Raw genomic sequence first — 51,468 nt, 5'->3', positions numbered from 1 at the left:
CCGGGCTGCACGCCCGCCTGGTGCGCCCCGGTCCACCCGGTCGGCGCCGCGTCCGAGGCGAACAGCGCCCGCTCGTCGGAGACGCCGTCGGGGATCGCGAACACGCCCTGGTCGGCGTACGGCACCCGGATGTAGCGGGCGTGGCTGCCCGCCCAGCCGCCCATCGCGTGGGAGTAGCCGTAGCAGCCCCCGATGGACTGGCCCCACAGCGCCTCGGTGATCCCCGGGTTGGGGTTGCCGTTGTCGCAGAGGGACCACAGGCCCTGCTGGCAGTACCAGCACTGCCCGCAGCTGGTGAAGGAGACGACCACGACCCGGTCGCCGACCTGGTGCTTGGTCACGGCGCGGCCGACCTCGGCGACCGTACCCATGAACTCGTGCCCGAGCACGTCGCCGGCCCGCATGGCCGGGATGTAGCCGCCGACCAGGTGCAGGTCGGAGCCGCACGTCGCGCTGAGGCCCACCTCCAGGATGAGGTCGTGGTCGTTGAGGATCGTCGGCTCGGGGACGTCCTCCACGCCGATCTCGTTGACGCCCCGCCAGGTCACCGCCTTCATCGCACACCTCCCACCGGCGCGACCCTGGTCCACGCCTCCAGCAGCGCGCCCCACGGCGTCGCCGTCCGCCTGCCGTGCGGCGCCGGGTCCACCGCCAGCACCTCCCCGACCTCGATGAGCTGCTTGCTCCGGCGCAGCGCCGCGCGCAGCTCCGCCTGCGGGGCGCGGCCGGCGAGGCGGGCAGGCGCGGACGCCGACCCGGGCCGGTCGCGCAGTCGGGCCGCGAGCTCGGCCCCCTTGCCGCCGGCGGCCGGCCGGACCCGGACCTCGACCCGGTCGCCCAGGTCGGCGAGCGGGCCCGGCAGCAGGGCGGTGTCGACCTCGGACGGGTCCCGCAGCACGGTCACGGCGAGCCACCCGGACCCGGTGCCCCCGCCCGACCCGGGGCCCTGCGCGGACCGTCCGCGCACGACCCGTACGAGCAGCACCGCGCCGCCGGCGAGCACCACCGCGGACCCCGCCCGCGCGGCGCTCACGACGCGGCCCCCGCGTCGGCGGCCTGCGGACCGCGGGCGAACTCCTGGACGATCCGCTCGCAGAACGCGGGCAGGTCGTCGGGCGACCGGCTCGTGGTGAGGTTGCCGTCCGTCACCACCTCCTCGTCGACGACCTCGGCCCCGGCGTTGCGCAGGTCGGTGCGCACGCTGGGCCACGAGGTGAGGCGACGGCCCCGCACGACGTCCGCCTCGAGCAGGGTCCACGGGCCGTGGCAGATGGAGGCGACCGGCTTGCCGGACTGCACGAAGTCCCGCACGAACCGCACGGCGACCGGATCCATCCGGAGCTTGTCCGGGTTCACCGTCCCGCCGGGCAGGAGCAGGGCGTCGAAGTCCGCGACCGGCGCCTCCGCGACCAGCCGGTCGACCGGGAACGTCCCGGCGTCCTCCAGGTCGTTGTTCCGCGCCTGGATCTCGCCCGGCGCGAGCGACACCACGACGGTGGTCGCGCCCGCGTCGTCGAGCGCCTGGCGCGGCTTCCCGAGCTCCACCCGCTCGACGCCGTCGGCGGCCAGGATGGCGACGGTGCGCCCGTCCAGCGCCCCGGCCACGTCAGGCCCCCTGCCCGGCCGGGTGCAGGACGACCTTCGTCCAGCCGTCGTCCCGGTTGTCGAAGTGCTCGTACGCCTCGGGCGCCCGGTCGAGCGGCAGCTCGTGGCTCACGATGAACGACGGCTCGGCCTTGCCGCCGGCGATGAGGTCGCGCAGCTGCCGGTTGTACTTCTTCACCGGCGCCTGGCCCGAGCCGAGGTGCTGGCCCTTGAACCAGAACAGCCCGAAGTCGAACGCGAGCCTGCCCTGCTTGGCCAGGTCGTCCGCCGCGCCCGGGTCCTCGGGCACGTAGACGCCGACGGCCCCGATCGTCCCGGTGAACCGGACGGAGGCGACCAGCCGGTTCATCGTGAGGTTCGCCTGCTCCTGGCCGTCCGGCTCGTGCGCCTGGTAGCCCACGCACTCGCAGCCGTTGTCGGCCCCCAGGCCCATCGTCTGCTCGAGGACCGCCTCGACCGGGTCGACCTTCGAGTCGTCGATCGCGATCGCGCCGATGGACTCGGCCAGCCGCAGCCGGTCCGGCTGCCGGTCGACGACCATGACCTTGCCCGCGCCGCGGATCGTCGCGGACAGCGCCGCCATCAGGCCCACCGGGCCGGCGCCGTAGATGACCGTCTGGTCGCCGGGCTTCACGCCCGCCATCTCCGTGGCGTGGTAGCCGGTCGGGAAGATGTCGGCGAGCATCACGTAGTCGGTCTGGCGCTCCTCGGCGTCCTCCCCGAGCCGCAGGCAGTTGAAGTCGCCCCACGGCACCCGCAGCAGCTCGGCCTGGCCGCCGCCGTACGGCCCCATGTCGGCGAACCCGTACGCGGCCCCCGCCATGCTCGGCTCCGGCTGCGCGGTGAGGCAGTAGTTCGTCAGCTGCCGCTCGCAGTTCTTGCAGTGGCCGCAGGCGATGTTGAACGGGAGCACGACCCAGTCGTCGACCTGGATCTTGTCGACCCCGTCGCCGACCTCGACCACCTGCCCGAGGTTCTCGTGGCCGAACCAGCGGCCGGTCTCGAAGTCGGTCCGGCCCTCGTACATGTGCAGGTCGGAGCCGCAGATGTTGGCGGACGTGACCCGCACCAGCACGTCGGTCGGGCGTTCGATCCGCGCGTCCGGGACGTCCGAGACGCTGATCTTGCGCGGGCCCTCGTAGACGACAGCCTTCATGACGACTCCTCGGTGGTCGGTCCCGGCCCGGGCAGGGACGGTCACGTCATTGCACCCACGCGCCGCTCCGGCGCGGTATCGGCAGACCTGCCGATCCCGGGCTGCACGGGCCGGGCGCCCCCGCAGGCGACGAGGCCGGGGGTGGAGTAGGAAGGGAGTCGTCGCACCCGCCGGTCGATCGAGCAACGGTCGACCAGGCTGGGGTCAGCGGAGGGGTCCCCATGCGCTCGCTCCGCGCCGATGAGCTGCTCCTCGCCGAGGCCGCGTCCGTCGGACCGGCCGCCACGCCGGCCGAGCGCGCACGGCTCCTCATGGACGTGCTGCGCCGGGTCGTCCCGTACGACGCCGCGTTCCTGGCGATCGCCGACCCGTGGGAGCGCCGCTACGACGCGATCGTCCCGGTGGACCTGGACGACGCCGCCGTGCAGTACCTCCGCGGCCCGCAGGTGGCCCGCGACATCGAGCTGACCGGCACCGACCGCGCACGGCCGCCGCTCGGGCCGTCGGACCTGCCGTACTCCGCCGAGGAGCTGCCGACCTGGGCGGACTGCCTCATCCCGTCCGGGCTGCACGAGGGCCTCGGCGTCGCCCTGTTCGCCGACGGGACGCGGCACGTCGGCCACCTCGCGGTGCTCTCCGCCGGCGCGGACGCGCCGTCCCCGGCCGTGCGACGGCGGCTCGCCCGGTTGGCGCCCCTGCTCGCGCGCGGCGTCGATCCCCTGGCCACGCTGCTCGCCGGGGCGCGCCTCGTCCAGGGGGTGACCGCCGGCACGGCGCTGTGCGCCGACGGCGGGTGCCAGGTGGTCCCGGGGCTGGCCACCGACGCGCTGCTGCTCCCGGGGTCGGCCGCCCTCGCCGCGGCGTGGCGCCGGGTGGGCGACCGGCAGGTGTGCTCGTCGTTCCTCTGGCCGCTCGGCGGCCCGCACGCCCCCGGCGGGCACGTGCGGGTCACCGTCCTGAGCACGCCGGACGACGTCGGGGCCGGGCTCGCGGGCCTGGTGCGGCTCTCCCCCGCCCCTCCGCTGCGCGGGCTCACGCCGCGCGAGCTCGAGGTGCTGGGGTTCCTGGTGGAGGGGTGCACCAACGCCGACATCGGCCGGCGGCTGGTCGTGTCCCCGCGGACCGTGGCCACCCACCTCGAGCACATCCTGGCCAAGCTCGGGACGCCGACCCGGACGCACGCCGCGGTCCGCGCGGAGCGGGACGGCCTGTACGTCCCCGCGGTGCCCTGCTGATCCCCCGCGGACGCCGCCCACTCGGGATGCCGACGGCGTCGTTCCCTGTCACGATCCGGCCATGGCCCCTCGATCCGGGGCGATGGTCGTGGTCGCCCTCGCTGCACTGTCGTCGGGCGCCTGCTCGCCGCCCGGCGACGCGCCGGCGCAGGTGGTCGCCGGCTTCTACGCCGCACTGGCGGCCGGCGACGGGGTCGCCGCGTGCGCGGCGCTGGCGCCGGCGGTCGTCGAGTCCGTCGAGGAGGACTTCGCGAGCGCGTGCCCGGAGGCGCTCACCACCGGTGACCTGGGCGACGACCTGCAGGACCGCGCGCAGGGCACCACGGAGCCCCGGGTGCGGGTCGCCGGCCGGCAGGCCCAGGCCGTGCTCGGCACCGACACCGTGTTCCTGTCGCGGTCCGGCTCCGGCTGGCTCATCACGGCCGCGGGCTGCACCCCGCGGCCGGAGCGTCCGTACGACTGCGAGGTCGAGGCATGAGGGCACAGCGCATCCTGTTCGCCGCGACGCTGGCCGTCGTCCTGCTCGGCCTCGGCTACAGCGTCGTCATCGCCTGGCTGCAGCGATGACGCGCCGGGCGCCCCGCGTGCTGCGCGAGAACGGCCTGAGCCTGTTCTTCGCCGCGATCTTCGTCGCCGCCGTCGCGGGACAGGCCGTCAGCGGGCTCGCGCTCGTCAACCGGGAGCAGGTCTCGGCCGGCCTCGACCCGCTCACGCTCGGGCAGTACCTCACCTCGTCGGCCTTCCTGGTCGACCTGACGGAGAACTGGCAGTCCGAGTTCCTGCAGTTCCTGCTGTTCATCGGCGCGACCGTCTGGTTCCTGCAGCGCGGGTCGCCCGAGTCGAAGAGCCTGGACCAGGCCGGTCGGGAGAGCGACGAGGAGCAGGCCGTCGGCGCGCACGCGGGTCCGACGTCCCCGTCCTGGGCGCGACGGGGCGGGTGGCGGCTCGGGCTCTACTCCCACTCCCTGACGCTCGTCATGGGCGCGATCTTCCTCGGGTCCTGGCTCGCGCAGTCGCTGACAGGCGCCGTGGCGTACTCCGAGGAGCAGATGCGCGACCTGCAGGACCCGGTGACGTGGACCGAGTACCTCACGCTCCCGGACTTCTGGAGCCGGACGCTGCAGAACTGGCAGTCGGAGTTCCTCGCCGTGCTGTGCATGGTGGTCTTCGCGATCTACCTGCGCGAGCGCGGCTCCCCCGAGTCCAAGCCCGTCGGCGCACCGCACAGCGCCACCGGCGTCGAGTCCTGACGGCCGTCGTCCCGGTCAGCGCGGCGCGTCCTCGATCGCGGGCTGCGGCGCGTCGACCACCCCGTCCGCGTTCTCGTCCGCCGAGCGGACCCGCCGGGCGTCCAGCCGGAGCAGCACCGCGGCCGCCGTCGCCGACAGCACGGTGCCCGCGAGCACCGCGATCTTCGCGGCGCCGACCAGGCCGTCGTCCCCCTCGAACGCCAGCTCAGCGATGAGCAGCGAGACCGTGAACCCGATGCCCGCGAGCAGCCCGACGGGCGCCAGGTCCCGGATCCCGACCCCCTCGGGCAGGTGCAGGCCCCGCCCCCGCGTCACCAGGGCGACGGCGCCGAGGATGCCCAGCACCTTGCCGAGCACCAGGCCGAGGACGACCGCCAGGACCACGGGCTCCCCGAGCACGCCGGAGACGCCGTCCCCGTCGACCAGGGTCACGCCGGCGGCGAAGAACGCGAACAGCGGCAGCGCCACCGCGGCCGACCACGGCCGGATCGCGTGCTCGTAGCGGTGCACGCGCGAGCCCTGCTCCCCGTTGCGCGCGCGGGCGGGGACGGTCAGGCCGAGCAGCACGCCCGCGATGGTCGCGTGCACGCCGGACGCGTGCATGAAGCCCCACGCCACCAGCCCGAGCGGCCAGAGCAGCCACGGGTGCACGTACGGCGACCGCACCAGCAGCGCGAACAGCACGACGGCGGCGAAGGCCGCGGCCAGCGCGCCCACGGCGACGCCGTCCGAGTAGAACACCGCGATCACGATGATCGCGAGCAGGTCGTCCACCACCGCGAGCGTCAGCAGGAAGGTGCGGATCGCGACGGGCAGGCCGCGGCCGAAGATGGCCAGCACGGCGAGGGCGAACGCGATGTCCGTGGCGGTCGGCACCGCCCAGCCCTGCGCCGCCGCGCCGTCGCCCGCCGCGGTGACGACCGCCAGGTAGATCGCGGCGGGCACGAGCATCCCGCCGACCGCGGCGATCACCGGGACCGCGGCCCGCCGCGGGTCGCGCAGGCTGCCCGCGACGATCTCGTGCTTGAGCTCGAGGCCGACGGTGAAGAAGAAGACCGCGAGCAGCCCGTCGGCGGCCCAGTGCGCCAGGTCCAGGTCCAGGTGCAGGGCCTCGGGCCCGACGGTCCAGGCGGACAGGTCGTGGTACGCGTCGCGCCACGGCGAGTTCGCCCAGACGAGGGCGAGGGCGGCGGCGGCGATGAGCAGCGCCCCGCCCGTGGTCTCCCGGGAAGCCCAGGCGCGGAGCCCGGGGCGTGCGGCGGTGCGGGTGTGCTGGTCGGGCATGGGTCTCCCCCGGTCACGGCTGACCCCCGCGCGGAGGGTCGCCGAGCGGGGAGCCGACCAGACTTCCCGGCACACCAGCGGACGACGATACGGGGCGGGGGCGGGCTCCGCAGCCCGGTCCCACGAGCCGGGTGCGACTTTCGTCGTACCGGCCGCGGGACCGACGCCCGATCCCCGTCCCGGTCCACCGGCACGAGCCTGAGGACATGAGCTCCTCCACCGGCCGCCACCGCGGACAGCGCGGACGCCGAGGACACCGCGGACACCCCACCGCTGACGTGCCGCCACCCGTGCGCTACGTTCCGCACGGGTGCGACCACCCGCTGCACGACGCCCTGCGAAGAAGCCGCGAGGAAGCACCATGAGCACCGCCCACGTCACCACCCGCTCCACCTGGCAGCAGTTCTGGGACCGCGGAGGGTTCTGGCGCGCCGCGCTCGCCTGCGTCGGCTACCTCGCCCTGTACCTCGGCGCAGGGCTGCTGATCGGCTCGCTGCTCGGTGACCAGGTCGACGCCGACGACCTGTTCTCCTCCGTCCCGAGCGTCCTGGTCGCGCTGACCCTGCCGCTGCTCGTCGGCGCGGTCGTCCTGTCGGCGTTCGTCCGGTCGCTGGGCTGGTTCCGCGAGCTGTTCGCCCGCCAGGCCCTGCCCGGCCGCGGCTGGATGTGGGTCGCCCCGGTCGTGGTCGGCGCCGCGGTGCTGCTGCGGTTCGCCGGGATATGTTCCTGTCGGCCGGCGGCATCGACCAGACCGCGACCGGCGGCGACGTGAACGTGGCCCTCACCCTCGCGGCCCCGGCCAACATCCTGTGCATCCTCATCGCCGTGGCCGCGCTGTTCCTGGTGCGGGGCCGGGCGCGGGACCGCGCCGCGGCGTAGGCCGCCGGGGGCGCCCGGCCGGCGTCGACGCCGAGGTCACCCCGCGCAGGTGATGCCGCCGACGGCGGCCGCCGGGAGCGTGGTGCCAGCCGCCGCGCCCGCGCGGCCCCCTCCGGGACGGGAGCCCGTCATGATCATCTTCCTGATCCGGGTGCTGATCTTCCTCGGCTCGGCGGCGCTCGGCCTGTGGGTCGCCTCGCTGCTCCTCGACGGCTTCCACCTGACGCCCAGCGGGTTCCTCGCCGCGGTCGTGGTGTTCACGGTCGCCCAGGCGGTGCTGTCGCCGTTCATCGCGAAGATGGCCGACCGGTACGCCACGGCGTTCCTCGGCGGGGTCGGCCTGGTCTCGACCTTCGTCGCCCTGCTGATCGCCTCGACGTTCACCGGCGGGCTGACGATCGAGGGCGGCGCGGCGACCTGGATCGCCGCGGTCGTGGTCGTCTGGCTGGTCACCGCGCTGGGGACCTGGCTGCTGCCGTTCCTGTTCCTGCGCAGGCGGCTGGCGGAGCGGCGGGCCGGCGGACCCCGGCCGGCCTGACCCCGCCGCGCCGCGGGTGGCCGCCGGCGGCCCGCGACCGCGGCGCCGTGTCCCCGGCTCCCCGTAGCCTCCAGGCGTGCAGATCCTCGACGACGGCGCCCTCGCCCTGAGCGCCGGCGACCTCGGCGCCGCGGCGGCGTGCCAGTACGCCGTCGCGCGCGCCCTCGACGCCGCGCTCGGCCGCGGCCCGGCGGTGCCCTGCGCCGTCGACGCCACCGCGGCGCGGGCCGGGCGGCTCGGGGCCGCGCACGAGCGCCGCCTGCTCGAGGCGCACCTCGCCCGGCTCGGCCCGTACGACCCCGGGACGGGGCGCGGCGTGCTGGTGCTCCCCCGGCCCGAGGACCGCACCGCCGCCGGGCTCGCCGCCGCGCACGACCGGACGCTGGCCCTGCTGCGCGCGGGCGTGGACGTGCTCGGCCAGGCGGCGTTCTTCGACGGCACGTTCACCGGGTACGCGGACTTCCTGGTGCGCGACCCGGCGGACCCGGGCGGCGCACCGCGCTACACCGTGGTGGACGCCAAGCTCGCCCGCCACGAGCGGCCCGCCGCGCTGCTCCAGGTCGCGGCGTACGCCGACCAGCTGGAGGCCGCGGGCATCGCGCTGACCGACCACGCCGAGCTCGTCCTCGGCGACGGCCGCACCACGCGGCACCGGCTCCGGGACCTGCTCCCCGTCTACCGGGACCGCCGGGCCCGGCTGCAGCGGCTGCTGGACGAGCACCGCGCCGGGGACGCACCCGCCGCCTGGGGCGACCCGCGGTACCGCGCGTGCGGGCGGTGCGACGTGTGCGCCCCCGAGCTGGAGGCGCGCCGGGACGTGCTGCTGGTCGCGGGCGTGCGGACGACCCAGGCGGCGCGGCTGCGGGACGCGGGCGTCCGCACGATCGAGGACCTGGCCGCGCGCGCGGAGCCGGTCGACGGCGTCGGCACGGAGACGCTCGCGACGCTGCGCGCCCAGGCGGCGTTGCAGTCGCGGCAGGACCACCGGGACGGGTCGGTGCTGGTCGACGTGTTCGACACCCGGCCGATCGGCGCGCTGCCGGCCCCCGACCCGGGCGACGTGTTCTTCGACTTCGAGGGCGACCCGCTCTACTCGGCCGGGGAGGTGGGCGCCGACGGGCAGCCCGCCGCCTGGGGCCTGGAGTACCTGTTCGGCCTGGTCGAGGCGCCGGCCGCCCCGGGCGCGGATGCGCCGTTCCGGGCGTTCTGGGCGCACGACCGGGCGCAGGAGCGGCAGGCGCTCGTCGACTTCCTCGCGTACGTGCGCGAGCGCCGCGCCGCGCACCCGGGGATGCACGTGTACCACTACGCCCCGTACGAGAAGACCGCCCTCCTGCGCCTCGCCGCGCGGCACGGCGTGGGCGAGGCGGAGGTCGACGAGCTGCTGCGCGCCGGGGTGCTGGTCGACCTGTACGCGACGGTGCGCGGGTCGCTGCGCACCGGGCAGCGCTCGGCCTCGCTGAAGAAGCTCGAGCCGCTCTACATGGCCGCGCAGCGCACGGGCGAGGTCACCACGGCGGGCGACTCGATCGACCAGTACGCCCGGGCGTGCGCGCTGCGGGACGCCGGGGACGACGCGGGCTGGCGCGCGGCGCTGGCGGCGATCGCGGACTACAACGCGGACGACTGCGAGTCGACGCGGCGGCTGCGGGACTGGCTGCTCGCGCGCGCCGCCGAGGCGGGCGTGCGCCCGCGGCCGCACGTGCCGGCGGCCCCCGGTGCGGGCCCCGGGGCGGCGGGCGACGCGGGCGACGACGCCCCCGAGCACGACGCGCTGGCCGCAGCCCTCGCCGCGTATGCCGACGACCCCGCGCACCGCGCCGGCACGGCGGTCCCGGGCCGGCGCACCCCCGACCAGCAGGCCGTCGCGCTGCTCGGCGCCGCACTCGGCTACCACTGGCGCGAGCAGAAGCCGTTCTGGTGGGCGCACTTCGACCGGCTGTCCGCCGACCCCGCGGACTGGACCGACCCGCGGTCGACGTTCGTCGCGGAGCGCGCCGAGGTCGTGACGGACTGGCACACCCCGCCGCGGGCCCGCACCCGGCAGCGGGTGCTGCGGCTGACCGGGCGCCTGGAGCCCGGCAGCGAGCTGCGCGCCGGCGCGACCTGCTTCGGGCTGTTCGACGGCCCGGCGCCGGCGCACGCGCAGGTCCCCCGCCACGCCACCCGCGGGTACGCCCCCGGCTTCACCGTGCTCGACGTGACCGCGGCCGGCGACGGGCCCGCCGCGCGCGACGAGCTGCTGGTGTCCGAGCGGCTGCAGGCCGCCTGGGCGCCGCACGACCGGCTGCCGATGGGCCTCGGCCCCACCCCGCCCCCGCCGACCGGGACGATCGCCGCGGCCCTGCGCGGCCTGGCGGACCGCGTCGCCGCGGGGCTGCCCGCCGTCCCGCGCCAGGCGGCCCTCGACCTGGCGCGCCGGCTCCCGCCGCGCACCCGGTCGGGCCGGCCCCTGCCCGTCCCCGACGACGGCCCGGACGGCACGGTCACCGCGATCACCGCCGCCCTGCGCGACCTCGACGGCTCCTACCTCGCGGTGCAGGGGCCGCCCGGCACCGGGAAGACCTACACCGGGTCGCACGTGATCGCCGCGCTGGTCGCCGAGGGCTGGCGGGTCGGCGTCGTGGCCCAGTCCCACGCGGTGGTGGAGAACCTGCTCGCGAAGGTCGTCGACGCGGGCGTGGCCCCCGCCGCGGTCGGCAAGAAGCCGCGCCCCGGCGCCACGACGCCCCCCGCCTGGACCCCGCTGACGGACACCGCCGCGTTCGCGCGGTTCGCCGCCGCGCAGGCCGGCGGTCTCGTGCTCGGCGGCACGCTGTGGGACCTCACGCACCCCGACCGGCTGCCCGCGGGCGGGCTCGACCTGCTCGTGGTCGACGAGGCGGGCCAGTTCTCCCTGGCGAACACGTTCGCGGCGTCCGCGGGCGCGCGGAACCTGCTGCTGCTCGGCGACCCGCAGCAGCTGCCGCAGGTGTCGCAGGGCCACCACCCCGAGCCGGTCGACACGTCCGCGCTGGGCTGGCTCACGGACGGGCACGACACCCTGCCCCCGCACCTGGGGTACTTCCTCGACGCCACCTGGCGGATGCACCCGGACCTGTGCGCCCCGGTGTCGGAGCTGGCCTACGACGGGCGGCTGCACGCGGTGCCCGCCGCGGCGGCCCGGCACCTCGACGGCGTGCCCGCGGGCGTGCGGACGGTGCTGGTCGACCACGACGGCAACGCGGTGTCGAGCGTCGAGGAGGCGGAGCGGGTGGTCGCCGAGATCCGCGCGATGGTCGGGCGCACCTGGACCGCGGACGGCGCGGCGCGCCCGCTGGCCCCGGAGGACGTGCTGGTCGTCGCCGCGTACAACGCCCAGGTGTGGACGCTCACCCGGGCCCTCGCGGCGGCGGGGCTCGACGGCGTCCGGGTGGGCACGGTCGACCGGTTCCAGGGGCAGGAGGCGCCGGTCGTGCTCGTCTCGCTCGCCGCGTCGACGCCCGAGGACGTGCCGCGCGGGATGGAGTTCCTGCTGTCCCGGAACCGGCTCAACGTCGCGCTGTCCCGCGGGCAGTGGGCGGCCGTGGTCGTCCGGTCCCCGCGGCTGACCGACTACCTGCCCGCGGCGCCGGCGCAGCTCGCCGAGCTGGGGGCGTTCCTGCGGCTGAGCGGCGGGCCGGCCCCGGCGGAGGCCGCCGCCCGCGCGCCCGCGGCCGCGGGTGTCGGACCCGGCGCCTAGCGTGGGCGCATGGATGTCCTCGCGTGGCTCCTCGACGGCGACCCGGCGATCCGCTGGCAGGTCCTGCGCGACCTGACCGGCGCCCCGGCGGACGAGGTCGCGCGCGAGCGGGCCCGCGTGGCGCGTGAGGGCTGGGGCACCCGGCTGCTCGCCGCGCGGGACGAGGACGGGCTGTGGGCCGGCGGGGCCTGCTTCCCCGCGGGCTACCACGGCGAGGGGCCCGGCCAGCCGTGGACCGCCACGATGCACTCGCTCCAGACGCTCGGGCTGCTCGGGCTCGACCCGGCGGCGCCCGAGGCCCGGGACGCGATCGCGCTCGTGGCGCGGAACGGCCGGTGGGAGCACGACGGCCAGCGGTACTTCGACGGCGAGGTCGAGCCGTGCATCAACGGCCGCACCGTCGAGGCCGGCGCGGTGTTCGGGGTCGACGTGTCCGGCGTGGTGGACCGGCTGCTCGCGGAGCAGCTCGCCGACGGCGGCTGGAACTGCGAGGCCGAGAACGGGTCCGTGCGGTCGTCGTTCGACACCACGGCGTGCGTGCTGGAGGGGCTGCTGGCGTTCGAGCGGGCCGGCGCCGACCCGGACCCCGGCCGCCTCGCCGCCGCCCGGGACGCCCGGCGGCGCGGCGAGGAGTACCTGCTGGAGCGCGGCCTGCTCCGCCGGCTGAGCACGGGAGAGGTCGTCGACCCGGCCTACCTCGACCTCGCGTTCCCGTTCTACTGGCACTACGACGTGCTGCGGGCGCTCGACCACCTGCGCGCCGCCGGGGCCCCGCCGGACCCCCGGACGGCCGAGGCGGTCGCGCACGTGCGGTCGCGGCGGCGGCCGGACGGGCGCTGGGCCCTCGACCGGGTGCACCCGGGGGCGGTGCACTTCCCCCTGGACGGCGGGGCCGGCGACCCGAGCCGCTGGATCACGCTCCGGGCGCTGCGCGTGCAGGCCTGGGCGGACGCCGGGTCCGCGGCCGGCTAGCGGGCCGGGTCCGCCCCGGGCGGCACGGCCGCGGCGTCGTCACCGGCCGGGTCCCGCCGCGCCCGCCGGTCGAGCAGCGCCCGCCCCGGCACCACCACGGCGAGCACCAGCGCCGCGCCGAGCACGGTGAGCCCCACCCGCTCCAGGTCGGTGGCGAACGGCTCCCCCGTGCCCGAGGTCAGCAGGATCACCGTCAGCGTGAGCAGCGCCGCGTACTGCGCGTACGGCCGCGCCAGGTTCGCCCACGCGGCGGCGAGCGCGCACAGCACCCCGAGCACCGTCAGCACCCGGTCGTCGGGCACCACGGCCACGAGCAGCGCGGCGGCGAACCCGCCGGCCAGGGTGCCCGCGACCCGCGCCCCGGCGCGGCTGCGGAGCCGGTCGTACCGGGGGTGCAGGACGACGAGGACCGTGAGCAGCACCCACCACGCGTGCGAGTCGGGGAACCAGCGCATGCAGACGGCGGTGGCCACCGCCATGAGGGGCACGAGGACGATCCCGTACAGCCGGGCGCCCCGCGCCGTCTCCCCCGGCGGCCGCGGCACGCGCCAATGGCGGCCGAGGGTGGTCAGCACCAGCGCGGTCCACGCGCCGCCGAGCGCGACGAAGCCCGCGGCGACGAGCACGCGGGCCGGCGTCACCGGGTCGCCGGGCGCGATCCCCAGCGCCGCGGACGCGGGCGGGGAGACCAGGGCCAGGGCCAGCGGCGTCGCCGCCGTCGTGCCCAGGAGCAGCCCGCCGGACCGCGAGCCCCACGCCACGGCGGCGCACGCCGCCGCCATGACCAGCGCGCCCGCCCACGGCCACGGGCTCACCGCGGTGCCCACCGCCGTCGCCGCCGCCGCGAGTCCCGCGCCGAGCCACGCGAGACGCGGCGCCAGCAGGAAGCCGCCGAGCGTCGGCGGCAGCGCGAGGAACACCAGGTAGGCCTCGGCGTGCCAGGGCGACGCGGCGACGGCGGCCGCGGGCAGGAGCAGGAGCAGCGCGGCGCCGACCAGGCGGGCGCGCGGGGGCCGGCGGTCGTCCACCGCGCCACGCTAGCGCCGCCGGACTCTCACCCCGCCCGGGTGAGCCGGTCAGCGAGCCGCCCGGGGGACAGTGCAGTGCGGGCACGCCGTGCCCGGACCCGGACCGGCGCGCCGCACGCCGCCGCACGAGGAGGACGAGCGATGACGACGTTCACGGCCTGGAAGTTCGACACCCCCGAGGGCGCCGAGCGCGCGCGGGGCGCCCTGCGCGACGCCCAGGGCGAGGGGATCGTCACCGTCGTGGACTCGGCGGTGGTGTCCTGGCCCGAGGGCGAGAAGCGCCCCGAGCTGCACCACCACCACGAGGACGGCAAGCACGCGGCGGGCTGGGGAGCGCTGTGGGGCCTGCTGGTCGGCGGCCTGTTCTTCGTGCCCCTCCTCGGCGCCGCGGCCGGCGCGGGCATCGGCGCCCTCGCCAAGTCGGTCGAGGGCGTCGGGATCGACGAGAAGGACCTGATCAAGCTCCGGGACGAGACCACCGAGGGCACCTCGGTGCTGCTCGCGGTCACCCAGGACGGCGACCTCGACCGGCTGGGCGAGCGGTTCCACGGCCTGGGCTCCCGGCTGGTCGCCACGAACCTGACCGAGGCCGAGAAGAGCCTGCTGCTCGAGACGTTCGGCTGAGCGGTCCGCCGTGACCGGCACCGAGGCGCTCACCCGGCCCCGGCTGGTCCGGCGCCGCGCGGGTCACCTGTACGGCCTGGTCGTCACCGGGTCGGTGCTCGCGGCCGCGCCCGACTCGATCGGGCTCGCGCGGCTGGCGCTCGCCCTGCTGGGCACGCTGGTCGTGTACTGGGCCGCGGAGAGCTACGCGCACTGGACGGCGACGCGCACGCTGCTGGGGCGCAGCCTGCACGGCGAGGAGCGGCGGGAGGTCGTGGCCGACGGCCTCCCGCTCGTCGCCGCCTGCCTGGTGCCGGTGGCGGTGCTGCTGGCAGAGGCGGTCCTGGGGGTCGCGCCCGGCACCGGGGTGCGGATCGCGCTGCTGACGAACACGGCGCTGCTGGTCGGCGTCGGCTGGCGGATGGCCACGTCGGGCGGCGTGCGGGGGTTCGCCCGGGTCGCCAACTCCGTCGGCGTCGGGCTGCTCGGCGTCGCGATGGTGGCGCTCAAGTACGCGCTGCACCACTGACCGGGCGGGGCGCCCCCGCTCCCGCGGCTCCTCAGCTCAGCAGCCCCAGCGACCGCCCCCGCGCCACCGCCGCCCGCCGGGTCTGCACGTCGAGCTTCCGGTAGAGCGACTTCAGGTGCGCCTTGACGGTGTTCACCGAGACGAACAGCTCCTCGGCGATCTCGGTGTTGCTCGCCATGCTCGGCAGCGCGGCGAGCACGCTGAGCTCGCGGTCGGTGAGCGGCACCGGCAGCGGCTCGGGCTCGGGCGCGGGCTCGGGGGCGCCGACGTGCGCCACCAGGGCCGCCGCCAGGGCGTCCGACCGCTCCGGCAGCACCCGCGCGAGCGCGGCGCGCCCCGCGGCCCCCGGGACCACGAACGGCCGGATCACGAGCTCGGTCGCGGCCACCGCGAGCGCCCGGCGCGCGAGGTCGTCCGCCAGCCGCGGGGCGCCGCGCTCCTCCGCGAGGTCGGCGAGCAGCAGGCACGCCTCGCTCTGGGTGAGCACCTGCCCGGTGTCCGCCGCCCAGCCGGCCGCCACCCGGGCGTGCCGCAGCGCCGCCGGGGTGTCGCCGTGCGCGAGGGCCCGGCGCGCGGCGACCAGCGCCTCCAGCGGCGAGGCGATCCGGGCGTCCGCCGGCGCGGCCGCGGCGTCCGATCCGGTGAGGGCCGCGAGCTCCGCGGCCGCGCGCAGCCGGAGCCCGGCGACCAGGGCCGGCACCGGGCCGGCGGGCCGCTCGACGGACAGCGCGTGCGCCGCCGCGCGCACCCGGCCGCGCCCCAGGGCCGCGAGCGCCTGCACGGCGTGCAGGGCCGCCACGCACCACGGGTCGTCGCCGGCGTCGGTCGCGGCGAGCCCGTAGGCGACGGCGCGGTCGGCGTCCCCCCAGCGGGCCCGCAGCAGCGCCACCCAGGCGAGCGCGGCGTAGGCGGGCCGGACGTGCGCGTACCCGGTCCAGCCCGATGCCACCGCGACGTCGACCGCCTCGCGCGCCGCCCGCTCCGCGGCGTCCAGCCGGCCGAGCACCGCGAGCGCCATCGAGAGCCCGGCCCGGGAGCTGAGCGACGTGAGGTCGACGGCGTCCGGGTCCTCCGCGACCGACGCGGCGAGCTCCCGGTGCGCCCCCACCGCGTCGCCCTGCCAGAGCAGCGCCCCGCCCCGCAGGTCGTGCGCCGAGCGCAGGTACGGTAGGTACGCCGGGAACGGCCAGGGCGCCTGGGCGAGCGCCTCGAGCGCCGCGACGGCGCCGCTCCCCTGCCCCGCGACGTCGCCGGTCCCCCGGGCGGCGGCCGCGTCGAGCAGGTCGGCCAGCACCCGGGCGGCCACCGGCGGGCGGCCCGCGTGCGCCGCGTCGTGCTGCGCGAGCGTCCGGATCCGCGCCACGTGCGCCCGGCACGCCGGGTAGGCGCGGTCCACCTGGGCGAGCGCCGCGGCGCACAGCTCGCTCCACGCGGCCGGCGGCGCCTCGTCGTACGGCAGCCGGAGCAGCGCCTGGCGCACCGCCTCCCGGTTCGGCGTGACCAGCAGCGGGGCGGCGGCCTCGGCGACCACGCGGCCGACCAGCTCGCCGTCCTCCGCCTCGGTGGCGTGGTCGAGCGCCGCCACCGGGTCGCCGTGCCGCAGCAGCCACCGCGCGGCGCAGGCGTGCGCGTCCTGGTGCCCCTCGGGGTCCCGGACCCGCAGCGTGGTGTGCAGGATCTCCCGGAGCAGCGGGTGGTACCGCAGGGACGCGCCGGCCGGCGCGACCGGCCCGACGAAGTCGTGCGCCGCGGCGAGCGCGTCGTGCAGCCGGCCGGCGGGCGCGCCCGGGCTGAGCGCGCGCGCGAGCTCCGGGCTGAACGTCGGCACCACGCTGGACCGGAGCAGGAACGACCGCACCGCGCCGGGCTGCCGGTCCACCACCTCGTCGACCAGGTAGTCCGCGACCGCGCGGTCGTCCGCCAGCGCGTCCGCCACGTCCTCCTCCGTGGGCGGCTCGCCCCCGCCCTGCAGCCGGGCGAGGCGGCCGAGCGCGATCCGGACGCCGGTCGGCCAGCCCTGGGTGCGCTCGAGCACGAGCCGGGCCTGCTCCGGCGTGACGTCGACGCCCTCGACCTCCCCCAGCGCCCGCACGTCCGCCACGGTGAACGCGAGGTCCTCCGCCTCGAGCACGGTGGCCCCGCGCCGCCCGATCGGCGGCTCCGACCGGCTGAGGACCAGCAGCCGCAGCGGCACGTCGGCGGCCAGCAGGTCGCGGACCGTCTGCACGACGGTGTGGTGCCGGATCACGTCGAGGTCGTCGACCACCAGCGTCGTCTCGGTGGGCAGCGACTCCAGGCCGCGCATCCACCGGGCCACGAACGCCGGCGTGCTCGTGGGCGGGACGCGGAGCCGGGCGAGCGGGTGGTCCGCCGGCACCGCGCCGCTCGCGCGCAGCGCCTCCAGCACCCGGCTGGCGAGCGCCTGCGGCACGGTGTCCCGCGGCTCGAGCGACAGCCAGGCCACCGGGCCGGGCCGGGACGCCGCCCAGGTCGCCACGGCCGTGGTCTTGCCCCAGCCGGCGCCGGCCGCCACGACGGTCAGCCGGGCGTCGCCGTCCCCGTCGAGCAGCTTGTCCACGGCGGGGCGCCGCACCGTGCGCGCGGCGGACGGTCGCAGGGTGCGCTGCTCCGGCGTCCGGACGGCGAGACTCCCGGTTCCCCTGCCCGGTGGCTCGCGCAGTTCCCGTCCGGCGCCCCTCCCCGGGGAGCCCATGGCCGCAACGTATACCCGGCCGTCGCGGTCCCGGGAGGGGTTGCGGGGCGACCCACCCCCGGCGGGTGAGACCCGTCGTCCGGGCCTCCCCGGGGCCCCCGGAGCGGGTTCCGGTGCGTCCACCCGCGGCGGGTGATGCCCGCCCGACCAGCCCCGACGAGCGTAGGCACCGGGTTCGCGGGGGCGGCCCCGCCCGGGACGCCCGGGCGCCGCGGAGCGCAGGAGGCAGTCGTGGAGACCGCGATCGAGGACATGGGCCCGGTGGACTACCTGGTCGTCGAGTTCCCGGAGAACCGCCTGGACGGCGAGGCGTTCCCCCTGCTGATGGACCTGGTCGACCGGGGCGTCGTCCGGGTCCTCGACCTGGCGTTCGTGGCCAAGGCCGACGACGGCACGGTCACGGGGATCGACCTGCGCGAGCTGGACGCCACCGGCGACTTCGACGTCACCGTGCTCGAGGGCGCGTCGTCGGGGCTGCTCGGCGACGACGACCTGGCCGAGGCGGCGGCGGCGCTGGCGCCCGGCGCCGCGGCCGGGGTGCTCGTGTACGAGAACGCGTGGGCGGCGCCGTTCGCGTCGGCGCTCCGGCGCGGCGGTGGCCAGCTGGTCGCGAGCGGGCGGGTGCCGGTCCAGGCGCTGCTCGCGGCGCTCGACGCCACCGAGGTCTGACGCGGCGCCGGCGCCGGACGGCACGACACGGCACGACACGACACGGCACGACCCAGGCACGACGAGGACACCACCACAGGACACGAGGGACGAGGAGGGGACCATGCCCGGACTGCTGCGAGGGGTGGCCAGGACGGCCGTGATCGCCGGGACCGCGAGCGCGGTGTCGGGCCGGGTGCAGCGGCGCCAGCAGGGCCGCTGGGCCGAGCAGGACGCCCGCGCCGCGCAGGCCCAGTACGCCCAGGCGGCGGTGCCGCCCGAGTACGGCCCGCCGGGGTACAGCCAGGAGCCGCCCTACCCGGCGGTGCCCGCGGGGTCGCCGGCGCAGGACGCCGCGGACGCGCGGATCGCGCAGCTGCGCGACCTGGCCCGGCTGCGGGACGAGGGCGTGCTGACGGCGGAGGAGTTCGCCGCGCAGAAGGCCCGCATCCTGGCGAGCTGACCGGCCAGGAGCCACCCGCGCCGACCCCTGCCGGCGCGGGTGGCTCCGCCACGTCCGCACGGACGCCGAGATGGCAACTCTCGGCTGTCACGGGGCCGTCCGGCACAGCCGAGAGTTGCCGTCTCGGCGAGGGTTCGGCGGGCGAGGACGGTCCCGCACCCGAGGGCGGGTCACGCCGCGCGGGCCGGCGCCGCCGCGGCGCGGCGCATGCGCAGCGCGTTCGCCGCACCCAGCGCGCCGGCCACCAGGGGCACCAGCAGCGCGGACTGGAGCGCGCGCGGCCGCACCTCCTCGTTGATCCGCACCACCTCGGCCGCGGCCGCCGGCGGCTCGTCCGCGAGCAGCGCCTGGAGCTGGGTGGTGCTCATCAGCTCGGCGTCCTCGTCGAGCGCCGCCGCCACCCGCTCCTGGTCGGCCGGCGCCAGCACGGCGCTCGCGCGCGCCTGGGCGGTGAACCCGGCGGACAGCGTGGCGAGCAGCACCGCGCCCGCGAGCGCCAGGCCGAAGGACAGCCCGAACGACCCGCCGGCGGAGTTCACGCCCGCGGCCTCGCTCACCCGCTCCTCCGAGACCGGCGACAGCGTGTAGTCGTTGAGCTGCGAGACGAGCAGCCCCAGCCCGCAGCCCGCCACGACCAGCGGCGCCGCGAGCGCCCACCCCGACCCGGCGCGCGGCACGATCGGCAGCAGCGCCGCGATCCCCGCCACCAGCAGCAGGAACCCGCCGAGCACCACCCGGTGCGCCGGCCACCGCCCCGCGCGCCGGCTCATGGTCAGCGCGACGACGAACATGCTGAGCGACAGCGGCGCGAGCGACAGGCCGGCCGCCATCGCGTCGTACTCCAGGACCAGCTGCAGGAAGATCGGCAGCGCGATCATCGCCCCGCCGAGCGCCACCTGCTGCAGGAGCTGCTGGGAGACGCCGATCCGGAACCGCGGCGCGCGGAACAGCCCCGGGTCGATCAGCACCGCCCGCCCGCGCCGGGACCGCCGCACCAGCCACCCGGCCAGGCCCGCGAGCGCCAGCACCCCGACCGCGAGCAGCAGCCCGACCGACTCGGCGCCCTCCTGCCAGGCGAGCACCCCCAGCACGAGGCCGCCCATCCCGGCGGCGGACAGCAGGGCCCCGACGACGTCGATCTCCCGCGACCCCGTGTACGGCACGTCGCGGACCAGCCGGATGCCGGACAGCACGACGACGATCACCACCAGCTCCAGCCCGAAGGCGACCCGCCAGGACAGGTACGTGGTGATGAAGCCGCCCAGCAGCGGCCCGACCGCCGCGGCGATCGAGGCGGCGGCGCCGACCAGGGCGTACACCCTCTTCTGCGCGGTCCCGGTGAAGTTGCCGTGCACGAGCGACTGCATCGCGGGCAGCAGCAGCGACGCCCCGAGCCCGCCGACGACCGCCCACAGCACGACGACCGCGGTCAGGCTCTGCGCGAACGTCATCGCGGCCGCGCCGACGGCGTAGCCGAGCAGCCCGAGCACGTACGCCCGCTTCCGCCCGACGAGGTCGCCGACCTTGCTGCCGACCAGGATGAACGCCGCCGACACCAGCGCCTCGAGCGCGATCGCCGACTGCACCCCGCTGACCGTGGTCCCGAGGTCGCGCACGACGGCGGAGATCGACACGTTCATCAGCGAGGTGTCGACGACCAGCACGAACATCGCGAGCGCGAGCAGCACCGCCAGCCGGCGCTCGGTGCGGCCGAGCGCCTCGGCGGGGGCGGTCACCGGACCACGGCGCCGGCCGGGACCTCCGCCCCGTCCCGCCGCGCCGCCAGCCGCGCCCCCCAGCGCAGCAGCTCGGCGACGACCAGGTACCCGAGCACGGCCAGCAGGCAGACGCCCCACTGCTGCGGCGACAGGTTCGTGGTGCCGAACAGCCGCTGCAGCAGCGGGATCGACGTCACCAGCACCGTGAGGCCGAGCACGACGAGCACCAGCGTCACGAACCGCGCGTTCGCCACGGTCTCCGCGCGCAGCACGCTCCGGTACCGGTCCCGCCACTCCGCGGCGACCACGACGTGCACGAGGGACATCGCGGTCAGCCCCATGGTCGTGGCGACCAGCAGCCCGTACCGCGGCTCGGCCCACGCGACCACGAGCAGGACGGCCACCGCGACCAGCACCCCGTCGACGCCGAGCCGCGCCCCCAGCGCGCGGCCGAGCACGGGCGCGTCCGCGGCCCGGGGCGTGCGGCGCATGAGGTCGGAGGCCGGCGCGTCGAACCCGAGGCCGATCGCCAGCACCACGTCGATCGCGAAGTTGATCCACAGGATCTGCAGCGGGGACAGCGGCACGCCGTTCGCCACGGTGAACACCCCGGCCCCGACGAACGTGAGGATGAACCCGACCAGCACCACCATCTGGAACCGGATGTACCGCATCAGGTTGTCGTACAGCCCGCGGCCGCGCTCCACGGCGGTGACGATCGTGGCGAAGTTGTCGTCGGTCAGGATCATCTCGGCGGCGTCCTTGGTGACCTCGGTGCCCGTGATCCCCATCGCCACGCCGATGTCGGCCCGGGTCAGCGCGGGCGCGTCGTTCACGCCGTCGCCGGTCATCGCGACCACCTGGCCCCGGCGCTTGAGCACGTCGACCAGCCGGACCTTGTCCTGCGGCGCGACGCGCGCGACCACGCCGATGCCGTCGACCTCGGCCTCCAGCCGCTCGTCCGGCATCGCGGCGAACTCGGCCCCGGTGAGCGCGCGGCCCTCGATGCCGAGCTGGCCGGCGATCGCCGCCGCGGTGGTGACGTGGTCGCCGGTGATCATCCGGACCCGGATGCCCGCGTCCTTGCACGCCGCGATCGCGTCCCGGGCCTCCTTGCGCGGCGGGTCGACGATCCCGACCAGCGCCAGGAGCTCCAGGCCGTCGACCAGGTCGAGCAGCTCCCCGGCCAGGTCCGCCTGCCCGACGTCCTTCTGCGCGAGCGCCAGCACCCGCATGCCCTCCCCGGCCAGCGCGTCGTTCTCCGCCTCGACCCGCGCGCGCAGGTCGCCGATCGGCCGGGTGCTGCCGTCGGCGTCGCGGTAGTGCGTCGCCCGGGCGAGCAGCACGTCCGGGGCGCCCTTGACGTAGCAGCGCACGGCCGCGACCCCGTCGACCTCGACCTCGTGGAACGTCGCCATCAGCTTGTACGCCGCGTCGAACGGGACCTCCGCCACGCGCGGGTGGGCCAGCCGGGTCTCCTCGACGTCGAGGCCCCCCTTCGCGGCGAGGACGACCAGCGCGCCCTCGGTGGGGTCGCCGACCAGGTCGCCGTCGCGGACCGTCGCGTCGCTCGCGAGCGCCATCGGCAGCAGGAACGGCTCCAGCCGGACCTCGGGCCCGCCGCCGGTCGCGAGGATGCGCCCGGTGGTCGCGTAGCCCTCCCCGTCGACCCCGTACCGCCGGCCGGCGAGCACGAGCCGCCGCGCCGTCATCTGGTTGAGCGTGAGCGTGCCGGTCTTGTCGGAGCAGATCGCCGACGTGGCGCCCAGCGTCTCGACCGAGCGCAGCCGCTTGACGATCGCCCCGGCGCCCGCGAGCTCCCGGGTGCCGAGGGACAGCAGCATCGTGACGACCGCGGGCAGGCCGGTCGGGATCGCGGCGACGGCGAGGCTGATGCCGACCAGGAACAGCGTGTCGAAGTCCTCGCCGCGCGCCAGGCCGAGCACGATCACGAGCACCAGGGCCACCGCGGCCATCAGCGTGATGATCACCGTCAGCCGGTTGAGCTGCCGGGTGAGCGGGGTCTCGTCGGTCTCGACCGCGCCGAGCATCCCGGAGATGCGGCCGACCTCGGTGGCCATGCCGGTCGCCGTAACCACCATCTCGCCGCGGCCGCGGGTCACCTGCGCGTTCATGTACGCCATGTCGACGCGGTCGCCCAGCGGCACGGCGTCGCCGGTGACCGGGTCGACCGACTTGGGCACCGGGGTGCTCTCGCCGGTGAGGCCGGCCTCCTCGATCTCGAGCGACGCGGCGACGACGAGCCGGCCGTCGGCGGGCACCTTGTCCCCCGCCTCGAACCGCACGAGGTCGCCGGGCACCAGCTGCTCGGCCGGCACCTGGAGCACCTGGCCGTCGCGCAGCACCCGCGCCGTCATCACCAGCATGGTGCGCAGCGCCGCGACGCTCTCCGCCGCCTTGCCCTCCTGGTGCAGACCCATCAGCGCGTTGACCACCGTCAGCGCCAGGATCACGAGCCCGGTGCCGAGGTCGCGCAGCGCCACCATGCTCACCACGGCGGCGCCCACCAGCACCAGCTGCATCAGGTCCGCGTACTGGCGCGCGAACGCCCGCCACTTCGGCTCGGGCTTCTCCTCCGCCAGCGCGTTCGGCCCGTGCTCCCGCAGCCGCTCGGCCGCCTGGTCCGCCGTCAGCCCGCGCGCCGGGTCGACCCCGAACGCCGCGCACGTCTCCGCCACGGTCGCGGCGTGCCACTCCCGCGCCGGCACCTGGGTCGTCGTCATGTCGCCACCCGTCGCCGCGTGGGCGCCCGGCGGCGCCCCCTCGACCACCGTCGTCGGGGCCCCGACGGACGGGCGTCACCCGGGGCGGGTGATCGGGGCCGCGCTCACCCCCGGCGGGTGTGACGCCGCAGGTCCGGAGCCGGGCAGCGTGGTCACCGGGCCGGTCACGGACGGGGTCGGCCGCGGCTCGAGCGGAGGGTGGGACCCGTGAACGACTTCTGGGACTGGTTCTGGCTGATGATCTGGTGGTTCCTGTTCGTCGCCTACCTGGTGCTGCTGTGGCAGATCTGCGGCGACCTGTTCCGCGACCGCGACCTCAGCGGCTGGTGGAAGGCGCTCTGGATCGTCGCGCTGATCGTGGTGCCGTGGCTGTCCATGCTCGTCTACGTGATCGCACGCGGCCGGGGCATGGCGGAGCGGCACGCGGCGGCGATCGCGAGCGCGCGCCGGGAGACGGACGCGTACATCCGCCAGACGGCCGGCAGATCGCCGGCCGACGAGATCGCCGACGCCAAGGCCCTGCTGGACCAGGGCGTCATCGACACCGAGGAGTTCGGCCGCCTGAAGGCGCGGGCCCTCGCGGCGTGACCGCCGGACCCGCGGCGGGCACCCCGCCGAGATAGGACCGTCCCGCCGAGATAGGGCCTCCCACGGACCTATCTCGGCGCGGAGGTCCTATCTCGGCGACCGGGCGCGCGGGCGTGGGGCGCGCGCGAGCGGGCGTCAGCGCAGCAGGCCCGTCAGGACGCGCTCGGCGTCCGAGCCGGCCGGCACCGGCAGGTCGAGGGCCGCGTCCCCGGACCGCAGGGTCACCACCACCACGTCCGCGTAGACCGGGTGCGGCACGGCGCGCACGTCGGTGAGCCGCTCCAGCGGCAGCACCACCCGGGATTCGGAGTGCACCGGCGTGCGGCCGCGCGCGAGCCACGCCCGCCGGCCGAACACCTGCAGCTCGCGCCCGTCCGAGGCGACGACCGCCGCGTGCACCGTCATCGGGTGCAGCAGGTGGACCGCCCGGGACACGCCGCCGCGCAGCGGCAGCACGGTGCGCCGGGGGTGCGCCGCCAGCGCCCGCAGCCCGGGCTCGCGGTCGGCGACCTCGCGGTACGCCGAGACCAGGCCGATCTCCTTCTCCCCCAGCGCCCGGCGGTCGAGCCGGCCGAGCCCGGGCGCGCCCGCCGTGGGGTCCCGCGGCGCCGGATCGCCGGACGTCGGCACCGGCCAGGCGAGCGCGCGGAGCGTGTCGACGAACCCCTCGACCACGTCGGCCGAGGAGCCGCTGAACCGCACGGCGACCGACGGGCCGGCGAGCGCGTGCACCGTGAGCCGCCCGTCCAGCAGGTCGACGCTCGTCCCGACCGCGGCGACCTGGTCGTAGGGCACCTCGACGACGTCGTAGCCCCGGCCCGCCGCGGTCCGGCGGGTGGCGGCGCGCCCGCGGGCGGCCGCGTCGCCGCCGGTCCGCCGGCTCAGCGCGGTGAACCGGTCCGGCCCGAGCACGAGGAGGTGGTCGTAGAGGTCCATGTCCGGGGTGGCGTCCCGGCGCGCGATGTCGCGCGGCACCTTGAGCACCAGCCGGCTGCCCGCCAGGTCCACCGGGTGGTCCCGGTAGAGCGGCGGGACCTCCTCCGCCGTGCGCACCGGGTCCACCCACGGGCCGAACGCGTCGTACTCGGGCGTGCTCGGTGCGTCGCCCCCGCCCTGGTCCTGCCGCCGCGCCGTCGCCGCGTTCATGGTCCGCCTCCTCGCGCCGGGGCCGGTCGCCCCCTCCCCCAGCATCCTCCTCCGCGCCCCCGTCTGCAGGTCCCAGGGGCTTCCGCGCGGGACACGAACCGCGCCATGATGCCGCCGGGGAGCCCGTCGCGGCAGGACCGCGCGCCGGCTCCCCGGGTGCCACCGTGCGAGACCGCGACACACGTCCCGCCGACCCCCCGAGGCTGCGCTCACCGTCCGTCCCACCACCCCACCACCCTGGGAGCACCTCATGACCGCACCGCTGCCCGCCGGCGCCCCGGACACGATCGTCCTGGTGCACGGCCTCTGGATGACCCCCCGCTCGTGGGAGCACTGGGTCCCGTACTACGAGGCGAAGGGTTACCGGGTGCTCGCGCCCGCCTACCCGGGCTTCGAGGTCGAGGTCGAGGCCCTGCGCGCCGACCCGTCCGTCATCGCCGCCCTCACCGTGCCCGAGACCGTCGACCACCTCGCCGGCGTGATCGAGGCGCTGGACGCGCCGCCGATCATCATCGGGCACTCGTTCGGCGGGACCCTGACCCAGCTGCTGCTGGCCCGCGGGCTCGGCGCCGCCGGGGTCGTCATCGACTCGGCACCGACCGAGAACGTGTACGTCACCCCGCCGTCCCAGCTGCGCTCGCTGCTGCCGGCGTTCACGCACCCGTCCACCCGGCACGAGGCGGTGTCGTTCACGCCCGAGCAGTTCCACTACGCGTTCGCGAACACGCTCAGCCGGGCGGACTCCGACGCCGCCTGGGAGCGGTACGCGATCGGCGCGCCGGGGTCCTGGCTGTGGGCGTACGGGCTGATCGCGAACTTCAAGCCCGGGCACCAGGAGACCTGGGTCGACTACGACGCGGACCGGGCGCCGCTGCTGTTCCTCGCCGGCGGGGAGGACCACATCATGCCTCCGTCGGTGAACCGCGGGAACGCGAAGAACTACGGCAGGTCGCCCGCCGTCACCGAGTACGTCGAGCTGCCCGGCCGGTCGCACTGGACCTGCGCCGAGCCGGGCTGGGAGGCCGTGGCCGACCGGGCGCTCGAGTGGGCCGCGGCGCACGCGGTCCGGCCGGCGGTCGAGGCGGGCTGAGGGACGCGACCCGCGGCGCGCCCCAGGTGTCCGACCGCCTCAGCGCTCGACCACCCACCCCGGCCGCCGCGGGTCGTCCACCCGCACCACCACGTCCGCGACGCCCTCCGGGTCCGCCTCGGCGCGGTACCGCTCCTCGGCCGGCAGCCGCCACGCCTCCGCGGCCGGGGTGCGCCGGGCCAGCGTGTCCGGCCGCACCGCGAGGTGCACGGTGAGGTCCGCCGGCAGCCACCGCCCCAGCAGCAGACCGCCGTCGAGCAGCAGCACCGTCCCCGGGGCGGTCGCCACCCGGGCGGCGCGCGCCGACCGCTCACGCGCCGCGTCCCACAGCGCGGGCAGGTAGCGGCCGTCGCCGCCCGGGCCGAGCGGGTCCAGCACCTCGCGGATCAGCGCGCCGGCGTCCAGCGCGTCGTCCAGCAGCGCGTCCGGGTCCTCGCGGCCGTGCTCGAACCGCACGCCCGCCGGGCGCAGGAAGTCGCCGGCCGCCACCCGGACCGCGGCGTGCCCGCGGGCGCGCAGCGGCTCGACGAGCGCGTCCGCCAGCGCGCCGGGCCCGGTGGGCGGAGCGCCGTCCACCAGCACCCGCCAGCGCCGGTCCGGGCCGTCGGCCGCGCGCGCGGCGGCCAGCCCGTCGGTCACCCGGCCCACCAGCCGCGCCACCACGACCTCGGGGCTCACCGGCTCGACGCGCACCGGCCCAGTCTGCCCCGCCGCGCGCGGCGGTCAGCCCCGGGACGTGACGACGCCCTTCACGAACGCCGCCTGCCCCGCGTGCTCCAGCACGTCCCCGAGCACGCTCACCAGCCGCACGCCCACGGTCACCGGCGGGTCCCAGCGCTCGTCGACCACGCGCCCCAGGTCCTCCTCCGTGAGCCGGCCGAGGTACGCGTCGGTCGCGGCGCGGGTCGCGTCGGCGTAGGCGCGCAGCAGGCCCGCCTCGGCGCGGACCTGCGCGACCTCGTCCGGGCCCTGGCCGTAGCCGGTTGCGTCCGTGTCGAACGGGAGGTCGAACTGCTCGGCGAAGCCGTCGGCCGTCCAGACCTGCTCCGTGCCCGCGACGTCGGCCACCTGCGCGTCCTCGACCCGCGCCAGGTGCCACACGAGCCAGGCGATCGTGTTGGCCTCCGGCCCGAGCCGGGCGGTGAGCTCGTCCTCCCCCAGCCCGTCGAGCACCCCGTGCACCAGGTCGCCGATCCGGCCGAACCCGTCCTGCAGCACCGCCACGCCGTCCACGCGCTCTCCCCTCGCCGGCCGCCGCGCGGGCGGCCCTCGTCCCCGGTCCCGTCGACCGTATGCCGAGGTGGTGACACGTGCGCGCGGGGCGGACCGGCGCGGGCGGCGTCAGCCCGCCGCGGCCTCCGCCCGGTCCCGCACGCCCCGCAGCATCCGCTCGGTCATCAGCAGGCTCACCCAGGACACCCCCTCCACCATCCAGCGGGCCCAGGACTCGGTGTACGCGTACCGCTCCCGCACCACGAGCCGGCAGCTGCCCGGCATCGGGCCCGGGCGCAGCACGAACGCCCAGGCGAAGTCGAACGGCGGGGTGTCCTCGTCCGGCAGCGCGGGGCCGGCGCCGTGCAGCACCAGCGCGCGCGGCGGCTCGAGCACCCCGACCCGCAGCCCGACCTGCGGGGCCAGGCGCACCTCGTCGCCGACCGCGAGCTCCTGCCAGCGCGGCTCGATCCGGTCGGCGCTGGTGATGCCGAGCCCGAACAGGCCCTCCAGCGCGTCGTAGCTGTAGAACCCGCCGCGCCCCTGGCCGAGCTGCAGCAGCCAGGGCCACACCCGCTCGGCGGGGGCGCGCACGGTGATCGCCCGGGTCGCCACGAGGTCGGCGTCGGGGACCAGGTCGTCGCCGGGCAGCCCGACCGAGCGCTCCACCTGGGAGGCGCCCCAGTGCAGGGCCCGCCCGCGGGCGAGGTGGTAGCCGACGGCCGCCGTGGCCGCGATCGCGAGCGCGCGCACCGCGCGGTGGGAGGTCATGCGCTCCACGCTCCACCGCAGCGGGCCCCCGCGCCAGGGCCGTCGGTCCCAGCACGGTCGCCGAGTCTCCATTCCGTGACTGCCACCCCGCGGGCGCGGGCAGACGCGAGACGGAGACTCGGCGACGGGCGGCGGGCGGCGGCGGCCAGCCCGGGCACGCGCGAGGGGCCCCGCGGCGCGCGTGCGCTGCGGGGCCCCTCGACGTGCGGGACGCGGGTGCGTCAGGCCACGCGGCCCGAGGCGTCGTCGCCGATCTTGTGCACGATGATCGAGTTGGTCGACCCGACGACGCCGACCGGCGTGCCGGCCACGACGACGACGTAGTCGCCCACCTCGGCGAGGCCCTGCGCGCGCAGGGTGGACTCGACCTGCTGGACCATCGCGTCGGTGTGCTCGACCTGCGGCACCTCGTACGTCTGCGTGCCCCAGCTGAGCGACAGCGTGTTGCGGACCGAGGTCTGCGGGGTGAACGCCAGCAGCGGGATGGACGAGCGCAGGCGGGACATGCGGCGCGCGGAGTCGCCGGACTGCGTGAAGGTCACGAGGTACTTCACGCCGAGGGTCTCGCCGATCTCGGCCGCCGCGCGGGTGATCGCGCCACCGCGGGTGTGCGGGGTCGAGCCGAGCGGGGCGATGCGCTCCCGGCCGAGCTCCTCGGTCGCCTCGATGATCCGCGCCATGGTGCGCACGGTCTCGATCGGGTACTCGCCCACGGAGGTCTCGCCGGACAGCATGACCGCGTCGGCGCCGTCGAGCACCGCGTTGGCGCAGTCGGAGGTCTCGGCGCGGGTCGGGCGCGGGTTGTTGGTCATCGACTCGAGCACCTGGGTGGCGACGATGACCGGCTTGGCGTTGCGGCGGGCCAGCTCGACCGCGCGCTTCTGCACCAGCGGCACCTGCTCCAGCGGGAGCTCGACGCCGAGGTCGCCGCGGGCGACCATGATGCCGTCGAACGCGTCGACGATCTCGGCCAGGGCCTCGACGGCCTGCGGCTTCTCGACCTTGGCGATGACCGGGACGACCCGGCCCTCCTCCTCCATGATCCGGCGGACGTCGTCGTAGTCGGCGGCGTTCCGGACGAAGGACAGGGCGATGATGTCGGCGCCGACGCGGAGGGCCCAGCGCAGGTCCTCCTCGTCCTTGTCGCTCATGGCGGGCACGGAGACGGCCACGCCGGGCAGGTTGATGCCCTTGTTGTTGGAGACCGGGCCGGCCACCTCGACGCGGGTGACGACGCGCGGGCCCTCGACGGCGGTGACGCGCACGAGGACGCGGCCGTCGTCGATCAGCAGCGGGTCGCCCACGCGGGCGTCGCCGGCCAGGCCCTTGTGGGTGGTGGAGACGAGCTCCTTGGTGCCCGGCACGTCCTCGGTGGTGATGGTGAAGGTGTCACCCTCGTTGAGGTAGTGCTTGCCCTCGACGAACCGGCCGAGGCGGATCTTCGGGCCCTGGAGGTCGACCAGGACGGCCACGGAGCGGCCGGAGGCCTTCGCGGCGGCGCGCACGTTGTTGTACACGCGCTCGTGCACCTCGGTGTCGCCGTGGCTGCGGTTCAGCCGCGCCACGTCCATCCCGGCGTCGACAAGGGCCTGGATCTGCTCGGCGGACTCCGTGGCGGGGCCGATGGTGCAGACGATCTTCGCTCTACGCATGGGGGAAAGCCTAGGCCTTTCGTGACAGACGGTTCGGACCGAACGTCCTGGTGGGCCGGGCCCGCCGGACGTGCGCGGTTGATGGTCTACGGACGCATCGCCACGGTGCTCGCGGTGACCGGAGCAGGCAGGGCGGTGCTGCCAGACAGGTCAGAGTCTACGGCCGCCGCGGCGGCCCGACCCTCCGCCACGGCCCAGACCACGAGCGACTGCCCCCGGCCGGCGTCCCCCGCCACGTAGACACCCGGGACCTCGGTCCCGAAGTTCTCGTGACGTTCGACCGTTCGTCGCCCGCCGATCACCAGCCCGAGCTGCTCCAGCAGCGGCGACGGCTCCGGCCCGGTGAACCCGAGCGCCAGAAGCACCAGCTGCGCGGGCAGCTCGCGGTCGGGACCCGCGGGCTCGGGCCGGCCGTCCACCAGGCGGACGTCGCGCACCCGCAGCGCCCGCACGCGCCCGTCCGCGTCGCCCAGCACCTCCTCGGTGGCGACCGCGTAGGCCCGCTCGCCGCCCTCCTCGTGCGCCGAGGACACGCGCAGCAGCAGCGGCCAGACCGGCCACGGGTCCGCGTCCCGGCGCGCCGCCGGGGGCTCGGGCATGATCTCGAGCTGGGTCACCGACCGCGCGCCCTGGCGCAGCGCGGTCCCGAGGCAGTCCGCCCCGGTGTCGCCGCCGCCGATGACGACGACGTCCAGCCCGGTCGCGAGCGGCTGCCCGGGCAGCGGGTCCCCGCCCGCCGCGGCCGCGCGGTTGGCGGGCACCAGGTAGTCCATCGCCGGCAGCACGCCCGCCAGGTCCCGGCCGGGCACCGGGAGGTCGCGGGGCACCGTCGACCCGACGCACACCAGCACCGCGTCGAACCGGGCCCGCAGCTCCTCCCCCGTGACGTCCACCCCGACCTCGACGCCGCACCGGAACCGGGTGCCCTCGGCGCGCATCTGCGCCAGCCGGCGGTCCAGGACCCGCTTCTCGAGCTTGTACTCGGGGATGCCGTACCGGAGCAGCCCGCCGGGCGCGTCGGCGCGCTCGTGCACGACGACCGTGTGGCCGGCGCGGGTGAGCTGCTGGGCGGCGGCCAGCCCCGCGGGGCCGGAGCCCACGACGGCCACGGTGTGCCCCGTGAGCCGCTGCGGCACCTGCGGCGCGACCAGCCCGCGGTCGAACGCCTCCTCCGCGACGGCGAGCTCCACCTCGCGGATCGTCACCGCCTCGTCGTGCAGGCCGAGCACGCAGGACGCCTCGCACAGGGCCGGGCACACCCGCCCGGTGATCTCCGGGAAGGAGTGCGTCGCGTGCAGCCGCTCGGCGGCGTCGGCCCACTGCCCGCGCCAGGCCAGGTCGTTCCACTCCGGCGCGAGCGCGCCGAGCGGGCAGGCGTGGTGGCAGAACGGCACGCCGCAGTCCATGCACCGGGACGCCTGCCGCTGGACGCGCGCGACGTCGGCGGGGTCCCCGGCCCGGTGGCCGTGCACCTCGCGCCAGTCCTGCAGCCGGACCGGCACGGGGCGGTGCGGCGGCGTCTCGCGGGTGCGGTGGGTGAGGAAGCCCTTGGGGTCGGCCATGCCCGGTGACGCTAGGCGCCGCGCCCGCCGACGAGGTGGGCCGGACGTCCCGCACGCACGACGCCCGCCGGCCCCGGGTGCGGGACGGGCGGGCGTCGTGGCTGGTCGGCGCGGGGCGGGCTCAGGCCCGCAGCGCCACCGTGCCGGCCGTGACCGGCGCGGGCAGCTCGGTGCTGCCGCCCAGGTAGGTGTCCACCGCGGCGGCCGCGGCGCGGCCCTCGGCGATCGCCCACACGATGAGCGACTGGCCGCGGCCCGCGTCGCCGGCCACGAACACGCCGGGGACGTTGGTCGCGAAGTCGTCGGACCGGGCCACCGTGCCGCGCGCCGTCAGGTCGACGCCGGCCTGGCCGACCAGCTCCTCGGTCTCCGGGCCGGTGAAGCCCATCGCGATGAGGATCAGGTCCGCCGGGATGTCCCGCTCGGTGCCCGCCGTCGGCACGCGGCGGCCGTCGGGCAGGTACTCCGTGGTCGCGAGCCGCAGGTGGGTCACGCGGCCCTCGTCGTCGCCCAGGAACGCGACGGTCGACGCCAGGTAGTCGCGCTGACCGCCCTCCTCGTGCGAGGACGAGACCTCGAACAGCACCGGGTCGGTCGGCCACGGCGCGTTCGCCGGGCGCTCCGTCGGCGGCTGCTTGCCGATGGCGAGCGTCGTGACGGACGCCGCACCCTGGCGCAGCGCGGTGCCGACGCAGTCCGAGCCGGTGTCGCCGCCGCCGATGACCACGACGTGCTTGCCGGCCGCGTCGATCGCGTCCGGCACGTCCTGGCCCGCGACGAGCTTGTTCGACCGGGACAGGTACTCCATCGCCGGGTGGATGCCGGCCAGGTCGCGGCCCGGCAGCGGCAGCTCGCGCGGCACGGTCGAGCCGGTGGCGACGACCACGGCGTCGTACCGGGACCGGAGCTGCGCCCAGGTGATGTCCCGGCCGATGGCCACGTTCGGGCGGAACCGGGTGCCCTCGGCGGCCATCTGCTCGAGCCGGCGGTCGATGTGCCGCTTCTCCAGCTTGAAGTCCGGCACGCCGTACCGGAGCAGGCCGCCGATCGCGTCGTCCCGCTCGTAGACCGCGACGGTGTGCCCGGCGCGGGTGAGCTGCTGCGCGGCCGCGAGCCCGGCGGGGCCCGAGCCGACCACGGCCACGGTGTGCCCGGACAGGCGCTGCGGCACCTGCGGGTGCACCAGGCCCCGGTCGAAGGCCTCGTCGATGATCGAGACCTCGATGTTCTTGATCGTCACCGCGGGCTGGTTGATCCCCAGCACGCAGGCCGACTCGCACGGGGCCGGGCAGATCCGGCCCGTGAACTCCGGGAAGTTGTTCGTGGCGTGCAGCCGCTCGATCGCGTCGGCCCACTGCCCGCGCCACACCAGGTCGTTCCACTCGGGGATGAGGTTCCCCAGCGGGCAGCCGTTGTGGCAGAACGGGACGCCGCAGTCCATGCAGCGGCCCGACTGCTGGTGCAGCAGGGTCGCCGCCTGCGGGTCGTCCTGCGCGCTGCGGTGCTCGTGCACCTCGCGCCAGTCCATGAGCCGCAGGGGCACGGGACGGTTGGCGGGCAGCTCGCGCTCCCGCACCTTCATGAAGCCGCGGGGGTCAGCCACGAGCCACCTCCAGGATGCCCTCCCACACGCCGGGCGCGCTCGGGTCGAGGCCGTCGGCCTCCGCCTTCGCCAGCGCCGCGCGGACGCGGGAGTACTCGGTCGGCCGCACCCGGGTGAACCGGGCGCGGGTCGCCGCGGGGTCGGCGAGGAGCTCGGCCGCGACGCGCGACCCGGTCTCCTCCGCCTGCCGCCGCAGCAGGTCGGTCACCAGCGCCGCGTCCTCGTCGTCGAGCGGGTCCAGGCCCAGCTCGCCGGCCGCGACGGCCTGGACGTTGACGCGCTCGGGCTTGAGGTCGAGCACGTAGGCCGTGCCGCCGGACATGCCCGCCGCGAAGTTGCGGCCGGTCCGGCCGAGCACCAGCACGGTGCCGCCGGTCATGTACTCGCAGCCGTGGTCGCCCACGCCCTCGACGACCAGGGTCGCGCCGGAGTTCCGGACGCCGAACCGCTCGCCGACGACGCCGCGCAGGAACATCTCGCCCGACGTGGCGCCGTAGCCGATCACGTTGCCGGCGATGACGTTGTGCTCGCCGGTCAGCACCGCGTTGCGGTCGGGCCGCACGACGATCCGGCCGCCGGACAGCCCCTTGCCGACGTAGTCGTTGGCGTCGCCCTCGAGCCGCAGCGTGACGCCGCGGGGCACGAACGCGCCGAACGACTGCCCGGCGGACCCGGTGAGCGCGACCTCGATCGTGCCGTCCGGCAGGCCCGCGCCGCCGTACCGGCGGGTGACCTCGTGGCCGAGCATCGTGCCGACGGTCCGGTTGACGTTGCGCACCGGCAGCTCGATCCGCACCGGCCGCGCGTCCTCCAGGGCGTCCGCCGCCATCGCGATGAACTGGTTGTCCAGCGCGCGGTCGAGGCCGTGGTCCTGGTCCCGGACGTGGTGCAGCGCGGAGCCCGCCAGCGGCTCGGGCACGGCGAGCACGGGCGCGAGGTCGAGCCCCTGCGCCTTCCAGTGGTCGACGGCCTTGCGGGTGTCCAGCAGCTCGACGTGGCCGACAGCCTCCTCGATGCTGCGGAAGCCCAGCTCCGCGAGCAGCTCGCGCACCTCCTGCGCGATGAACTCGAAGAAGGTCACCACGAACTCCGGCTTCCCGGTGAACCGGGACCGCAGGTCGGGGTTCTGCGTCGCGACGCCCACGGGGCAGGTGTCGAGGTGGCAGACGCGCATCATGATGCAGCCCGACACGACCAGCGGCGCCGTCGCGAAGCCGAACTCCTCGGCGCCGAGCAGCGCGCCGACGATGACGTCGCGGCCCGTCTTGAGCTGGCCGTCCACCTGCACCACGACGCGGTCGCGCAGGTCGTTGAGCACGAGGGTCTGCTGGGTCTCGGCCAGGCCGATCTCCCAGGGCGTGCCCGCGTGCTTGAGGCTGGTCAGCGGCGAGGCGCCGGTCCCGCCGTCGTGGCCCGAGATGAGCACGACGTCGGAGTGCGCCTTGGCCACGCCCGCCGCCACGGTGCCCACGCCGAACTCGCTGACGAGCTTGGTGTGGATCCGCGCCCGCGGGTTCGCGTTCTTGGCGTCGTGGATCAGCTGCGCCAGGTCCTCGATCGAGTAGATGTCGTGGTGCGGCGGCGGCGAGATCAGGCCGACGCCCGGCGTCGAGTGCCGGGTCTTCGCCACCCACGGGTACACCTTGGGCCCGGGCAGCTGGCCGCCCTCGCCCGGCTTGGCACCCTGGGCCAGCTTGATCTGGATGTCGTCCGCGAACGTCAGGTACTCCGACGTCACGCCGAACCGGCCGGACGCGATCTGCTTGATCGCCGAGCGCCGCTCGGGGTCGTGCAGCCGCTCCGGGTCCTCGCCTCCCTCGCCGGTGTTCGACTTGGCGCCGAGCCGGTTCATGGCGATCGCGAGCGTCTCGTGCGCCTCCGCCGAGATGGAGCCGTAGGACATCGCGCCGGTGCTGAACCGCTTGACGATCTCGCTGACCGGCTCGACCTCGTCGATCGGCACGGGGGTCCGCTCGCCGGTCCTGAGCTCGAGCAGGCCGCGCAGCGTCATCAGGCGGGACGACTGCTCGTTCACCCGGTGCGTGTAGTCGCGGAACACGTCCATCTGCCGCGTGCGGGTGGAGTGCTGCAGCCGGAACACGGTCTCCGGGTCGAACAGGTGCTCCTCGCCGTCCCGCCGCCACTGGTACTCGCCGCCGGTCGCGAGCCGGCGGTGCGCCAGCCGGTTGCCGTTGGCGGGGTACGCGTCGTTGTGCCGCGCCGCGACCTCGGCCGCGATGACGTCCAAGCCGATGCCGCCGAGCCGGCTGGTGGTGCCGGTGAAGTACCGGTCCACGAGCGGCTGGGACAGGCCGATGGCCTCGAACACCTGGGCGCCGCGGTAGGACGCGATGGTCGAGATGCCCATCTTGGACATGACCTTGAGGACGCCCTTGCCGAGCGCCTTGATGAGGTTCTTGACGGCCTGCTCCGGCGCGACGCCCGCGAGGTAGCCGTTGGCGGCCAGGTCCTCGACGGTCTCCATCGCCAGGTACGGGTTGACCGCGGCCGCGCCGTAGCCGATCAGCAGCGCGACGTGGTGCACCTCGCGCACGTCGCCGGCCTCGACGACCAGCGACACCTGGGTCCGGGTGTGCCGGCGCAGCAGGTGGTGGTGCACGGCCGACAGCAGCAGCAGCGACGGGATCGGCGCGCGGTCCGCGTCGGAGTCCCGGTCGGACAGCACGAGGAAGCTCACGCCGTCGGCGATCGCCTGGTCGCACTCCGCGAAGATCTCCTCGAGCCGCTGCTCGAGCGCCTCGCCGCCGCCCGCCGCGCGGTACAGGCCGCGGACGATCGTCGACCGGAACACGCCCGCCATCGCGGGGTCCTTGTCGATCCTGACGATCTTGGCCAGGCCGTCGTTGTCGAGCACCGGGAACGGCAGCACGAGCTTGCGCGCGTGCAGCGGGGTGTCGTCCAGCAGGTTCGGCTCGGGGCCGATGGCGCCGCCGATCGACGTCACCAGCTCCTCGCGGATGGCGTCCAGCGGCGGGTTGGTCACCTGCGCGAACATCTGCGTGAAGTAGTCGAACAGCAGCCGCGGGCGCTGGGACAGCACCGCGACCGGGGTGTCCGAGCCCATCGCGCCCAGCGGCTCCGCGCCGGAGGCGCCCATGGGCGTCAGGAGGATCTTCAGCTCCTCCTCGGTGTACCCGAACGTCCGCTGCCGGCGGCGCACCGAGGCCGAGGAGTGCGCGATGTGCTCGCGCTCGGGCAGCTGCTCCAGGTAGACCGAGTTCTCCCGGACCCACTCGGCGTACGGCCGCTGCGCGGCGAGCTGCGCCTTGATCTCGTCGTCCTCGACGATCCGGCCCTGGTTCGTGTCGACCAGGAACATCTTGCCGGGCTCGAGGCGGCCCTTGCGGACGATCGTGGCCGGGTCGAGGTCGAGCACGCCCGCCTCGGAGCCCATGACAACCAGGCCGTCCTCGGTCACCCAGAACCGGCCGGGGCGCAGGCCGTTGCGGTCCTGCACCGAGCCGATGAGCGTGCCGTCGGTGAACGTCATCGCCGCCGGGCCGTCCCACGGCTCCATCAGCGACGCGTGGTACTCGTAGAACGCCCGCCGCGCGGGGTCCATCTGCGCGTGGTTCTCCCAGGCCTCCGGGATCATCATCATGATCGCGTGCGGCAGGGTGCGGCCGCCCAGGTGCAGCAGCTCGAGCACCTCGTCGAACGAGCCCGAGTCCGAGCCGCCCGGCGTGCACACCGGCAGCAGCGGGGCCAGGTCGCCCAGCAGGTCCGACTGCAACGTGCCCTCGCGGGCCGCGACCCAGTTCCGGTTGCCGCGCACCGTGTTGATCTCGCCGTTGTGGGCGATCATCCGGAACGGCTGCGCGAGCGGCCAGGACGGGAAGGTGTTGGTGGAGAACCGCGAGTGCACGAGCGCGAGCTCGGAGGCGTACCGCGGGTCCGACAGGTCCGCGAAGAACGGCTCCAGCTGGCCGGTGGTGAGCATGCCCTTGTAGGACAGCGTGCGGGCCGACAGCGAGGCGAAGTACACGGCGAGCTCGCGCTCGGCGCGCTTGCGCAGCCGGTACGCCCGGCGGTCCAGGTCGATGCCCGCGAGCTCGCGCGACGGGTCCGCCACGACGAGCTGCCGGAACACCGGCATGGACGAGCGCGCGGTCGGGCCGACCAGGTCGGCCGTCACCTGCACGTCGCGCCACGCGAGCACGTCGAGCTTCTCCTCGGCCGCGATGGCCTCGACGGCGCGCACCGCGACGGCGCGCTCCTCGTCGTCCTGCGGCAGGAACGCCATGCCGATCGCGTACCGGCCGGCCGGGGGCAGCTCGGCGTCGACGACGTCCCGCAGGAACGCGTCCGGGATCTGCGTCAGGATGCCGGCCCCGTCGCCGCTGTTCTCCTCCGCACCGACCGCGCCGCGGTGGTCGAGGTTGAGCAGGGCGGTCAGGCCGGCGTCGACGATGTCGCGGCCGGGGGTACCCCGCAGCGTCGCGACGAACGCGAAACCGCAGGCGTCGTGCTCGGCAGCCGGGTCGTACAGACCCTGCTGCCGCACGGGAGAAGCACCGGGACGCACAGGCGACGCGGGCATCGGCACCGTCCTCACGGACCCGGGGAGCGGGCCCAGGTAGAGCAATGGGGGGAGGCTGGGACGTCATCGGCCCGGGCTACAAGTGTGGCGACGATACCTGCCGGAAACACAGGCGCTCACATCGCGAGAAAGTGAGGTGGGTCACACGGGCGTTCGCCGCGGTCAGCGGGCTGTTCCGTGCTCCGCCACCTCGTCGTCCTGCGTCTCGGTCTCGCGCAGGAGGGGCGTGGTCTCGCGTCCAGGATGACGACGTCCGACGACCACGAACGCTACCAGCGCCCCGAGGAGCACGAGGATCGACGTCCAGACGTTGAGCCGGAACGGGCCGATCATCTCCGCGGGGTCGATCCGCACGAGCTCGATCCAGAGCCGGCCGGTCGTGTAGACGATCACGTACAGCCAGAACGCCCGGCCGTGGCCGAGCCGCAGTCGGCGGTCGAGGTAGATGATCAGCGCGGCGCCGGCCAGGTTCCACAGCAGCTCGTACAGGAACGTCGGGTGGAACAGCGTGCCCGGCTCGTAGCCCGCCGGCAGGTGCGCCTCGTCGATCCGCAGACCCCAGGGCAGGGTCGTCGCGCCGCCGAACAGCTCCTGGTTGAACCAGTTGCCGAGCCGGCCGATCGCCTGGGCCACGAGCAGGCCGGGCGCCAGGGCGTCCGCGAACACCGGGAACGACACCCCGGCGCGGCGGCAGCCGATGTACGCGCCGACCGCGCCCAGCGCCACGGCGCCCCAGATGCCGAGGCCGCCCTCCCAGATGTACAGCGCGCGCACGGGGTCGCCGCCCGCGCCGAAGTACGCCTCCGGGGACGTGACGACGTGGTACAGCCGGCCGCCGACGATGCCGAACGGCACCGCCCAGAACACGATGTCGAGGACCTGCTCGGGGTCGCCGCCGCGCTCCTTCCAGCGGCGCTGGGTCATCAGCACCGCGACCACGATCCCGGCGAGGATCGCGAGCGCGTAGGCGCGCAGCGGCACGGGGCCGAGGTACCAGACGGCCTGCGGCGGGCTCGGGATCGCGGCGGGGATCATCACACCGGCACTGTATGCGACCTGGGCGCGCGCCCGGCGCGGCGGTCCGCGGGCGCCGGGCTCGCGGGGCGCGGCGGGCGGCCGGCGGGCGGCGCGGGCGGCGCGCGGCGGGGCGCGGCGGGGCGCGAGGTCGTCACAACGCGGCGAGGTCGTCACTCAGGAGTGACGACCTCGTCCGGTTGTGACGACCTGACGGGCGCCGGCGCGCCGGCGGGGGCCCCGGGACGGCTCGGCGGGCCAGCTGGTCCCCGGTGCGGCTCAGCGGGCGGTGCGGACGCCCTCGGCGAGCCCCGCGGCGACGGCCGCGACCGCCTCCAGCCCGGCCTCGCGCGTCTCCGCGCCCGCCAGCGCGCGCACGAAGGCCGAGCCCACGATGACGCCGTCCGCGTACCGGCCGATGTCGCGGGCCTGCTCCGGCTGCGACACGCCGAGCCCGACGCACACGTGCTCGGCGCCGGCCGCGCGGGTGTCGGCGACCAGCTGCTCGGCGCGGGCGCCGACCGTGGTCCGCTCCCCCGTCACGCCCATCGTCGAGGCCGCGTACACGAACCCGCGGGAGGCCGCGGCGGTCATCGCCAGGCGCTCCGGGGTGGACGACGGCGCGACCAGGAACACCCGGTCCAGGTCGTGCGCGTCGGACGCGGCCAGCCAGTCCTGCCCCTCGTCGGGGATGAGGTCCGGCGTGATCAGGCCCGCGCCGCCGGCGGCGGCCAGGTCGCGCGCGAACGCGTCGACGCCGTACCGCAGCACCGGGTTCCAGTACGTCATGACCAGCACGGGCGCGCCGGTGGCGGCGATCCGCTCGACCGCGCCGAACGCGTCCCGCACCCGGGTGCCCCCGGACAGCGCGACGTCGACCGCGTGCTGGATGACCGGGCCGTCCATCACCGGGTCGGAGTACGGCAGGCCGAGCTCGATCACATCGACGCCGGCCTCGACCATCGCGACGGCCGCGCGGACGGAGCCCTCGACGTCGGGGAAGCCGAGCGGCAGGTAGCCGACCAGGGCGCCGCGGCCCTCGGCCCGGAGCCGGTCGAGCGTGGCGCCGGTGCGCGACGTCGTCGCCTGGGTCCCGCTCACAGCTGCTCCCCCTCGTCGGCCTGGACGACCGGCTTGTCCTCGATCAGGTCGAACCACGCCGCCGCGGTGGCGACGTCCTTGTCCCCGCGCCCGGAGAGGTTCACCAGGACCACCGGCTCGCGGCCGTCCGGGGTGTCCCAGGTCGCGATCTCGCGGCCGAGCTGGATCGCGCCGGCCAGCGCGTGCGCCGACTCGATGGCCGGGATGATGCCCTCGGTCTGGCACAGGACGCGGAACGCCTCCATGGCCTCGGCGTCCGTGACCGGGCGGTACTCCGCGCGGCCGATGTCGTGCAGCCAGGCGTGCTCGGGGCCGACGCTCGGGTAGTCGAGGCCCGCGGAGACCGAGTGGCTGGGCAGCGTCTGGCCGTCGTCGTCCTGCAGCAGGTACGACTTGGTGCCCTGCAGCACGCCCGGCGAGCCGCCGCTGAACCGCGACGCGTGCCGCCCCGACGCGATGCCCTCGCCGCCGGCCTCGAAGCCGAACAGCCGCACCGACGGGTCGTCGAGGAACGCGTTGAAGATGCCCATGGCGTTCGAGCCGCCGCCGACGCACGCCGCGACGGCGTCGGGCAGCCGGCCGATCTCCTCCGCGAGCTGCGCCTTCGCCTCCTCGCCGATGATCTTGTGGAAGTCGCGCACCATCTCCGGGAACGGGTGCGGGCCGGTCACGGTGCCGAGCAGGTAGTGCGTGGTGTCGACGTTCGCGACCCAGTCGCGCAGCGCCTCGTTGATCGCGTCCTTGAGCGTGCGGGAGCCGATCGTCACCGGGACCACGGTCGCGCCGAGCAGCCGCATCCGGGCGACGTTGAGCGCCTGGCGCTGCGTGTCCTCCTCGCCCATGTAGACGACGCACTCGAGGTCGAGCAGCGCCGCCGCGGTCGCGGTGGCCACGCCGTGCTGGCCGGCGCCGGTCTCGGCGATGACGCGCGTCTTGCCCATCCGCTTCACCAGCAGCGCCTGGCCAAGCACGTTGTTGATCTTGTGCGAGCCGGTGTGGTTGAGGTCCTCGCGCTTGAGGAACACCCGGACGCCCGGCGCGACGTGCTCGGCGAACCGCTTCACCTCGGTCAGCGGGCTCGGCCGGCCGGTGTAGGTGCGGTGCAGCCGGGCCAGCTCCGCCGCGAAGGCCGGGTCGGCCGACGCCTTGTGGAACTCGGTGTCCAGCTCGTCCAGGGCGGCGATCAGCGCCTCCGGGACGAACCGGCCGCCGAAGTCGCCGAAGTACGGCCCGGCGTGCGTGGCCAGCGGCCCGCCCGGGCTGCTCGTCACCTGCGGACCCGTGCGTCCCGTCGTCACCGTGGTGCTCCTCGTGGCTCGTGCTGCGGGCCCGCGCTGCCGGCGGCGCCCTCGCTGGGGTCGGTCCGGCCGCGGGGCCGGGCCGGTGGCTACTGGCGGACCGCGCGCAGCGACGGGTGCGCGCCCGCCGCCACCAGGTCCGCGACCGACTGCCGCGGCGCGTCGTCCGTCACCAGGGCCTCGCCGACCAGCACGGCGTCGGCGCCGGCCCGGGCGTAGTCCATGACGTCGTGCGGCCCGCGCACGCCGGACTCGGCGACCTTCACGATGTCCGCCGGGATCGCCGGGGCCACCCGCGCGAACGTGCCGCGGTCCACCTCGAGCGTCTTGAGGTTCCGCGCGTTCACGCCGATCACCCGCGCGCCGGCGTCGACCGCGCGCACGACCTCCTCGGCGTCGTGCACCTCGACCAAGGCCGTCATGCCCAGCGAGTGCACCCGCTCGACGAGCGAGGTCAGCACCGTCTGCTCCAGCGCGGCGACGATGAGCAGGACCAGGTCCGCCCCGTGCGCCCGGGCCTCCCACACCTGGTACGGCGTGACGACGAAGTCCTTGCGCAGCACCGGGATGTCCACGGCGGCGCGGACGCTGTCCAGGTCCGTCAGGCTGCCGTTGAACTTCCGCTGCTCGGTCAGCACCGAGATGACGGTCGCGCCGCCCTTCTCGTACTCCGCGGCGAGCGCGGCCGGGTCGGTGATCGTGGCCAGCGCGCCCTTGCTCGGGCTGGAGCGCTTGACCTCGGCGATCACGGTCACCGCGTCCTCGAGGCGCAGCCGCGCCACGCAGTCGATCGCGCCGGGGACGCGCGCCGCGCGCTCCTTGAGCTCGGCCAGGGGCGTGGCCGCCTCGCGCACGGCGAGGTCCTCGCGCACGCCAGCCACGATGTCGTCCAGCACGGTGCCCATCGGCGTCTCTTCTCCCCCGAGATCGGCGGCGGCGCGCCTCAGGGCACGGGAGCCGGCGGGGCTCCTCGGCGGGACCGGCCGCGGCTGACCACCGTGACGCGGGTCTCGTCCGACCACCTCGGCCATCGTACGGGCGCCGCGCACCACTCCTGACCACGGGCCAGCGGGTGGGACGGGGTGGCCGGGCGGGGGCCGGGCGGGCGCCGGGCGCGGAGCTCGGCGGGCCGGGGTCAGAAGCCGGAGTAGCCGGACGGGTTGGTGAACGCGTCCGCGAAGCCGATGAAGAAGAACAGGACCCAGCCCGCGCAGGCGATCGAGCCGAGGATCAGCCCGGCCAGCGACAGGCCGCCGTTGTTCGCCTCACCGCGCTGCGCGGCCTTGCGGCCGAGCACGCCGGTGATGATCGCCGGGATGCCGGCGAGCGGGCCGAAGCACACGAAGCTGGCGATGCCGAGGGCCAGCGACCAGACGCCGAGGCTGTTCCTGGGGTAGCCGTACACGGGCACGTAGGACCCGCCCGGGTAGCCGCCGTACGGCGCCGCGGGGTAGGCCCCGGCGTACGGGTCCTGGCCGTAGCCGGGCTGCTGGCCGTAGGGCTGCTGCGCGGCGTAGGGGTCGACGGCGCCGTACGGCTGCTGCGCGGCGTAGGGGTCACCGGCACCGTACGGCTGCTGCGCGGCGTACGGGTCCGGCGCGCCGTACGGCTGCTGCGGGCCGGGGGGCTGCGGCGCCGGGTACGGGTCTGCCGAGCCGTACCCCGGGGCGCCCGAGCCCGTCCCCGGCTGGTCCCAGGTCGGCTGGTAGCCGTCGCCCGTCCCGCCGGTGCCCGGCTGCTCGCGGTACGGGTCCGTGGGCTGGTCGGGCGTGGTCACGGGCGGCCTCCTGGTGTGCGGGTCGGCGCACGGCGCGCCGCCGCTCGGCATCCTAGGGACGACCCGCGACCCCGTGGCGCGCCGACCCGCCGGTTCACCCGCCCGCCGCGCACCTGCCCGGCGCGCACCCGCCGCGTCAGGGCGCGAGCAGGCCGGCCCAGGCCGGCACGTTCCGGGCGACGCTGTACAGCACCACCACCGCCGCGGCGGCGAGCGCCACCGAGGCGGGCGGGGCGGCGGCCCGGCGCCCGGTGCGCGCCGCGCGCACGAGCCAGCGCGCCCACAGCGCGAGGAGCACCGGCACCAGCAGGACCCAGAGCGGGTTCATCGCCCAGGCTCCCGCGAGGTCGCCGACGAGCAGGTCGTGGGTCGCCCGCAGGCCGCCGCAGCCCGCGCAGTACACGCCGGTGAGCGCGTAGAGCGGGCAGGCGCCCCAGGAGCCGGGCTCGTGCGGGTCGACCAGCACGAGCCCGAGCGCGGCGACGGCCGCCCCGCCCGCGACCAGCAGCGGTGCCCGGGCGGCGCGCAGCCGCGCGCGGGGCGCGAGGGTCTCGGGAGGGGCGGCCGTGGCCACGTGCGTCAGTACGTCGAGTTGTTGACGGTGTCGAAGTAGGCGGCGAGGCCACCGGTCGCGGCGGCGATGATCAGGAAGATCAGGCCGACCACCTGCAGGCCGGTCACCACCCAGGACACGATGTAACCGGCGTTCGCGAGCGACCCGTTGTTCGCCTCGCCGCGGGCCACGGCCTGCTTCGCCTTCGAGCCGACGATGATGCCGGGGATGCTGGTGAAGATCGAGCAGACGAAGAACCCGACGATGCCGAGCACCAGCGACCACACGGCCAGGTTGTTCTTCGGGTAGAAGCCGCTGCCGTAGCCCTGGGCACCGCCCGGGTACGCGGGCTGGCCGTAGCCGCCCTGGCCGTAGCCGCCGGACTGCGCGTAGCCGCCCTGGCCCTGGTCGCCGCCCGCGTACGAGCCGTACTGCGGGACGCCGCCGGCCTGGCCCCCCTGACCGGACTGGCCGTAGGGGTCGCCCGCGCCGGGCGTGCTGCCGGGGTACTGCGGCGTGGCACCCGACTGGTCACCGGAGCCCTGCCCGTCGGGGGCGGAGTACGGGTCCTGCGGCTGGTTCGGGGTCGACATGATCGGCTCCTCCATCGGGATCAGGCGCGGCGTCCGCCCTGGTGGGCGGCCGTCCGACATCCCCCCAGGTCTACCGGAGCGGGCGCGCGGCGTCCACCGCGTCCCGGTCCGCGACCGGGGGACGGACCTCAGTGACCGCCGGTGCGGCGCGCCTTCTCGATCGTGTGCTTCCCGCCCTGGCCGTAGCCGAGCACCTGGAGCACCTTGCCGACGACGACCCCGAGCAGGGCGACGGCCAGGCCCGCCCAGAACAGCCACATGAGCCCGAAGACCAGGCCGAGGGCGCCGGCCGTCGAGCCGACGAGGACCACGATCGTCGTGGTCCAGGCGGCGGTGGTGTGCCCGTGGTTGGTCGGCGGGGCCTTCGGCGGCAGCCGCAGCGTCTCCGTCCCCGGGACCTGCTGGGCACGCCCGGTCGCGACGCCGGAGGAAGTGAGCGACTGCTCGACCATCGTGGAACACCTTTCATGACTGTGTGTCGCAAACCCTAGCGGACCGCGCGGGCCTGCTCAGGTCGGGCGCGCGGCCGCCGGGGCCGGCGCGCGGGGTTCAGGTGGGGTCGTCCCCGCGGGTCAGCGCGTCCCAGGTGCTGCGCTCGTCGGGCTCGTCGCCGCCCGCCGGGGCCGCGCCCGCGGACCCCGCCGCAGCGCCCGCGGCCGCGCCCGTGGCCCCGGGGGCCGCGGACGCGCCCGCGCCCGCGCCGGCCCGCTCGTACCGGTCGGTCGGCGCGACCCAGCTCGCGGACGCCCGGGCGAGCCCGACGGCCGCCGCGACGACGAGCACCCCGAGCGCCGCGGCGACCCACGGCCAGACGGCGACCTGCACCGCCCCCGTGAGGTTCGACACGCCCGTCGCGTCCGCCGCGGCGCGCTCGGCCGTGGCCGTCGCCCCCGGGCGCGCCCCGAGCGCCGACGCCACGACCAGCGCGCCGGCGGCGGCCACGACGACCACCACCACCCAGCGCCCGATCCGGCCGACCAGCCCGAGGGCGCCGGCCGCGGCGAGCAGCACCAGCGCGGCGGCCACCAGGCCGGGCGCCGCGACCGTGCCGCGGACGGCGATCGCCACCGCGTCGCCGAGCGCGTTCGCGCCGGTCGCGGTGATCCACACCGGCAGCGCGGTCAGCGCGACCAGGCCGGAGAGCAGCAGCAGCCCGAGCACCCAGCGGCCCCGGCGGCCACGGGTGCGCGGAGCCGCCGCGGGCCCCGCACCCGGCGCGGCGGGCTCCGCCCCCGGCGTGCCCAGCGGCTCCGCTCCCCCGGTCGTCCCGGTCACGGGGCGCCGACCGCCCGGAGCCGGGACGCGACCTGCACGGCGCGCACCGCGGCCGCGGCCTTGTCCCGGGACTCCTGGTACTCGGTCGCCGGCACCGAGTCCGCGACGATGCCAGCGCCCGCCTGCACGCTCGCCCGGCCGTCCCGGATCAGCGCGGTGCGGATCGCGATCGCCATGTCCATGTCGCCCGCCAGGTCGAAGTAGCCCACCGTGCCGCCGTAGATGCCGCGGCGCGCGGGCTCGATCTCGTCGATCAGCGCGATCGCCCGCGGCTTCGGCGCCCCGGACAGCGTGCCGGCGGGGAACGTCGCGGTGAACGCCCCGAGCGCGGTCGCACCGGCGCGCAGCCGCCCGACGACGGTCGAGCAGATGTGCATGATGTGGCTGAACCGCCGCACGGCCATGAACTCGACGACCTCGACGGTCGCGGGCTCGCAGACCTTGACCAGGTCGTTGCGGCTGAGGTCCACCAGCATGAGGTGCTCGGCGCGCTCCTTGGGGTCCGCGAGCAGCTCGTCGTGCAGCGCGCGGTCCTCCTCGGGCGTCGCCCCGCGCGGCCGCGACCCGGCGATCGGGAACGTCGTGACGTGCCCCTCGGTGACCTTGACCAGCGTCTCCGGGCTCGACCCCACGACCGCGAAGTCGCGGCCGTCGGCGTCCTGCAGCTGCAGGTAGTACATGTACGGGCTCGGGTTGATCGTCCGGAGCACGCGGTAGACGTCGAGCGGCGCGGCCGGGCAGTCCAGGTCGAGGCGCTGGGACAGCACCACCTGGAACACCTCGCCGTCGACGATCGCCTCCTGGCCGCGCGCGACGGCGGCCTCGTACTCGGCGGCGGTCGACCGGAACTCGAGCGGGGGCGCGGGCGCGTCCACCAGGTGCGCGGCGGCGGGCGCCGTCGGGCGCAGCAGCGCCTCCTGCATCGCGTCCAGCCGGGCCACGGCGTCGGCGTGCGCCTCGTCCACCCGGGCGTCGGTGCCGTCGAAGTTGATCGCGTTCGCCACCAGCCAGACCGAGCCGTCCCGGTGGTCGGTCACCGCGAGGTCGCTGGCGAGCAGCAGCGTCATCTCGGGCACGCCGAGCTCGTCGGGCGCCGCGGCCGGCAGCGTGGGCTCCCAGTGCCGCACGACGTCCCAGCCCAGCGCCCCGACCAGCCCGCCGGTCAGCGGGGGCAGGCCCGGCACGGCCGGGGTGCGGAGCACCTCCAGCGTCTCGCCGAGCACCGCGAGCGGGTCGCCCTCGGTCGGCACGCCCGCCGGCACGTCGCCGGTCCACACCGCGCGGCCGTCCCGCACGGTCAGCGTCGCCCGGGACCGCACGCCGACGAACGACCACCGGGACCAGGAGCCGTCCTGCTCGGCGGACTCGAGGACGAACGTCCCCGGACGGCCCGCGGCCAGCGTGCGGTAGAGGCCGACCGGGGTGGTGTCGTCGGCGAGCAGCCGGCGCACCACCGGGATCACCCGGCGGGTGGCGGCGAGGTCGCGGAACTCGCCGAGCGCGGGCCAGGTGGCGCCCCACGGCACGTCGACGGGGGTGGTCGCGGGCGCGGCGGCGGTCATCCGTGCTGCTCCGTCGCGGCGGGGCGCTCCCCCACGACCGCGCCCAGCGAGCCGCCGGCCTCGAAGCAGGTGCGCGTGCCCGTGTGGCAGGCCGCGCCCACCTGGTCGACCCGGACGAGCAGCGCGTCGCCGTCGCAGTCGAGGGCGACGGACTTCACGTACTGCGCGTGCCCGGAGGTGTCGCCCTTGCGCCAGTACTCCTGGCGGGACCGGCTCCAGAACACCACCCGGCCGCCGGTCAGCGTGCGGTGCAGGGCCTCGTCGTCCATCCAGCCGAGCATGAGCACCTCGCCGGTGTCGTGCTGCTGCACCACCGCCGCGACCAGGCCGGACGCGTCGCGGCGCAGGCGCGCGGCGAGGTCCGGGTCGAGGGGGCTGGGGGTGCCCGCCGGGGCGGGGGTCTGCGTCTCGCTCACGCCCCCGATCCTCCCACGACGCGGCGGCGCGGGCCGTGGCCGGCCGCCCCGCGGACCGCCTCCCGCGCCCCGGGCGTCAGCGGGTCTGCGCCACCCAGGCCCGGTGCATCGCCGCGTACACGCCGTCGTCGGCCACCAGGTCCTCGTGCGGCCCGAGCTCGACCACGTGCCCGGCGTCGACCACGACGACCAGGTCCGCCGCCTCGGCGGTCGACAGGCGGTGCGCGATCGTCACGGTGCTGCGCCCGGTGGTCAGCGAGTCGAGCGCGCGGGCGATCCGCACCTCGGTGGCCGGGTCGACCGCCGACGTGGCCTCGTCCAGCACCAGCAGGTCGGCGTCCGCGAGGTAGGCGCGGGTCAGCGCGACGAGCTGCCGCTCCCCCGCCGACAGCGCCTCGCCGCGCTGGCCGACCGGCGTGTCGAGCCCGGCGGGCAGCTCGGCGACCCAGTCGGTCAGCCCGAGCTCGGCGAGCGCGGCGCGGAGCCGGGGCTCCGCCTCGGCCGGGGTCGGTGCGGCGTGGTCGTCGCCGTCGCGCAGGCCGTAGACCAGGTTCTCCGCGAGCGTGGCGTCGAACAGGAACCCCTCCTGCGGCACCATGACGACCCGGCGGCGCAGGTCCTCGGTGCGGACGGTGCGCAGGTCGGTGCCGTCGAGCAGCACGGCGCCCCGCGTCGGGTCCATCAGGCGGGTGACGAGCTTGGCGATCGTCGTCTTGCCGGAGCCGGTCGCGCCCACCACGGCCACCGAGCGGCCGGCCGGCAGGTGCAGGTCGACCTCGTGCAGCACCGGCGGCCCGTCGGGGTAGGCGAAGCCGACGCCCCGCAGCTCGACGGCGGCCGGGCCGCGCGGCGACGGGACGCCGCGCGGGCCGGGGGCGGCCACCTGCACGGGCGTGTCGATGATGCCCAGCACCCGGCGCCAGCCGGCGACGGCGTTCTGCAGCTCGTTGAGCACCTCGGTGGCCTGCTGGACCGGGCCGGTGAACAGCTGCACCAGGAACAGGAACGCGAGCAGCCGGCCGACGCTGAGGTCCCCGGCGACCCCGAGCGCGGTGCCCGCGACGACCACGACCGCGAGCACGAGGTTCGCCACCAGCACGCCCGAGGAGAACACCAGCGACACCGTGTTCTGCGCCCGGACCATCGCGTTCCGGGTCGCGCCGATCCGCTCGTCCACGTTCTTCTGCACCCGGCGCTGCACGCCGTACGCGCGGATGGTCTCCGCGCCGACGACCGCCTCGGACACGGCGCCGAGCATGGCGCCGACCCGCTCGCGCACGGTCGTGTACGCGACGTTCACCCGCCGCTGCAGCGGGCGCAGCGCGAGCACGAGCGGCCCGAAGCACAGCCAGACCAGGATCGTCAGCTGCCAGGAGTAGACGGCCATCAGCACGGTCGCGACCAGCACCTGCAGCGTGGAGACGAGCAGCATGATGCCGCCCCACTGCACGAACATCGAGATGGTGTCGACGTCGGAGGTCACCCGGGAGACCAGCGAGCCGCGCCGCTCCGTGTTCTGGGTCAGCACCGACAGGTCGTGCACGTGCCGGAACGCGCGGACGCGCAGCTGGGCGAGGCCGGCCTCGCTCGCGCGGAACAGCCGGACGTTGACCAGCGCGGAGCACAGGCCGCCCGCGACCAGCGCGACGGTCGCGGCGAGCACCAGCGTCACGACCCGGCGCACGTCCGGCCCGCCCTCGGCGAGGATGCCGGTGTCCATCACCTGCTGCACCGCGATCGGGACGACCACCTTGCCCGCCGCGGCGAGCGTGGCGAGCACGAACGTGACCCCGATGCCCTGCACCAGCTGCGGCGACACCTCGATGCCGCGGCGCAGCGTGCCCATGACCCCGCGGTGTGCGCCGCCGAAGCCCTGCGCCCCCGCCTGCTGCTCGGCGCTCATCGGGCCCCCTCCGCGTCCAGCTCGTCCTCGTCCTGCTCGGCGTGCTCGTCCACGTCGGCGCGCTCGTCGGCCGCGGCCGCCTCGGCGTCCAGCGCCTCGGCCCGGCGCGCCGCGCGCCGCTCGGACTCCTGCTCGTAGGCCGTCGCCAGCTCCGCGTACCCGGGGTCCCGTGCCAGCAGCTCGGCGTGCGTGCCGTGGTCGACCACCCGGCCGCCGGCCAGGTGCACCACCTCGTCGGCGAGCAGCACCGACGACATCCGGTAGGCCACCAGCAGCACCGTCGGGCCGCTCGCGTCGCCGCGCGCGTGCGCCCGCAGCCCGGTGAGGATGTCCTGCTCCACCCGCGGGTCGACCGCCGAGGTGGCGTCGTCCAGCACGAGCAGCCGGGGCCGGCGCACCAGGGCGCGCGCGATCGCGAGCCGCTGCCGCTGGCCGCCGGACAGGTTGGAGCCGCGCTCGCCCAGCCGGGCGTCGAGGCCGCCGGGCAGGTCGCGCACCACGCCGTCGACCCGGGCGAGCCGCAGCGCGGCCCACACCTCGTCGTCCGAGGGCGCGTCGGGGTCGTCGGCGTCGCGCAGCGTCACGTTGCCGCGCACGGTGTCCTCGAACACGAAGGTCTGCTGGCCGACCAGCACCACCTGGTCGGTGAGGTCGCCCGGCACGAGGTCCCGGACGTCGGTGCCGTCGACCTCGACGGTGCCGGTGCTCGGGTCGGTCAGGCGCGGCACGAGCGACACGAGCGTCGTCTTGCCGGCGCCGGTCGGGCCCACGACCGCGACCACCCGCCCCGGCGCGACGTCCAGGTCGACCCCGCCCAGCAGCTCGATCGGGCCCGCGGGGCCCGGGACCTGCACGCCGACGCCGGACATCCGCAGCGCGGCGCCGCCGCCCGCGGCCCGGGCCAGCGGCCGCGCGCCCGCGACGAGCTCGCCCTCGGCGTCGACGACCCGGGCCACCCGCTCGTGCCCGACCAGGCCGCGCGGCAGCTCGCCGAGCACCCAGCCGAACGCGCGCACCGGGACCGCCATGAGCGTGAGCAGGTACGCGGCCGCGACGATGTCGCCGGTGCCGACCGCGCCGGCCTGCACCCGCCAGACGCCGACGAGCAGCACCAGGAGCGTGCCGAGGTTCGGCAGCATGTCGATGACGGGGTCGAAGTAGGCCCGCACGACGCCCACCCGCACGTTCGCGTCCCGGAGCTGGCCGGCGCGCTCGGCGAACCGGCGCTCCTCCCGCTCCTCGGTGCCGAGCGACTTGACCAGCAGCGCGGCCTCGAAGCTCTCGTGCGCGATGTCGGCGACCTCGGCGCGCAGCTGCTGCGCGCGGGTCGCCGCCGGGGACATCCGGCGCTGGAAGACGAGGTTCGCCACCACGGCGGCGGGCAGGACGGCCATCGCGGCGACGGCGAGCCACACGTCGGTGCTGAACAGCGCGACGGCGGCGACGCCGATCATCACGACGACGCCCAGCGCGAACGGCAGCGGGTTGAACACACCCGTCGCGGCCTCGACGTCGGCGGACGCGTTGGACAGCAGCTGCCCGGTCGGGTGCGCGCGGTGCCAGGTCATCGGCAGCCGCAGGTACTGCCGGGTGACCGCGCGGCGGTGCATCGCCTGCTGGTCCGCCACGCCCATGCCGGCGAAGATCCGGCGGCCGGCGACCGCGGCGGCGAGCGACACCGCGACCAGCGCGAGCACCCCGCCCGCGACCCAGATCCGGCCGCGCGCGTCGGCGTCCCCGCCGAGCGCCGGGACCACGACGGAGTCGGTGGCCCAGCCCAGCACCCGGCTGATCGCGACGGTCAGCGCGCCGTACGCGGCCGAGGTGCCGATGGCCAGCACGTACGTCCGCGGCTGGGAGGCGATGCCGCGGCCCAGCAGCAGCAGGGAGCGCCGCAGCACCGACCCGGTGAGCATCGCCGGACGGGGCGTGGTGGAGCGCGCGGGCACAGCACGGCCTTTCACTTCAGGGGGTGGCGGCGTCGTCGATCCTCTCACGGGCCACCCACAGGTGAGACGGCGGGGTCGCACCAGGTGAGACGCGCGGGCCCGCGGCCCGGGCCCGGGAACGCCGACGGGCCGGCCACCCGGAGGTGGCCGGCCCGTCGGACCGGTGGCCGGGCGGGACGCCCGGCGGTCGGCTCAGTTGCCGGTGAGCTTCTCGCGGAGCGCGGCCAGGGCCTCGTCCGACGCGAGCGTGCCGGTCGCCTCCTGGGCCGGGGCCGAGGAGTACGAGGAGGACGAGCTCGAGGAGGAGGACGACGACGAGGAGCCGGCGTCGCCGCCACCCGCCGCGGCCTCCGCGTCGGCCTGGACGGCGTCCAGGACCTGCTTGCGGTGCGCCTCCCAGCGCTCGTGCGCCTGGGCGTACTGCGCCTCCCAGGTCTCGCGCTGGGACTCGTAGCCCTCGAGCCACTCGTTGGTGGTCGGGTCGAAGCCCTCGGGGTACTTGTAGTTCCCCTCCTCGTCGTACTCGGCCGCCATGCCGTACAGCGCGGGGTCGAAGTCCTCGGAGGTCGGGTCGAAGCCCTCGTTCGCCTGCTTGAGCGACAGCGAGATGCGGCGGCGCTCCAGGTCGATGTCGATGACCTTGACGAACACGTCGTCGCCGACCTGGACGACCTGCTCCGGGATCTCGACGTGGCGCACGGCCAGCTCCGAGATGTGCACCAGGCCCTCGATGCCGTCCTCGACGCGCACGAACGC

At 76.2% G+C, this 51,468-nt stretch carries 44 protein-coding genes; 13 read left to right on the top strand and 31 right to left on the bottom strand.

From position 1 onward, the window contains the following. The 4 genes from VER05_RS16490 to VER05_RS16475 all read right to left on the bottom strand — a co-directional run. Positions 1-557 (bottom strand): alcohol dehydrogenase catalytic domain-containing protein (locus VER05_RS16490; protein WP_324846401.1); only part of this gene is annotated, 557 nt, incomplete at its 3' end. Next, positions 554-1,033 (bottom strand): hypothetical protein, encoded by a 480-nt coding sequence (locus tag VER05_RS16485; RefSeq protein ID WP_324846400.1) that lies wholly within the window; start codon positions 1,031-1,033, stop codon positions 554-556. The genes VER05_RS16490 and VER05_RS16485, both read right to left, overlap by 4 nt. Then, the gene (locus tag VER05_RS16480; protein ID WP_324846399.1) at positions 1,030-1,605 is read right to left on the bottom strand and encodes a type 1 glutamine amidotransferase domain-containing protein; all 576 of its coding nucleotides are present in this window, start codon (positions 1,603-1,605) and stop codon (positions 1,030-1,032) included. Before VER05_RS16480 ends, VER05_RS16485 begins: the two co-directional genes overlap by 4 nt. A gap of 1 nt (position 1,606) precedes the next feature. After that, positions 1,607-2,761 (bottom strand): glutathione-independent formaldehyde dehydrogenase, encoded by a 1,155-nt coding sequence (locus tag VER05_RS16475; RefSeq protein WP_324846398.1) that lies wholly within the window; start codon positions 2,759-2,761, stop codon positions 1,607-1,609. Between the two features lie 221 nt (positions 2,762-2,982). Here VER05_RS16475 and VER05_RS16470 point away from each other — a divergent pair, with 221 nt between their 5' ends. From VER05_RS16470 to VER05_RS16460, 3 genes are all read left to right on the top strand, one after another. Beyond that, positions 2,983-3,996: a helix-turn-helix transcriptional regulator gene (locus VER05_RS16470; RefSeq protein ID WP_324846397.1), complete on the top strand. Its 1,014-nt coding sequence runs from the start codon at positions 2,983-2,985 to the stop codon at positions 3,994-3,996. A 61-nt stretch (positions 3,997-4,057) separates the two neighbouring features. After that, positions 4,058-4,474: a hypothetical protein gene (locus VER05_RS16465; RefSeq protein ID WP_324846396.1), complete on the top strand. Its 417-nt coding sequence runs from the start codon at positions 4,058-4,060 to the stop codon at positions 4,472-4,474. 85 nt (positions 4,475-4,559) lie between these two features. After that, positions 4,560-5,246: a DUF6766 family protein gene (locus VER05_RS16460; protein ID WP_324846395.1), complete on the top strand. Its 687-nt coding sequence runs from the start codon at positions 4,560-4,562 to the stop codon at positions 5,244-5,246. Positions 5,247-5,261: 15 nt separating this feature from the next. Here the strand turns inward: VER05_RS16460 and nhaA are convergent, their stop codons facing one another. Continuing rightward, complete coding sequence (gene nhaA, locus VER05_RS16455) at positions 5,262-6,530, bottom strand: Na+/H+ antiporter NhaA (RefSeq protein WP_324846394.1); 1,269 nt, start codon at positions 6,528-6,530, stop codon at positions 5,262-5,264. Between the two features lie 361 nt (positions 6,531-6,891). Here nhaA and VER05_RS16450 point away from each other — a divergent pair, with 361 nt between their 5' ends. From VER05_RS16450 to VER05_RS16435, 4 genes are all read left to right on the top strand, one after another. Continuing rightward, a complete protein-coding gene (locus VER05_RS16450) occupies positions 6,892-7,302 on the top strand; it encodes a hypothetical protein (protein ID WP_324846393.1) in 411 nt (136 codons plus the stop codon). A gap of 237 nt (positions 7,303-7,539) precedes the next feature. Continuing rightward, complete coding sequence (locus VER05_RS16445; protein WP_324846392.1) at positions 7,540-7,947, top strand: hypothetical protein; 408 nt, start codon at positions 7,540-7,542, stop codon at positions 7,945-7,947. Positions 7,948-8,023: 76 nt separating this feature from the next. Continuing rightward, positions 8,024-11,668 (top strand): TM0106 family RecB-like putative nuclease, encoded by a 3,645-nt coding sequence (locus VER05_RS16440; RefSeq protein WP_324846391.1) that lies wholly within the window; start codon positions 8,024-8,026, stop codon positions 11,666-11,668. Positions 11,669-11,677: 9 nt separating this feature from the next. Further along, on the top strand, positions 11,678-12,640 hold the full coding sequence (locus VER05_RS16435) for a hypothetical protein (RefSeq protein WP_324846390.1): 963 nt from the start codon (positions 11,678-11,680) through the stop codon (positions 12,638-12,640). Here VER05_RS16435 and VER05_RS16430 read toward each other — a convergent pair. Next, complete coding sequence (locus VER05_RS16430) at positions 12,637-13,668, bottom strand: FUSC family protein (RefSeq protein WP_324846389.1); 1,032 nt, start codon at positions 13,666-13,668, stop codon at positions 12,637-12,639. The genes VER05_RS16435 and VER05_RS16430 overlap by 4 nt on opposite strands. 141 nt (positions 13,669-13,809) lie before the next feature. Here VER05_RS16430 and VER05_RS16425 point away from each other — a divergent pair, with 141 nt between their 5' ends. Next, the gene (locus VER05_RS16425) at positions 13,810-14,292 is read left to right on the top strand and encodes a DUF1269 domain-containing protein (protein WP_324846388.1); all 483 of its coding nucleotides are present in this window, start codon (positions 13,810-13,812) and stop codon (positions 14,290-14,292) included. Positions 14,293-14,302: 10 nt separating this feature from the next. Then, a complete protein-coding gene (locus VER05_RS16420) occupies positions 14,303-14,800 on the top strand; it encodes a hypothetical protein (protein ID WP_324846386.1) in 498 nt (165 codons plus the stop codon). A 31-nt stretch (positions 14,801-14,831) separates the two neighbouring features. Here VER05_RS16420 and VER05_RS16415 read toward each other — a convergent pair whose 3' ends face one another. Then, on the bottom strand, positions 14,832-17,378 hold the full coding sequence (locus VER05_RS16415; RefSeq protein WP_324846385.1) for a LuxR C-terminal-related transcriptional regulator: 2,547 nt from the start codon (positions 17,376-17,378) through the stop codon (positions 14,832-14,834). 366 nt (positions 17,379-17,744) lie between these two features. Here VER05_RS16415 and VER05_RS16410 point away from each other — a divergent pair, with 366 nt between their 5' ends. Further along, the gene (locus tag VER05_RS16410; protein ID WP_239194470.1) at positions 17,745-18,182 is read left to right on the top strand and encodes a DUF6325 family protein; all 438 of its coding nucleotides are present in this window, start codon (positions 17,745-17,747) and stop codon (positions 18,180-18,182) included. A 103-nt stretch (positions 18,183-18,285) separates the two neighbouring features. Continuing rightward, positions 18,286-18,624: an SHOCT domain-containing protein gene (locus VER05_RS16405; RefSeq protein WP_324846384.1), complete on the top strand. Its 339-nt coding sequence runs from the start codon at positions 18,286-18,288 to the stop codon at positions 18,622-18,624. Between the two features lie 170 nt (positions 18,625-18,794). Here VER05_RS16405 and VER05_RS16400 read toward each other — a convergent pair whose 3' ends face one another. Both VER05_RS16400 and VER05_RS16395 read right to left on the bottom strand, forming a co-directional pair. After that, positions 18,795-20,294 carry an MFS transporter gene (locus tag VER05_RS16400; RefSeq protein ID WP_324846405.1) on the bottom strand — a complete coding sequence of 500 codons (1,500 nt, stop codon included), beginning with the start codon at positions 20,292-20,294 and terminating at the stop codon, positions 18,795-18,797. Positions 20,295-20,356: 62 nt separating this feature from the next. Continuing rightward, on the bottom strand, positions 20,357-23,086 hold the full coding sequence (locus VER05_RS16395) for an HAD-IC family P-type ATPase (protein WP_324846383.1): 2,730 nt from the start codon (positions 23,084-23,086) through the stop codon (positions 20,357-20,359). 207 nt (positions 23,087-23,293) lie between these two features. Here VER05_RS16395 and VER05_RS16390 point away from each other — a divergent pair, with 207 nt between their 5' ends. Continuing rightward, positions 23,294-23,674 (top strand): SHOCT domain-containing protein, encoded by a 381-nt coding sequence (locus tag VER05_RS16390; RefSeq protein WP_324846382.1) that lies wholly within the window; start codon positions 23,294-23,296, stop codon positions 23,672-23,674. A 135-nt stretch (positions 23,675-23,809) separates the two neighbouring features. On the opposite strand, the gene VER05_RS16385 is transcribed toward VER05_RS16390, so the two are convergent. Next, a complete protein-coding gene (locus VER05_RS16385) occupies positions 23,810-24,820 on the bottom strand; it encodes a hypothetical protein (RefSeq protein ID WP_324846381.1) in 1,011 nt (336 codons plus the stop codon). Positions 24,821-25,070: 250 nt separating this feature from the next. Between VER05_RS16385 and VER05_RS16380 the strand changes: the two genes are divergently transcribed. Next, entirely contained in the window at positions 25,071-25,910 is an 840-nt protein-coding gene (locus VER05_RS16380) for an alpha/beta hydrolase (RefSeq protein WP_324846380.1), read from the top strand. Positions 25,911-25,949: 39 nt separating this feature from the next. Here VER05_RS16380 and VER05_RS16375 read toward each other — a convergent pair whose 3' ends face one another. The 21 genes from VER05_RS16375 to VER05_RS16275 form a co-directional block, all read right to left on the bottom strand. Next, a complete protein-coding gene (locus VER05_RS16375; RefSeq protein ID WP_324846379.1) occupies positions 25,950-26,603 on the bottom strand; it encodes a uridine kinase in 654 nt (217 codons plus the stop codon). A gap of 30 nt (positions 26,604-26,633) precedes the next feature. Then, on the bottom strand, positions 26,634-27,143 hold the full coding sequence (locus VER05_RS16370; protein WP_324846378.1) for a mycothiol transferase: 510 nt from the start codon (positions 27,141-27,143) through the stop codon (positions 26,634-26,636). 108 nt (positions 27,144-27,251) lie between these two features. Continuing rightward, a complete protein-coding gene (locus VER05_RS16365; RefSeq protein WP_324846377.1) occupies positions 27,252-27,893 on the bottom strand; it encodes an SRPBCC family protein in 642 nt (213 codons plus the stop codon). A gap of 221 nt (positions 27,894-28,114) precedes the next feature. Next, entirely contained in the window at positions 28,115-29,545 is a 1,431-nt protein-coding gene (gene pyk / locus VER05_RS16360) for a pyruvate kinase (RefSeq protein ID WP_217615774.1), read from the bottom strand. A gap of 86 nt (positions 29,546-29,631) precedes the next feature. Continuing rightward, on the bottom strand, positions 29,632-31,107 hold the full coding sequence (locus tag VER05_RS16355) for a glutamate synthase subunit beta (RefSeq protein ID WP_324846376.1): 1,476 nt from the start codon (positions 31,105-31,107) through the stop codon (positions 29,632-29,634). A gap of 121 nt (positions 31,108-31,228) precedes the next feature. Next, the gene (locus VER05_RS16350; protein ID WP_324846375.1) at positions 31,229-32,710 is read right to left on the bottom strand and encodes a glutamate synthase subunit beta; all 1,482 of its coding nucleotides are present in this window, start codon (positions 32,708-32,710) and stop codon (positions 31,229-31,231) included. Continuing rightward, on the bottom strand, positions 32,703-37,271 hold the full coding sequence (gltB, locus tag VER05_RS16345) for a glutamate synthase large subunit (RefSeq protein ID WP_324846374.1): 4,569 nt from the start codon (positions 37,269-37,271) through the stop codon (positions 32,703-32,705). Before gltB ends, VER05_RS16350 begins: the two co-directional genes overlap by 8 nt. Before the next feature lie 162 nt (positions 37,272-37,433). Continuing rightward, on the bottom strand, positions 37,434-38,306 hold the full coding sequence (gene lgt, locus VER05_RS16340) for a prolipoprotein diacylglyceryl transferase (RefSeq protein ID WP_324846404.1): 873 nt from the start codon (positions 38,304-38,306) through the stop codon (positions 37,434-37,436). Positions 38,307-38,564: 258 nt separating this feature from the next. After that, a complete protein-coding gene (trpA, locus tag VER05_RS16335) occupies positions 38,565-39,386 on the bottom strand; it encodes a tryptophan synthase subunit alpha (protein WP_324846373.1) in 822 nt (273 codons plus the stop codon). After that, positions 39,383-40,657, bottom strand: a complete 1,275-nt coding sequence (gene trpB, locus VER05_RS16330; RefSeq protein WP_324846403.1) for a tryptophan synthase subunit beta — start codon at positions 40,655-40,657, stop codon at positions 39,383-39,385. The genes trpA and trpB overlap by 4 nt, the downstream gene beginning before the upstream one ends. Positions 40,658-40,773: 116 nt before the next feature. Beyond that, a complete protein-coding gene (trpC, locus tag VER05_RS16325) occupies positions 40,774-41,589 on the bottom strand; it encodes an indole-3-glycerol phosphate synthase TrpC (protein ID WP_324846372.1) in 816 nt (271 codons plus the stop codon). A gap of 230 nt (positions 41,590-41,819) precedes the next feature. Then, on the bottom strand, positions 41,820-42,461 hold the full coding sequence (locus tag VER05_RS16320) for a DUF4190 domain-containing protein (RefSeq protein WP_324846371.1): 642 nt from the start codon (positions 42,459-42,461) through the stop codon (positions 41,820-41,822). Between the two features lie 136 nt (positions 42,462-42,597). After that, the gene (locus VER05_RS16315) at positions 42,598-43,035 is read right to left on the bottom strand and encodes a DUF2752 domain-containing protein (protein WP_324846370.1); all 438 of its coding nucleotides are present in this window, start codon (positions 43,033-43,035) and stop codon (positions 42,598-42,600) included. Between the two features lie 5 nt (positions 43,036-43,040). Continuing rightward, positions 43,041-43,607, bottom strand: coding sequence for a DUF4190 domain-containing protein (locus VER05_RS16310; RefSeq protein WP_324846369.1), 567 nt, complete (start codon positions 43,605-43,607; stop codon positions 43,041-43,043). Positions 43,608-43,735: 128 nt separating this feature from the next. Next, complete coding sequence (locus VER05_RS16305; RefSeq protein WP_324846368.1) at positions 43,736-44,059, bottom strand: HGxxPAAW family protein; 324 nt, start codon at positions 44,057-44,059, stop codon at positions 43,736-43,738. Positions 44,060-44,156: 97 nt separating this feature from the next. After that, entirely contained in the window at positions 44,157-44,882 is a 726-nt protein-coding gene (locus VER05_RS16300) for a Trp biosynthesis-associated membrane protein (protein WP_324846367.1), read from the bottom strand. Beyond that, positions 44,879-46,444, bottom strand: a complete 1,566-nt coding sequence (locus VER05_RS16295) for an anthranilate synthase component I (protein ID WP_324846366.1) — start codon at positions 46,442-46,444, stop codon at positions 44,879-44,881. Before VER05_RS16295 ends, VER05_RS16300 begins: the two co-directional genes overlap by 4 nt. Continuing rightward, complete coding sequence (gene hisI, locus VER05_RS16290; protein ID WP_324846365.1) at positions 46,441-46,860, bottom strand: phosphoribosyl-AMP cyclohydrolase; 420 nt, start codon at positions 46,858-46,860, stop codon at positions 46,441-46,443. The genes VER05_RS16295 and hisI overlap by 4 nt, the downstream gene beginning before the upstream one ends. 76 nt (positions 46,861-46,936) lie before the next feature. Further along, a complete protein-coding gene (locus VER05_RS16285) occupies positions 46,937-48,763 on the bottom strand; it encodes an ABC transporter ATP-binding protein (protein ID WP_324846364.1) in 1,827 nt (608 codons plus the stop codon). Beyond that, positions 48,760-50,679, bottom strand: coding sequence for an ABC transporter ATP-binding protein (locus VER05_RS16280; RefSeq protein WP_324846402.1), 1,920 nt, complete (start codon positions 50,677-50,679; stop codon positions 48,760-48,762). The genes VER05_RS16285 and VER05_RS16280 overlap by 4 nt, the downstream gene beginning before the upstream one ends. Positions 50,680-50,904: 225 nt before the next feature. Continuing rightward, the coding region (locus VER05_RS16275; protein WP_324846363.1) for a S1 RNA-binding domain-containing protein at positions 50,905-51,468 on the bottom strand (564 nt) is incomplete at its 5' end.

The sequence above is a fragment of the Cellulomonas sp. genome, from assembly GCF_035634735.1.
In the GTDB taxonomy this organism is placed as follows: Bacteria; Actinomycetota; Actinomycetes; order Actinomycetales; family Cellulomonadaceae; genus Cellulomonas.
This window is presented reverse-complemented; position numbering and strand designations above follow the sequence as displayed.

Bases quoted from the DNA above. Each gene is read 5' to 3' on its own strand.
- VER05_RS16475 (WP_324846398.1), bottom strand. From the start codon at position 2,761: ATGAAGGCTGTCGTCTACGAGGGCCCGCGCAAGATCAGCGTCTCGGAC.
- VER05_RS16470 (WP_324846397.1), top strand. From the start codon at position 2,983: ATGCGCTCGCTCCGCGCCGATGAGCTGCTCCTCGCCGAGGCCGCGTCC.
- VER05_RS16465 (WP_324846396.1), top strand. From the start codon at position 4,058: ATGGCCCCTCGATCCGGGGCGATGGTCGTGGTCGCCCTCGCTGCACTG.
- VER05_RS16460 (WP_324846395.1), top strand. From the start codon at position 4,560: ATGACGCGCCGGGCGCCCCGCGTGCTGCGCGAGAACGGCCTGAGCCTG.
- nhaA (WP_324846394.1), bottom strand. From the start codon at position 6,530: ATGCCCGACCAGCACACCCGCACCGCCGCACGCCCCGGGCTCCGCGCC.
- VER05_RS16450 (WP_324846393.1), top strand. From the start codon at position 6,892: ATGAGCACCGCCCACGTCACCACCCGCTCCACCTGGCAGCAGTTCTGG.
- VER05_RS16445 (WP_324846392.1), top strand. From the start codon at position 7,540: ATGATCATCTTCCTGATCCGGGTGCTGATCTTCCTCGGCTCGGCGGCG.
- VER05_RS16435 (WP_324846390.1), top strand. From the start codon at position 11,678: ATGGATGTCCTCGCGTGGCTCCTCGACGGCGACCCGGCGATCCGCTGG.
- VER05_RS16425 (WP_324846388.1), top strand. From the start codon at position 13,810: ATGACGACGTTCACGGCCTGGAAGTTCGACACCCCCGAGGGCGCCGAG.
- VER05_RS16405 (WP_324846384.1), top strand. From the start codon at position 18,286: ATGCCCGGACTGCTGCGAGGGGTGGCCAGGACGGCCGTGATCGCCGGG.
- VER05_RS16400 (WP_324846405.1), bottom strand. From the start codon at position 20,294: ATGTTCGTGCTGGTCGTCGACACCTCGCTGATGAACGTGTCGATCTCC.
- VER05_RS16395 (WP_324846383.1), bottom strand. From the start codon at position 23,086: ATGACGACGACCCAGGTGCCGGCGCGGGAGTGGCACGCCGCGACCGTG.
- VER05_RS16385 (WP_324846381.1), bottom strand. From the start codon at position 24,820: ATGAACGCGGCGACGGCGCGGCGGCAGGACCAGGGCGGGGGCGACGCA.
- VER05_RS16380 (WP_324846380.1), top strand. From the start codon at position 25,071: ATGACCGCACCGCTGCCCGCCGGCGCCCCGGACACGATCGTCCTGGTG.
- VER05_RS16365 (WP_324846377.1), bottom strand. From the start codon at position 27,893: ATGACCTCCCACCGCGCGGTGCGCGCGCTCGCGATCGCGGCCACGGCG.
- pyk (WP_217615774.1), bottom strand. From the start codon at position 29,545: ATGCGTAGAGCGAAGATCGTCTGCACCATCGGCCCCGCCACGGAGTCC.
- VER05_RS16355 (WP_324846376.1), bottom strand. From the start codon at position 31,107: ATGGCCGACCCCAAGGGCTTCCTCACCCACCGCACCCGCGAGACGCCG.
- gltB (WP_324846374.1), bottom strand. From the start codon at position 37,271: ATGCCCGCGTCGCCTGTGCGTCCCGGTGCTTCTCCCGTGCGGCAGCAG.
- lgt (WP_324846404.1), bottom strand. From the start codon at position 38,306: ATGATCCCCGCCGCGATCCCGAGCCCGCCGCAGGCCGTCTGGTACCTC.
- trpC (WP_324846372.1), bottom strand. From the start codon at position 41,589: ATGGGCACCGTGCTGGACGACATCGTGGCTGGCGTGCGCGAGGACCTC.
- VER05_RS16310 (WP_324846369.1), bottom strand. From the start codon at position 43,607: ATGTCGACCCCGAACCAGCCGCAGGACCCGTACTCCGCCCCCGACGGG.
- VER05_RS16305 (WP_324846368.1), bottom strand. From the start codon at position 44,059: ATGGTCGAGCAGTCGCTCACTTCCTCCGGCGTCGCGACCGGGCGTGCC.
- VER05_RS16295 (WP_324846366.1), bottom strand. From the start codon at position 46,444: ATGACCGCCGCCGCGCCCGCGACCACCCCCGTCGACGTGCCGTGGGGC.
- VER05_RS16285 (WP_324846364.1), bottom strand. From the start codon at position 48,763: ATGAGCGCCGAGCAGCAGGCGGGGGCGCAGGGCTTCGGCGGCGCACAC.
- VER05_RS16280 (WP_324846402.1), bottom strand. From the start codon at position 50,679: ATGCTCACCGGGTCGGTGCTGCGGCGCTCCCTGCTGCTGCTGGGCCGC.